The sequence below is a fragment of the Streptomyces sp. NBC_00285 genome, assembly GCF_036174265.1.
Classification (GTDB): Bacteria; Actinomycetota; Actinomycetes; order Streptomycetales; family Streptomycetaceae; genus Streptomyces.
In genome coordinates this window covers 3,993,531-4,050,807 of the sequence record NZ_CP108055.1, presented here as the reverse complement: position 1 = coordinate 4,050,807, position 57,277 = coordinate 3,993,531, and the positions used below count along the sequence as shown (strand labels likewise).

Sequence of the window (57,277 nt, the reverse complement as noted above, 5' to 3'; positions counted from 1 at the left end):
CTGCGGGGCCCTCATCCGGACCGTCAAGGACCCCACACTCCAGGTGTCGTCGGACGGGATGTACCCGGTGCCGTAGTCCACGGTCAGCTGCCCTGAGTGCGAACTCAGGCGCGGATCGGTCGCTCCGGCCTTGGCGTCCGACGTCGAGGTCACCCCCTCGGTCTGCGAGGTGGCCGTCCAGGAGGTGGGCAACTCCAGTCGCCGTACCGTCCCGTCGGTGCCCGTGGCCGTCAACTCGCGCACGGTGAGCCGGTGTTGTTCGGCCTCGCCGCTGGGGACGGGGACGACCAGTTCCAGGGAGGTGAGGGTCAGAGGGCCCCCGGACGCATAGACGTCCAGGGCGTGCACCCGTCCGTCGGCGGGGAGTTGGCCGGCCGGGATCCGGTAGGGGGTGCCGTAGGCGTCCTCCAGCGTGACGGTGGTCTGCGTCGTCGTACTGGGGACGGAACCGCGCAGACTCACCGACAGCCGCAGCCGGGCCGTGTCCGCGGGCAGCCGCACGCCCGTCGTCGCGCCCTTGGGGCCGAGCCCCTTGAGGAGCGGTCCGGAGTGCAGGTCGGAACGGATCAGCACCGAGGCGCGCGAGGTGTCCAGCGCCAGCACCGTCGCCACCCGGCTGCCGGACAGCGGCATCTCGGAGCGGACGGCGGGCGCGGTCCGCCGGACGCCCGGGACGGCCGCGAACTCCTCGGTGCGGCCGAGACCCGCGTCCCCGGAGGACAGGACCCGCACCGGGGTTCCGGCGCGGAAGTCCGCCTGGTCGGACTGCGAACGGCTCCAGGAGGCACCCTGCCCGATCGCCAGCATGCCCAGCGCCACCGCGAGGACCAGGAGCAGCACCGGGCCCGCCCCGCGCATCGGGCGGCGGGCGATCTGCCAGCCCGCCAGGGCCGCGGTCAGTCCGCGGCCGCCCACCGCCCGGCGTTCGGCGAGGCGGGCCAGCGGCGGCAGCAGACGCAGCGTCAGCACGGTCCCGGCCAGCAGCGCGAGCGCGGGCGCCGCCACCAGCAGCGGATCCACGCCCAGCACCCCGGCGCTGTCGTCGGTGACGGCACCGGAGGTCTGGTGGCTGAGCTGCCAGTATGCCACCCCGGCCACGGCCAGCAGTCCGAGGTCCGCCCCCGCCCGTACAGCACCCGGCAGTGCCCGCGCCCGGCCGCGCGCGAAGGAGGAGGTCAGCGCGGGCAGGGTCACCGCCAGCGCGCACCCGAGCGCCACACCGGCGGCCACCAGCCACACCTCGGCCCGGCCGTCCGACGGCACCTCCAGGCGCAGCCCGATCCGGGCCAACGGGCCCCGCCCGGCCAGCAGATGGGTCAGCGGGGCCGTCAGCAGTGGTGCGCAGAGCAGTGCGGGCGCCGCGAGCAGCGCCCCCTCCAGGGCGGCGAGGCCCGCGATCCGGGCCCGGGAGGCACCGCGCGCCAGCAGCAGCCGGCTCTCGCCCGTGCGCTCACTGCTCAGCAGCCCCGCCACCAGCAGCAGGGCGCAGCCCGCGAGGAGCACCAGTTGGAGGGCGACGATCAGCAGGGTGGAGCGGGAGACGAGCAGCGAACGGTCGGTGCGGTCCAGGACCTCCGGCAGGGAGGTCGACGCGATCGTGGCGCCGCCGAGGGACGGCTCTTTGCGCAGCGTTGCGTTCCCCGCGAGGGCCGCCTTGCGCAGCGGGTCGGTGCGCGCGGTCGTCATCGCCGCGTAGTCGGCCGTCGCCAGCCAGGCCGACGCCCCGACGCTCACCGTCCCGTCGGCCAGCGCGCCGGGATCGGCGAGCAGGGGGCCGTACGTCGTGAAGTCGAGCTTGTTGACGCCCCGTCCGTGCAGGTCGTCGAGGAGCCAGTACGGGTCGTCCGTGTGGGCGGGCCGGTACACACCGGTCACCGTGACCCGCACCGCGGGGCCGCGCAGACGGTCGACGAGGGTGAAGCGGTCACCGGGGCCGAGACCGAGGACGCGGGCAGCGGACTGCGGGAGCGCCACCTCGACGACCCCGTGCGCCGGGCGCGGCAACCGCCCCGAGACCAGCCGCACCCGGCTGCGGTCCAGTGCCGCGAAGTGGGTCAGGTCCGGTTCCCCGGACCGGTCGGCCTCGGGCTGCAGCGACCGCGGCAGCGCGTACGGGCCGGACCGCGACAGCGTCCGCACGGTCACCGGCAGCCCGTCGAACGTCCGCCGCGCCACGTCGCGTACGGCGGTGTCGGCGTCCTTACGACGTTCCTCGGGCACGTCGGCCTTGACGATCAGCGCGGTGTCGGCGGCGTTGCGGGGATCCTGGAGGGCGTGACCCAGGGCCGCGTCGCCGATCGCGCCGGAGTAGGCGGTCAGGGTCGCCAGGACCGCTGTGGTGAGCAGAACCGTGAGCAACGCTGCGGCGAGCAGCAGCCGGTGCGCCCGCGCACGCCGGAACACGAAACGTGCAATTCCCCCGAACCCCGTCACCCGGCCCCCCGCCGTGTTCTTCAGTCTCCGGGCGAGGATGTCAGAGTGAACGGTCACGGGTAAGCGCTTGTAGCGCGGGCTTGACCGGATCGTGATCGGAATCCGACGACTCTTAACCGGAAAGCGACCGGAATCGGGTCCTCACAGGCCAGACCTCGCGAGGAGGTTCAGTCGGCGGTGTTCACCATCGAAGCGGCCGCGTATGCCAGGTAGTCCCACAGCTGCGTCCGGTGTTCCTCGGACAGACCGAGGTCGTCGACCGCGTCCCGCATGTGCTTCAGCCAGGCGTCGTGCGCCGCCCGGTCCACGGCGAAGGGCGCGTGACGCATACGGAGCCGGGGGTGACCGCGGTTGTCGCTGTACGTCGTGGGGCCGCCCCAGTACTGCATCAGGAACAGCACCAGCCGCTCCTCGGCCGGCCCGAGGTCCTCCTCGGGATACATGGGCCGCAGTATGGGGTCCTCGGCGACGCCCTCGTAGAAACGATGGACGAGGCGGCGGAAGGTCTCCTCCCCGCCGACCTGCTCGTAGAAGGTCTGCGTCTGAAGCGTGCCGCGCCGGATCTCTTTCACATGACCCATGGTCTCAGACGGGGCGGACGAGGACTCAAGGCTTAGGACCAGCCCCTTCCAGGGTGCACAGTGGACACATGGGCACGCACGCTCTCGACGGGGACCTCGCCGAACTCGCCGTCTCGGCGCGGGCGGCGCTGGTGCGGGACATCGACGCGAGCGGGGCCTGGGCGGCCGACCCGGTGTGGCGGGAGGCCTTCGAGTCGGTTCCGCGGCACCTGTTCGTGCCGTACTACTACGTCGCCGTCCCAGGGGGCCACGAGCGGCGGTGGGGCGAGAGCCCCGGCCCGCGCGCACGGGAACGCTGGCTGCGCGGGGTGTACGCCGACACCCCGCTGGCCACCCGGCTGCGCGACGGCGAACTCGTCTCCTCCAGCAGCCAGCCCTCACTGATGGCGATGATGCTGACCGAGCTGCGCGTGCGGGACGGCGACCGGGTCCTGGAGATCGGCGCAGGCACCGGCTACAACGCGGCGCTGCTCGCGCACCGGCTCGGCGACGACGGTCTCGTCACCACCGTCGACCTGGAGCCGGAGATCACCGAGGCGGCGCGCGGGCATCTGGCCGCCGCCGGGTACCACCCCGTGGTCGTCACCGGCGACGGCGCGCGCGGGGTGCCCGAACGCGCCCCCTTCGACCGGATCATCGCCACCTGCACCCTGCCGTCCGTCCCGCCCGCCTGGCTCGCCCAGTGCCGCCCCGGCACGCGGATCCTGGCCCCGCTCGCCACCGGCCTGATCACCCTGACCGTGCGGGAGGCCGGGACCTGCGGGCCGAGCGGGAACGACGGCCACGCCGAGGGACGCTTCCTGCCCACACCCGCCTACTTCGTGCCGCTGCGGGGCGCCGACCGGCACGAAGAGAGTGCCGTCGAACTGGACGGAGTGCCGCGCCGGGCCCGCGAGAGCGAACTGTTCCGCTTCCTGCTGGCCCTGAGCCACGGCAGCCTTGATCCCCGGGAGGCCCTCGAACTGTGGGAGCGGGAGGGGCAGCCGCCTCGGGAGCGGTACGGCATCACGGTCGCCGGAGAACGGGAGTGGGCGTGGCTGGACGACCCGGAGGGACCGTATACCTGGCCCCTCCGGTGATGTGGCGGCTGCTTTCCGCTAGCCCCGGCGGACCGTGATCGTCGTCCACGCGCCCACGTGCACCCGGTCGCCGTCCTGGAGCGGCACCGGCACGAAGGGGGTGATCGGCTCCTCGCCGCCGTTCACCGTCGTGCCGTTCGTCGAGTTCTGGTCGACGACCGCCCAGGAGCCGTCCGGCTGCTGGACCAGCACCGCGTGCTGGTGCGAGACGCCCGGGTCCTCCGGCGGTACCGACAGGTCGACGTCGGGGGTGTCACCGGTGGAGTGCCGACGGCGGCCGATGGTGACCTGGTTGCCGGTGAGCGCGCGCTGCTGCTCGGGGGAGTACGCGGGCAGGTTCAGGCCCGCGGCCTCGGGGCCGGAGCGCTGCATCATCGCCATGAAGTACTCGCGGTCCGGGCCGATCGTCGCCGTCCAGGTCGCAGGCTGCTGCGGGAAGGACGGGCCGGGGGGGCCGGGCGGGGCCTGGCCGGCGCCGGGCTGCGGGTAGCCGTAGCCGCCGGGACCACCAGGACCGCCGCCGGGCCCACCGGGTGCGGTGGCGGACGGCGGGGAGATGACCCAGTCGTCGGCACCTCCGCCGCCGAAGGGCGAGCCGCCCTGCTGCGGACGGCCGGTCTCCTGCGGGAAGGCCGGTGGGGCGGACACGCCCTGGGCCTGGAAGCCCTGCGGGGCGCCGCTCGTGGCACCGGGGCCGGGGGGCGGCGGGACAGGGCGGGAGGGATCGGCGCCGAAGTGCGGCGGACCGCCGGGCCGGGACGGGTCACCGGGGTAGCCCTGCGGGCCACCCGGACCGCCCTGCCCACCAGGGCCGGAGGGGCCGGGCTGCGCGGGGTTGCCGCCGAAGCCCTGCTGGCCACCGGGGCCGGGCTGGGTAGGTGGGGCGCCGCCGAAACCCTGCGGACCGCCGGGGCCACCCGGGCCCGCGGGTCCGGGCGGGGCCTGGCCGCCGCCGGGCTGGGGATAGCCGTAACCGCCGGGGGCACCGGGACCGCCGGGTCCACCGGGGCCGGGCTGGGGGTAGCCGTATCCACCGGGACCGCCGGGGCGGGACTGCTCACCGGGGTAACCGGAGGGGCCGGGGCCACCGGGACGTGCGGGGTCGCCGGGGTATCCGGAGGGGCCGGGTGCGCCGGGGCGGCGTCCGGGGTCCCCCTGGAAGCCCTGCTGGCCACCGGGGCCCTGGCCGGGACCACCGGGCCGTGTCGGGTCGCCGGGGTAACCGGAGGGGCCGGGGCCGCCGGGCGCGCCGGGACCGCCCGGGTAACCGGAAGGACTGGAGGAGTCGGGCGCACCGGGGCCGCCGGGTCGCGACGGGTCACCGGGGAAGCCCTGCGGACCGCCAGGACCACCGGGGCCGCCGAACCCGGCACCGGGACCACCGGGACCTCCCGGACCCGGGCGGCCCGTAGGCTCCGAGCCGAACGGGATCGGTTCCGCGGGCCGGTTCACCTGGGACGGGCGCGAGCCCTGGTATTCGTACGAGTCTCCGCTGCCTCCGAAGGACGGAGCGGGCTGCCCGGGCTGTTGCTGCTGGAAGTGCGAGGGCGGGCCCCCGGAACCGGCCGGCGGGCGCGGGGCGGCCGGGGTGTACGAGGTCGCCGTGTTCGTCAGGAAGTTCCACCGGCACTCCTCGCAGAAGGGCGCGCCGCCCTCACGGGGCGTACGGCACTGCGGGCAGAGCTCCGGCTCGGCGTCGGGCACGGCGGACAGATGCGGACGTCCACCGGGCTGGCCGCCGGGGCCGCCGGGCGGGAAGCCGTAGCCGCCCCCACCCTGACCGGGCGGCGGCGGAGGAGGCGGAGGCACGGCACCGGCCATGCGGTGACCGCAGACCTCGCACCAGTCGTCGGAACCCGACTGGTGTCCGTTCGGGCAGGTCGGCATGTCGGCGCTTCCCCCTCTCGGATCAGGGAACTTCTACGTCGGTGACTGTCGGAAACTGTCTACTTCTTTACACGAACTGTCTTTGTCGACCGTGTCTCGAGAGTCATCTCGTCGGCCTCCTCGACCTTCGCCTTCAGTCGCACAGTACCTGTCGTGGCGTCGACCACGTCGACCACCTTCGAAAGCAGTTTCGCAGTATCGGCGTTCCCCGAGTCGTTCGCGAGCTGGACGGCCCGGCCCAGTTTGGCCGTCGCCCCATCCATATCGCCCGCTTTACGGAGATCGAGACCCTGTTGGATGGCCTGTGCCAGTTCGGCCTGGCCGGTGTAGTGGGCGACCTGGGGGTTGATCGACGTCGAGGCGACCATGTCGTCGGTCCACACGGCCCGTACGAGACCCTGCGCGCCGAGGTTCTGGGCGGTGCCGTCCGGCTGCGGGACGATCAGGGAGACCCGGGCCGCGAGCATCTCCTGGCCGATGTGGGCGACCGGGACCTCGACGCAGACGTGGTAGTCACGGGACTCGTCGCCCCAGGAGCCGGTGGGGTAGTCCCCGGCGCGCGGGCCGGCCTCGGTGCGGCGGTCGGTGAGCTCCTCGACGGTGGGCGCGACCTGCTTGACGAACCTGATGGTGGTACCGACCGGGGTCCACACCCTGAGGGCGACGTCCGCGACCTCCTTGCCCATGGCCGTCTCCATCATCTGCGTGAAGTCGGCGGCGAGGCCGGCCGGGTCGGCGACGATGTCGGCGGTGCCGAGCAGGGCGGAGGCGATCCCTGTGACTTCTTTCACTTCCCAGTCGGTGCCCACGCCGCGTGCGTCGCAGGTGAAACGTCCGGCGCAGGTGTCGAGGGCGGCCTTGAGGTCCTCCGGCGACTCGTGTTCGTTGCGGCCGTCGGTGAGCAGGATGCCGTGGCGTATGGCGACGTCCGCCGAGGACAGCAGGCGGTCGGCGAGGCGCAGCCAGGTGCCGATGGCCGTACCGCCGCCCGCGCTGAGCTTGCGCAGGGCCTGTTTGGCCTGGTCACGAGTGGTGGCGTCGGCGACCGCCAGCCGGCCGCCGCCCGGGTACACCTCCTTGGCCACATGCGTGCCGCCGATCACCGCGAAGTGCACACCGTCGCGCAGGGTGTCGATCGCGGCGGCCGTGGCGTCGCGGGCGTTGCGCATCTTGGTCGGCGGGTAGTCCATGGAGCCCGAGCAGTCGACCATGAGGGCCACCGCCGCTGACGGGCCCTGTCCCGCCGTCCAGAGGTGGGTTGCGCCGACCGCGGCTCCGATCGTGCCGCCGCCGGTGGCGGTCACCGTGACGATCGCGTTGACCTCGCGGCCGCCCTCCGGCAGGTACTCGTTCTGGTAGACGTCCATCGAGAACTGCGGCACGTTCGACTTCGAAAAATTGGCCATACCTACTCAGATCCCCCTCGAAAACCCCACCTTTGTGAGGCGATGACCGATCGCGGACCGGTCCCCTCCGGTCCGCCGAGGCTCCCCGTACTGACGGCCTCAGGCCGATCCTGCCCCCTGCGGAGGGGTCGGGAACGGCACGACGGCCACTGTTACGTTGTCGTGGCCCCCGCCGTCCAGAGCGTGGCCGACCAGGACCCGGGCGCTGTGCAGTGGGCGCACGGCGGCGTCGGGCGGCACGGCCTGCGCCATCTCCTCGGCCGCCTCCGCGTAGTTCCACAGGCCGTCGCTGCACACCACCACCACACCAGGCCGGTCAGGCTTGAAGGAAGCGGTGTGCGGGTCGAGTTCGTAGGCGTCCGCGCCGAGCCAGCCGGTGATCGCGTGGGCGCGCTCGTCGGCGTACGCCTCCGCCTCGTTCATCAGGCCCGCGGCGACCATCTGCGCGGCCCACGAGTCGTCCTCGGTGAGCCGGGCCGGGGCCGAACTGCGGTCCGTGGGCACCCAGTACACACGGCTGTCACCGACCCAGCCCACGACCAGCAGGCTCGGGGTGACGACGGAGCCGACGAACGTGCATGCGGGGGCGTTCTGGTGCGGCTGGTGCTCGCGGGCCGTCGCGGGTTCGTTCGCCAGGGAGTTGACCGCGCGGGAGGCGGCGACGATCGCCTCGTGCATGGCCTGCTGGGGGTGCGTGCCCTGCGGCAGGGCGGTGAGCAGCGCCTCGGACGCGGCCCGGGACGCGGCCAGGGAGGCGTCGTCGGGGCGGGTCGCGGAGGACACACCGTCGCAGACGACCGCGAACGTCGCCGGCGAGCCGTCGGGCAGGAGGCTGGTGCCGAGGGCGAAGGCGTCCTCGTTGCGGTGGTGGCGCAGACCGCGGTCGCTGACGGCGGCGACCGGGCCGGTCTCCTGCTCCATGTGGTCGCGCTCACGCGGCTGGGCGTGCCCGCAGTTCTCGCAGTAGCCGTCGTCGTCGACCCGGCCGGCCCGGCAGGCCACACAGCTCGTCGGCGACGCGGCGCCCTCGGCCGGGGCGGCCGCTTCGGAGGCCACGCGCGGGTCGGGTGCCTGCAGGAGGTACTCGTCGGGCTCCGGCTGCCGGTCGAAGCGCACACCGGAGACGGGGGAGACCGGCGATCCGGCGACCGGCTCAGGCCGGGGCGGTTCGTGCCCGCCCGGCTCGGCGCCCCTCGGACCGGCCGGGGGGTGCGGGATCTGCGGCCAGGGGCCGCCCGGCGACGCGCCGTTCATGGCGATGGTCGGACTGTCCTCGGGCCGCGCCGGGACGGCGGACAGGTCGTATCCGCACGCACCGCAGAAACGGTCGCCCGACTCGACGGGTTCCTCGCAGCTCGGGCACCTGGACAGCGCGGTCTGCTGGGGCATCTGCGACATCAACTACACCCACGTCCGGGGGCGGTAACGGTTGGCTCGTTCCACCAGGTCGATCCTCTCCTCGCCGCCCTGCGCGAGCCGGGCCAGCGTGCGGTACGAACGCTCCAGGCCGAAGCGCAGTCCTCGCTCGTCCAGTCCGCTGCCGAGCAACGCCCGTCCCCCGGCGGCGGGGGAGACGGATTCCTGGCCACCGGAGAGTATCCAGTCCAGGGCCGCGCCCAGCACCTCCGCGGACAACTGCTCGCGGCGCGCCGGATCCAGTCCGTACGCGTCCAGCGCCTCGACCTGCCCGGCGGCGGCGGTCAGGTCGTCCAGGAAGGGTACGTCCCCCGCGGTGGTGGTGCGTCCACGCAGCCGTGCGCGCACGGCCGCCACCCGGGCGGCGGTGTAGTGGATGGAGGACTCCGGCACCGACTCCAGCGTCTTCACCGCGCTACGGCGGTCCCCGGCCGCGAGTTGGACGCGGGCCAGGCCGAACGCGGCGCTCACATAACTGGGGTCGGTCGACCAGACCAGGCCGTAGTACTCGGCGGCGTTGTCGAGCTGGCCGAGCACCTCGGCGCACAGGCCGAGGGCGAGCTTGGGGGCGGGTTCGCCGGGGAAGGCGTCGTAGATCGCGTCGAAGGCGAGCGCGGCGGCCTCGTGGTCGCCGGTCACCAGGGCGGCGACGCCCCGGTACCAGACCACACGCCAGTCGTCGGGCCGTTCGTCCTCCAGGTGCCGCAGCGCCTCGTCCGCGGTGTGCGTGTCGCCGTTCTCCAGCCAGGCCCGCACCTGCCGCAGCCGTGTCTCCGCGGACGCGGCCGGCGCGGCCGCGAGGGCACCGAGCAGTTCGGCGGGCGCGGTGGTCATGAGCCCGGCGAGGAAACCGGCGTTGGGGTCGGCGGGGTCGACGTGCGGGACGGGCAGCGCCAGTGCGGCGAGCGGCGCGTCGGCCTGCTTGACGAGGGCCCCGCCGGCGCCGACGGGCTGGGCACCGGCAGTGGTGTTGCCGCGCACCGGCGTCACCCGGCCCCCCAGACGTGAGACCTCCTCGTGCAGTTTCGGGAACAACTCCGCGTCGGTGACCCGGACTTCGGGGCCGAAGAGGGTCGACAGGGAGGGCCTTGCGCGGCCCGTCTGCAGGGAGACGACCTCGCGCAGGACACCCGTCAGCTGTTCCGACATCTCCTGCGCGGACGCGAAGCGGCGGGCCGGGTCGGGGTCCGTCGCCCGGACCAGCAGACGGTAGAACGACTCGTAGCTGCGGAAGACCTCGATGTTGTCGGGGTCGGGGAGCGAGTCGGCGAAGACGTTGGTGTAGCCCTGGAAGTCGAAGGTCAGCACGGCCAGGGTGCGGGCGACCGTGTAGAGGTCGGAGGCGACGGACGGGCCCACCTCCGCGACCTCAGGGGACTGGTAGCCCACCGTGCCGTAGATGGCCGACTCCTCGTCGTCCATCCTGCGCACCGCGCCCATGTCGATGAGCTTGAGCTGGTCCTCGGTCTGGATGGCGTTGTCGACCTTGAAGTCGCAGTACAGGAGGTTGCGGCTGTGCAGGTGACCGAGTGCCTCCAGGGCCTCGATGCCGAACGCGCAGGCCTGCTCCACCGGCAGCGGGTCCCGCTTCCCACCGGTCGTGCGGCGGTCGTTGGCGATCTCCTTCAGCGACTTGCCGCCGACGTACTCCATGACGATGTAGCCGTCGAGCGAGCCGGTGCGCTGGTCGAGGTGTTCCACGAAGTTGTAGATCCGCACGATGTTGGAGTGCTCGATCTCCGCCAGGAAGCGCCGCTCGGAGATCGCCGCCGCCATCGCGTCCTGGTCGCCGGTGTCCAGCAGGCCCTTGAGGACCACCCAGCGGTCGGACACCGCGCGGTCCACGGCGAGGTAGACCCAGCCGAGACCGCCGTGCGCCAGACAGCCCGCGACCTCGTACTGGCCGTGCACGATGTCGCCCGACCTCAGCTTCGGCGTGAAGGAGTACGGGTGGCCGCACTTCGTGCAGAAGCCCTCGGTGCGCCCCTTGTGGTCCCCGCGCGAGCGCCCGACCGGCGCCCCGCAGTCGGAGCGCGAACAGAACCGCTTGCGCTCGGGCACCTCCGGGTTCTCCAGGACCATCGCCCGCGGGTCGGGCCGCGGCACCCCGGGCACCTCGACGAGACCCGCACCGAGCCGCCCTCGGCCTGTCGAACCGGCGGAGGAACCGGAGCTGCGCACCGACACCGAACGGCCCGTGGACTTCCCCGAGACCGAGCGGGACAGCCGCCCCGACACCGAGCGCCGTGACTTCGACGAGTGCGAGGACGTACGCGAGGAACCGCGGCTGGTGGCGCGGGAACCCGCGCTGCCCTGCGAGCCCCTGGCGCCGGTGCTGCCGCTGGACACCGAGCCGACCTGGCCTCCCCCCGAAGGGGTGCTGCCGGCCGGGACGACCGGTGCGAGGCCGCAGGTGTCGCAGTACAACTCCCCGCCGCCCATGTCCTCGTACGCGCCCTCGCAGCCGGGCCGCTGACAGGACTGCTGTGCCTGACTCATGACGTCACTGCCCCCCTCTGTCACTCACGCTCCGGGCCCCCACGGTCCTCGGGCCCGCTCTGCTGCGGCACCCGCGGGGCGGCCAGCAGTTCGGCGACCGCGTGCTGGTAGCGCAGCACGGTCTGTTCGGCGACCCGCAGGTCGCAGGGCGCGCTCCACAGCATCCGCCGGGCCGCGTCGTACCGCTCGATCAGGAACGGGTCCTCGGCGAGGCCGTGCCGGGCGACCTTCGCCTTGTACGCGTCGAGCCGGCCGCGCAGCTCCGCGCGGACCGCGAGCGGCTGGGTGACCGCGGTCAACGACTCGCGTGCGCGCAGCAGTTCGTCGTCCGCCTTCCGCTCAAGGGACTCCAGGAGCGGGGACAGGCGGTGCCACTGGGCGTGTCTGCGGTACTCGGCGGCCGTCGCCAGCTGCTCCTGCAGCACGGTCGGCGGTCCGCCGACGACCGGCACCTCCGTGGCGGCGATCTTCGCGAGGACCTCGACGCGCGCGGTACGGGCCTCGGCGAGGGTGCGGTCGGCGCGGGAGAGCACGTCCCGCAGGCTCAGCAGCCGGGCCTCCGCGTCCTGCCGGACGGTGAGCACGGCGTCGATCTCCCGGCGCACGTCCTCCAGGGCGCGTGCCTCACGGTCGTAGGCCGTGGTGTCGGGCCTGCCGCCGCCGGGCGCCGAACTGCCCTGGCCGCGCTGCCAGAAGGCGAGCGGATCGGAGATCACCTGCTCGCGCAGCGAGGTGAGCGTGCGGGTGATGCGCTCCAGGTCGTCGCCGGCCGGATGCTCTCCCGGGCGGACACCGACGGAGTGCGCGAGCCGGCGGGTGCGCTGGAGTTCTGCGGCCAGCAGGTCGATGCGGGCGGGCAGCGCCGACCACACCGCGTCGGCGGTGACGACCATGTCCAGGCTCGTCGCGTACAGCTCGTTCATCCGCTCCACGAGCGTCACCAGCGAGAAGCGTTCGCTGAGCTTGCCCGGACTGCCGTGCAGGGTGGGCGCGTTGGCCGTGGCGGTCGCCGAGCCCGCGACGGTGATGGCTTCACCGCGCAGCAGCTCGGTCAGCTCCGCCAGGTCCTCACGGCTGGACCAGCGCCGGCGCGAACGGATCGCGCGGGCGGAGTGCATCGCGTCCGCGTACGCGTCGAAGTACGCCCACAGCAGGGTGATCGAGGCGTCCGCGGAACTCCAGCGTTCCTTGGTGACACCGGTGAGGGCGGCCCCTTCGAGGAGTCTGCGGCCCGCGTGGTCCTGGAGGGCGAGGAGCGAGGTCTCGATCGCCTCGTGCTCCGCGCCGAGCCGCGCCAGCGCACGGTCCACCTCGTCCCGGTCCATCACCGGCCCGGGGGGTCCCGTGACGCCCATCGATCACCTCTCGCTGCTGAAGGTTGCTGGGTGGTTGTGAACTGCGTGGTGCTGCCGGTGGCCGTTACGGGTGGCCGTTTACGGGTGGCCCTCTACGGGTGGTCTTCAGGACTGCGTCAGCTCTTGCGCAGATACTCCGGTGGCGGCGGCTCCGACTTCGCCGAGTCCTTCAGTGTGGCGGACAGCCACCTGTCGTACGACGCCTGCCAGCCGTCGGTGGTGTCCTTGCGGTAGTCCACCAGGATCTGGTTGACCCGGCGGACCAGGTCGTCGGCGTCGCTCTTCATCGCCACGCCGTAGTACTCGGTGGTGAAGGGCGCGCCCTCCAGCTGGACCGTGGGGTCCTGCGCGGCCTGGCTGGCGGCGAGCGCGCCATCGGTGATCACGGCGTCCACCTCGCCGAGCTGGAGCCTCACCAGACAGTCGAGTTGGTTGGGGACGGGAGGATAGATCACGGCGTCGGCGACCTGCTTCTTCGCGTTCTTGTCCTCCACCAGCTTGGTGTTCGCCGTGGAGCCCTCCGCCGTGCAGATCCGCTTCTTCGCCAGTGTTCCGTTGTAGCCCGTGATGTCCGAGGACTTGGGGGCGAGGACCTGCTGGCCGGTCTTGAAGTACGGTGCCGAGAACGCCACTTGGCCGAGGCGGGTGCAGTTGATGGTCATCGTGCGGACGACCATGTCGACCCGGCCCTTCTGGATCGCCGGGATGCGCTGGCTGGTGGGGATCGCCTTGAACTGCACGGCGTTCGCGTCGCCGAGGATGTCCTTCGCGATCCGGTGCACCAGGTCGATGTCGAAGCCCTCCAGGTCGGCGTCGGCCCCGCCGTTGGGGTCGCGGTAGCCCCAGCGGTAGCTGTTCTGGTCGACACCGACGATCAGCTTGCGCTTCTCGCCCGTACGGGCCTTGATCTTCTCTATGGTCGGGCCGTCCGCGTCCGACGGGGACAGCGTCTGCTTCTCCGGGGCCGCCTTGATCGCCGGGTTCGCGCACGGACCGTCGTCCGCGGCCTGCACGGCGCGGGTCACGCCCGGACCGCCGGTGCCCGTGCTGCCGTCGCCGTGCGCCCGGCCCAGCGGCAGCAGCAGTGCGACGGCGAGCGCCAGGGCGCAGACGACCGCCATCGCACCCACACCGCCCCAGCCCCTGAGACCGGCCCGCACCCTTGCTCGCATCGACATCGTCACTCCCCCTCTCACCGGTACTCCGACAGCCTGCGCCCGATGCCCAGCACCGCTCCGGCCGCGCCCAGCACGGCCAGTACGGCGGCACCCACCGACAGTCCGGTCATCGCGCCCAGACCGTCGTCGGCCGACCGCTGGAACTCGGCCTCCTCGTGGGTCAGCGCGGCGGAGAGGTTGGTGTCGACGCTGTCGAAGCACTCGCCGGTCGCACCCTTGCCGCCGATGACCCGCTTCAGGGCCTCTTCGTAGTTGCCGATGTCGTCCTGCTCGCGGGCCGCGGTGTGGCGCTCCTTCCACACCTTCATGTTGCCCTCGGCCGCGGTCACCGGCTTCTCGCCGCTGCTGTCGTCGGCGAGCTTCGACGCCTCGGCCAGGCCCTTGCCGAGGGTGTCCATGTTCTCGTCGAACGCGTAGTCGTAGGCGTCGTACGTGACGTCGTCGCCCTGCTTGTCCTTGACCGTGACCGTCTCGGCGCCGCGGCCCACCAGGGTGAGGTTCTCGTTGCCGCGCGCCTTCAGGGAGGCGATCCGGGCGTCGTGCAGCACGTTGAGCGAGCGCACCCCGTGGTCGTAGGAGTCGTTGAGGCCCGCGCGTGCGACGGTGTGGCCGACGACCAGCCACAGCAGCACCACGGTGGCCGTCGCCGTGGCCGCGACCAGGCCGTGGTTGAGGACCCGGTTGGTGCGCCGGTAGTTGCGGTGCTGGGCCCAGGCGAGCGCGGCGAGCGCCAGGACACCGAGGCCGATCGCGGCCCACGGGTAGGGCGTGGCGTCGCCGTAGTCGGCGCGCAGCCGCTGGTTCTCGCTCGTGTAGAGGTTCTGCGCCTTCGGGAGCATCTCCTTCTGCATCTTGTCGTTGGCGTACCGCAGATAGGCGCCGCCGACCGGGAAGCCCTGGCGGTTGTACGCGCGAGCCTGCTCCACCAGCCCCTTGTACTCCGGCAGCAGGGCGTTGAGTTGGGCCACGGTCTTCGCCGCGGGGGAGTCCGGGTCGGAGTTCGAGGCGGCCTTGACCAGGCCGGCCGCGGCCAGGGCGATGTCCTTCTCGTACCGCTTGCGGGAGTCCACCGTCTCCTGGCCGCCGGCGAGGAAGCCGCTGGAGGCCGTGGTGTTGGCGTCGGCCAGGTACAGGTATATGTCGGCGGCGGCACTGCTGAGCGGCTGGCTCTTGTGGAGCACGTCGTCCGCGGCGCCGGCGCGCTCGCCGGTCTGCAGGGCGGTCACCGCGCCGAACAGGACGACGAGCAGGGCGAGTGCCGCGCCGATGATGCGCAGCCGGCCCGGTTCGGTGGTGGCGGCCGCGCGCAGCTGGTCGAAGCCCTCGGCGAAGGCCGTACGACGGGCGGGGGCCGGGTCGGGCACCGGGGCGGGCGGGGGAGCCTGCGCGGCCGGGGCCGGTGGTCCCGGCTGTGGTGGTACGGACGGCATGGTGGGCACCCCGGAATCCGGTGGCGCCGCACTGCTCTTCGGCGGGTGTGTCACTGTTTGACCTCCCCCATGGTCATCCGTCGCCGCAAGTATCGCTGCCGGGACCGACATCCGCACCGGCCTTGGCTGGATCTTGATCGGATCGCAGTGGACCGCCCCCCGGCCGAGCCCCCGCACCACCCCTTGTTCATGAATACGCCTGTTCATGAATACGCCGAGGGAATCGGTTCGGTTCCCCCGGGGGCGCGTAGGGTCGCCGTCGTGCGCGGGGTACGAGTGGTGATGATCGGTGGAACGTCGAATACCGGTAAGTCCACGGTCGCCGCGGCGGTCGCCGATCGGCTCGGCTTCGAGCACCGGTCGACGGATCTGCTCGCGAGACATCCGGGACGGCCCTGGCGCACGCCGGAGCGGGAGGTACCGCCGCATGTGGCTGAGCACTACGCGACCCTCGACGTCGACGAGTTGATCGACTCGGTCCTCGCCCACTACGAGCGGCTGTGGCCCCGCGTCGAGGAACTGATCGAGGAGCACGCCACCGGGCCGGGCCTGGTCCTGGAAGGGTCCGCGCTCTGGCCCGAGCGGGTCGCCACGCTGGACGCCCCGCACACCGCCGCGGTCTGGCTGACCGCCGACGAGACGGTCGTACGCGCCCGGATCCGTGCGGGCGGGCGCTACGACGAGGCGACGGAACAGGAAAGGTTCCTGATGGACAAGTTCCTGGCCCGGAGCGTGCGGTACCAGGCGCTCATGGTCGCGGCCGTCGACCGGCTGGGTCTGGTCCGCGTCGGCGTCGGGGCGGACACGTCCGTCTCCGCGCTGGTCGACGCGGTGCTCGCTCAGGCCTCGTAGTACGCCCGCACCCGCGCCTGCACCCGGGGGGACGCCCCCGCCCGGTCGAGGCCGAGCAGCGCGGCACCCAGGACCGGGCTGGCGGTCACCACCCGGGGTACGGCCTTGGGGGCCCGTTCGGCCAGCAGCCCCCTGATGCCGTCGTCGAGTTGGGGATGCCGGGCCGCCAGGACGCTGCCGCCGAGCAGGACCGGGGTCTCCTCGTCGAGGAGGTCGAGCCGGGTCAGGGCCACCGTCGCCATGGACACCACCTCGTCGGCCAGGCGGTCGACGAGGGCGCGGGCCACCGGGTCGCCGGCGGCGGCCGTGGCGAACAGGACCGGCGTCAGCTCGTGGCGGCGGGCGGGGGCGATGTCCTCCAGGTGCAGGGCCTCGATCAGGGCGTACATGGACGGCAGGCCGAAGTGGCGCGGCAGCACGCGCGCGAGGTCGGTGCCGACGCCCCGCCCGTCCTCCGCGCGGGCGGCGTGCCACATGGCCTCCTCGGCCAGTCCCCAGCCGCCGCCCCAGTCGCCGGAGATCCGGCCGAGCGCGGGGAAGCGGGCGGTACGGCCGTCGGGGCGCATGCCGACGCAGTTGATGCCGGCGCCGCACACCACGGCGACCCCGCGCGGTTCGGTGATGCCCGCGCGCAGGATGGCGAAGGTGTCGTTGCGGACCTCGACGCTGCCGCCCCACGCGCGTGTGTCCAGTGCGGCCGCCAACTGCTCCTCCTCGAAGGGGAAGTCGGCGTTGGCCAGACAGGCCGAGACATGCTCGACCGAGCTCACCCCGGCCGCGGCGAAGGCCCGCTCCACCGCGTCGGCGACGGTGTCCACCGCCGTCTCGACGCCCACCACCGGCGGCCGGAACCCGCCGCCACGCGCCGTGGCGAGGACGCTTCCGTCGGCCGCCACGACCGCGACGTCGGTCTTGCTGTTGCCCGCGTCGACGGCGAGGACGCATGCGGTCAGGCCCACGCGAGATGCTCCCGGTTGTGTGCGATCAGTCGGTCGGTGAGGCCCTCGGCGTACTCGTACTGGCCGATCAGGGGGTGGGCGAGGAGCGCCTTGAAGACCCTGTCGCGGCCGCCGCGCAGGGCGGCCGTCAGCGCCAGGTCCTCGTACGCCGTGACCTGCGCCATCAGGCCCGCGAACAGCGGGTCCACGGCCGGTACCGCCAGCGGGGTCGGCCCCTTGGGACCCACCGCCGCCTGCACCTCGATCACCGCGTCGTCGGGCAGGAAGGGCAGCGTGCCCCGGTTCAGGGTGTTGACGACCTGGTACGGGTTCCCGCCGCCGCCGAGCAGCCCGGCGGCCAGGTCGACCGCCGCCTCCGAGTAGTAGGCGCCGCCCCGCTTGGCGAGCAGCTCCGGCTTCTCGTCCAGGGCCGGGTCGCCGTACATCTGCAGCAACTGCCGTTCCATCTGCGCCACTTCGGCGGCCCGGGACGGCTTGGTGCGCAGTTCCCGCACGACCTCGTCGTGGGCGTAGAAGTAGCGCAGGTAGTACGACGGGACCACGCCGAGCAGGTCGAGGAGCGGGCGCGGCAGGTGCAGGTCGCCGGCGATCGTCCCGCCGTGCTCGGTGAGCAGCTTGGGCAGCACGTCCTCACCCTCGGGGCCGCCGAGCCGTACGCCGGTCTCCCAGGTGAGGTGGTTGAGGCCCACGTGGTCGAGATGGACGTCGGAGGGGGTGACGCCGAGCAGCCCGGCGAACTTCCGCTGGAAGCCGATCGCCACGTTGCACAGCCCGACCGCCTTGTGGCCTGCCTGGAGCAGGGCACGGGTGACGATCCCGACCGGGTTGGTGAAGTCGATGATCCAGGCGTCCGGGTTGGTGCGGCGGACCCGTTCGGCGATGTCGAGGACCACCGGGACCGTGCGCAGCGCCTTGGCGAGGCCGCCCGCGCCGGTCGTCTCCTGGCCGACGCAGCCGCACTCCAGCGGCCAGGTCTCGTCCTGCTCGCGGGCGGCCTGGCCGCCGACACGCAGTTGCAGGAGCACCGCGTCGGCGCCGTCCACACCCGCGTCGAGATCGTCCGTCGTGGTGATCCGGCCGGGGTGGCCCTGCTTGGCGAAGATCCGCCGGGCCAGGCCGCCGACCAGCTCCAGGCGCTCGGCGGCCGGATCGACGAGGACGAGTTCCTCCACGGGCAGGGTGTCCCGCAGCCGGGCGAAGCCGTCGATGAGTTCGGGGGTGTAGGTCGAGCCTCCGCCGACCACGGTGAGTTTCATATGTGGTTAACCCTTCACTCCGGTCAGCGTGACGCCCTCGACGAACGCCTTCTGCGCGAAGAAGAACACGAGGATCACGGGGGCCATGACCAGCACGGTCGCGGCCATGGTGAGGTTCCAGTCGGTGTGGTGCATGCCCTTGAAGGACTCCAGGCCGTAGCTCAGGGTCCAGGCGTTCTGGTTCTCCGAGGCGTAGATCTGCGGGCCGAAGTAGTCGTTCCAGGCGTAGAAGAACTGGAAGAGGGCCACGGCCGCGATCCCCGGCTTGGCCATGGGGACGACGACCTTCAGCAGGGTGCGCAGATCGCCGCAGCCGTCGACCTTCGCCGCGTCCACGTACTCGTTGGGGATCGTCATCAGGAACTGCCTGAGCAGGAAGATCGAGAAGGCGTCCCCGAACGCCATCGGGATGATCAGCGGCCACAGCGTGCCCGACAGGTCGAGCTGCTTGGACCAGAACAGGTACATCGGGATGATGACGACCTGCGGCGGCAGCATCATCATCGAGATCACCAGCATCAGGGACAGATTGCGGCCCCGGAAGCGGAACTTGGCGAGCGCGTAGGCGACCGGGACCGACGACACGACGGTAAGGACTGTTCCCAGTCCCGCGTAGACCAGCGTGTTGCGCCACCAGGTGAGAAAGCCCGGGGTGTCGAAGACCCGCCGGTAGTTGCCCCACTCCCAGGTGTGCGGGATCAGGTCCCGGCTGAGGGCCTGGGAGTCGCTCATCAGCGAGGTCAGGAACACGAACACGAAGGGCAGCGTGAAGAAGAGGGCGGCGGCGAGGCCGAGGGAGTGGATCGCGACCCACTCCAGGGCGGCCTTTCGCCGGGCGGTGCGCTCGGCGGGCGAGGCCGGGGTCTTCAACTCCACCGGCCGGTCCAGTACTTGCGTCATGGTCAGTCACCTGCCTGGATGAGACCGCCCCGGCGCCGCATCAGGAACGCGGTGAACACCATCGACAGGGCGAAGAGGACGAGGGCGACGACACACGCGGAGCCGTAGTCGAAGCGCTGGAAGCCGAGGTTGTAGACGAGCTGGGGGAGGGTCAGCGTGGACTTGTCCGGGTAGCCGGGCTCGAACTGCGTACCCGCGCCCTGGATCACACCCGAGGCGACCTTCCCGGCGATCAACGGCTGTGTGTAGTACTGCATCGTCTGGATCACGCCGGTGACGACGGCGAACATCACGATCGGCGAAATGGTGGGAAGGGTTACATACCGGAACCGCTGCCACGCCGACGCCCCGTCCAGCTCCGCCGCCTCGTACTGCTCCTGCGGCACGTCGAGCAGCGCGGCCATGAAGATGACCATCAGGTCGCCGATGCCCCACAGGGCGAGCAGGGTGAGGGCCGGCTTCGACCAGGTGGGGTCGTTGAACCAGCCCGGCGCCGGGATGCCGATCTTCTCCAGGACCGAGTTGACCGGTCCCGTACCGGGGTTGAGCAGAAACGCGAAGGCCATGGTGGCGGCCACGGGCGGGGCCAGGTAGGGCAGGTAGAACAGGGTGCGGAAGACTCCCGTACCGGTCTTGATCTTCGTGATCAGGAGGCCGATGCCGAGGCCGAAGACGACCCGGAGACTGACCATGATCACGACCAGCCACAGGGTGTTGCGCAGGGCGGGCCAGAAGAAGGGGTAGTGCTGGAAGACGTAGGTCCAGTTCTTCGTCCCGCTCCAGGTCGGCGGCTTGAAGCCGTCGTAGTGCATGAACGAGAAGTAGACCGTCGAGATCAGCGGATACGCGAAGAACACCGCGAAGCCGATCAACCAGGGCGACATGAAGGCGAGGTTCCGCAGCGCCGACCGGCGGCGCTTCGATGCCAGGGTGACGGTGCTCATCGCTACTTCGCCTGCGCGATGTCCGTGTCGATCTGCTTGGCCGCGTCGGCGAGGCCCTTCTTCAGGTCGGTGACCTTGCCGCTCTCGTAGCTGTAGCCGAGCTCCTGGACGGTGGTGAGGTAGACACCGCCGTTGATCGAGGACGGGGCGGTCGTCGAGTTCGGGTTCGCGGCGATGTCGAGGAAGGTCTTGAAGCGCGGGTCGTACTTCAGCTTCGGGGACTTCAGGGCCGCGAGCGTCGAGGGCACGTTGTGGATGGCGTTGGAGAAGCCGACCACCGCGTCCGTGTCCGTGGTGATGTACTTCAGGAACTCCCAGGCCGCGTTCTGCTTGGTGCTGTTGGCGGCGATGCCGGCGATGGTGCCGGTGATGTAGCCCTTGCCGTACTGGTCGGCCTGGTCGTCGGGGACGGGCAGCGGGGCCACGCCGATGTCGAAGCCTGGCTTGGCGTCCACGGCCATGCCCAGGCGCCACTCACCGTCCAGCTGCATGGCGACCTGACCGGTCTGGAAGGGGTGCTTGGGGCCCCACTCGTCGCCGAGTCCCGCGCGGTACTTCTCCAGCTTCTGGTAGCCGCCGAGGTCGTCGACGAGCTTCTTCTGGAGGGTGAACGCGGCGGCGACGGCCGGGTCGGTGGCGATCGTCGACTTGCCCGCCTTGTCGAAGTAGGTGGGCGAGAACTGGCCCATGTAGTGCTCGGTCGTCGTCTCCCAGCCGTGGTAGTCCGGCATGAACCCGAGCTGCTTGTACGAGTCGCCCTGAGCGATCGTCAGCTTCTTGGCGTCGGACTCGAACTCGGTCCACGTCCTGGGCGGCGCGGTGATGCCGGCCTTCTCGAACGCCGTCTTGTTGTAGTAGAGCCCGTAGGCGTCTCCCAGCAGCGGCGCGGCACAGCGGTCGCCGTCGAACTGGGTGTACTGGTTCATCGCGGCCGGGAAGGTCTTCTCCGGGTCGATGTCCGACTTCTTGAAGAACGGGTTCAGGTCGACCAGCGCACCCGAGGAGCAGAACTTGCCCACGTTGTTCGTGGTGAACGACGAGATGACGTCCGGTGCCTTGTCGCCGCCCGTGCGCAGCGCCTGGTTGATCTTGTCGTCCGTCATGTTGCCGACGACGTTGACGTGGATGTTGGTGTGCGCCTTCTCGAAGCCGGCGACCAGCGCCTTGACTCCCGCCACCTCGGAGTCCGCGCTCCAGGCGTGCCAGAAGTTGATGGTCGTCTCCTTCGACGCGTCGTCGTCGGAGCCGGAGGAGGCCTGGCCGGTACAGGCGGTGGTGACGAGCACGGCGGACACGGTCAGGGCAAAGGCCGCTTTTCGGGCGGCTGAGGGTATGGCTGTGCGCATGACGGGGTCTCCCAGGGGACGGGAAGGGACAGTGAGGTCGGGGGGTGGCTCAGCGCGAGGTGTCGAAGACCTCGTCGCGGGTGGCCGCCAGCGCGCTCTCCAGCGCGCCGCGCAGCACGGGGTGTTCACGGACGTCGCCGACGACCAGCCGGGGCCGGGAGGCTGCCAGTTCCTCCAGCTCGTCCTGGACGAGGGTGCGCAGGATGTCGCCGCCGGCGGTCAGTGAGGCACCGCTGAGGACGACGAGTTCGGGGTCGAGGACCGAGACGAGAGAGGCGAGACCGGTGGCCAGACGGGTGGCGTAGGTCTCCAGGAGCAGCCGGCCCAGGACGGTGTCCTCGGTGGCGGCACGCTCGACAAGGGCGGCGGCGGACTCGGCGTACGGCCCCGAGGGGATGTCCGTCATGCCGAGCTCGCGCGCGAGATGGGGGATGGCCTGGGAGCCGGCCAGCTCCTGATAGCCGCCACTGTTGGCTTTCGTCACCTGCCGCACCAGAGGTGCTCCGGGAACCGGCAGGAAACCTACCTCTCCCGCACCGCCGGTCCAGCCGCGGTGCAGCCTGCCGCCGAGGACCAGGGCGGCACCGAGACCGCCCTCGTTCCACAGCAGCACGAAGTCCTCGTGGCCGCGGGCCGCGCCCAGCCGCTGTTCGGCCACGGCGACGAGGTTGACGTCGTTCTCGTACTCCACCGGCATCGGCAGTGCGGCGGCGATTTCGTCGAGGAGGGCCGGGGTGTGCCAGCCGGGGAGGTGTGAGGCGTAGCGCAGTCGGCCGGTGTTGGGGTCGAAGGCGCCGGGGGTGCCGATGACGAGCCGGTGGACGTCGCCGCGGGCGAGGGCTGCCGCCTTCACCGCGCCGTCCAGGGCGTCGGTGACCTGCCGGACGACGGGCTGGGTGGGCCGCCGTCCCGGGGTCGGGAGTTCGTACGAGCCCACCGTGCGGCCGGTGATGTCGGCGACCGCGGCGAGGATCCGCTCGGGAGTGACGTCGAGCCCGGCGGCGTACGCGGCGGCCGGGTCGACCTCGTAGAGCTGGGCATTGGGGCCGGGCCTGCCCTCGGTGGTGCCGGTGGCGAGGACGAGCCCCGACGCCTCCAGGCGGGCCAGGAGCTGGGAGGCGGTCGGCTTGGAGAGGCCGGTGAGCTTGCCGATCCGGGTACGGGAGAGGGGGCCGTGCTCCAGCAGGAGGTCGAGCGCGGCACGGTCGTTCATGGCGCGGAGCGTGCGTGGTGTGCCTGCCATGGTGCCCCTCTCCGTGACTACAGGGAAAAGACGACTCTAGAGAAACAGAACTGTTAGGAAGGTTTCCTACCAGATGCACGGAACATAGGTCTGGACCACCAGGTAGTCAAGGGGGAGAGAATAAACCGCCCCCGCTGGAAACGGAGTCGTTACCTGCGGGGGCGGTGAGGGTGGTTCGGGTGGGGCTTCGGGTGGTTCGGGTGTGACTAGCGAACGTCGACGTAGTCGCCGGCGGCCGTCGCGGCGCCGGTCGTGGACGTACCCGCGAAGACGTAGCGGTAGTAGCCGTCCTTGGCCGCCGTGGTCGTCGTCCTGAGCGCGCCACCGGTGCCGGAGGTCACGGTCTTGACCGTGCTGTAGGTGGTCGAGCCCTTGGCGCGGAACTGGAGGGTGGCCTTCTGGGAGGCGTACCCGGTGTACTTGGAATTGGCCCAGTCGGCCCGGCTCAGCGTGCCGGTGACCGTGATGGTCCTGCCCTTCTTCACCGGTTCGGGCGATGCGTCGGCGGTGAGCTTGGCGGCGCGCTTGATCTGGACACCGCCGAGCGGGCCCCAGACGTCGAAGCTGTAACCGAAGTGGATGTGGCCGTCGGAGCCGTCGTCGTCCTGGTCGATCTGGCTGTAGAAGCCGGCCGCCTGCCAGGTGGTGGCGTCCGCGGCCTCGTAGAAGGAGTCCTGGGGGTCGATCGTCAGCGTCTCCTTGCACGACGCGGTGACGGTGGTGTCCGTCGTCGCGGTCGTGGTGCAGGTCGGCACGGTCTCGGGCTCGACCTCGTTGTCGAGCGACTTGAGCGTGCCCCGGTAGAGCAGGACGCCCGCGATGTCGGTCTTGTAGTCGATCGTCAGGCCGGCCGGACGGGCCAGCGTGTAGGTCACCGGCACCTTCACGGTGGCGGTGGTGCCGGCGACGATCGCCTTGCCGCCGTTGACCGTGACGCCGGAGAAGACCAGCTCCGGCGTGTCGGCCGCCGAGGCGGCGGGCGCGATCAGACCGGTCAGGGCCAGGGCGCCGGACACGGCGACGCCTATGGCGAGCTTCCTCATGTGTTTCCCCACATTCGAAACGGGCCCCTGGGCATTGCGCTCCAGAACAAGGGCCCGCTGTGTGGGTGACTTTAGATGATCACACCTGTGGACGGTATGCGTGGTTCGTGTGAAGGCGGTGAGGGTGCGGCCGGGACCGGAGCCCGCCGCGGGCGCCCGCCGGATGCCCGCCGGATGGTGTGGCCGGTCGATGGACCGGAACCCGCGAATCGCGGCGGGTGCTTCGGCCGGCTGGGACGCTCCCGGCGTCTCAGCCGACCACTTCGCGTGCCGTGCCCGACGAGGAGATCATCGCGAGCCGGGCGCCGGAGGGTGAAGCGCATGGTCGCGTGCGCCGCCTCGCGGAAACCCGGCGGACACCCGGCGGGACACGACCCGCCTACCGTGCAGAGGACCGCGGTGACGGTGCGATCGGGGTGGCCGCCGCGGACTGCGCGGACTCGGAGTTGGCGAAGACCGAGGGTGCTGCGACCGCCTCGGCCGGGTCGGTGCCCTCCTCGCCCTCGGGGGCGGTCGCCCCGCCGACGATCCGGATGTCCGCCACGTCGAAGGCGTGCTTGATGCGCCAACGCAGCTCGCGCGCGACCGTCAGGGCCTTGCCGGGCATCGTCTTGGCGGACACGTGCACGACCATGGAGTCCAGCAGGACGCTGTCCAGGCCGAGGACCTCGATCGGACCCCAGAGGAGCTCGTTCCAGGGCTCTTCCTTGCTCATCTTCTCGGCGACCTCGCCCAGCACCCGCTTCACCTCGTCGAGCTTCTCGGAGGCACGCACGGTCACGTCCACGCCGGCTGTCGCCCAGCCCTGAGAGAGGTTGCCGATTCGCTTGACCTCGCCGTTGCGGACGTACCAGATCTCGCCCTGGGCGCCGCGCAGTTTGGTCACCCGCAGGCCGACCTCGATGACCTCGCCGGAGGCCACGCCCGCGTCGATGGTGTCGCCGACGCCGTACTGGTCCTCGAGGATCATGAAGACGCCGGAGAGGAAGTCCGTCACGAGGTTGCGGGCACCGAAGCCGATCGCCACACCCGCGACACCGGCCGATGCCAGCAGCGGGGCCAGGTTGATCTCGAAGGCGCCCAGGACCATCAGGGCGGCCGTGCCCATGATGATGAAGCTCGCCACCGAGCGCAGCACCGAACCGATGGCCTGCGAGCGCTGGCGGCGCCGTTCGTTGTTGACGAGCAGACCGCCGATCGCGGTGCCGTCGACCGCCTGGGCGGTGCGGTTCATCCGGTCGATCAGCTTGGTGATGGCCCGCCGCACGAACATTCTGAGCACCGCGGCGATCACCAGGATCAGCAGGACCCTGAGACCGATCGCCAGCCAGGTCGACCAGTTCTGCTCGACCCAGCCGGCGGCGTTCGTCGCGCTCTCCTGGGCGTCCTGGAGACTCGGCACGACCGGCGTCGAGGTGTCCGACGGGGACGGGGACGGCGACGGAGTCACGGCCAGTAGGACGGCGGACAAGGACACGGCAGGTACCTCCAGGTGCTGCTCTGCCCTCCGGCCGGGCGGTCAAGGTCACGAAAAGGTCACCGGTAGGACAGGCACACCACACTAACGGTGCATCGTGGGGGGATCGTTGCAATGTTCAGGGGAGAGACGCTCCTCACCTGGGAATGCAGGTACGTGTGGTCGAAAACACTCCCAGCCCGTTACCGGGAGATGGTGGCGTTTCTCCCGGCTGAGAGGGGAGACTGACCTCAGATCGTCCCGGCGCGAGCCACGCGCCGCCGACGCCCAAGGAGGCATCCGTGCCGCATGTCCTGGTACTCAACGCGTCGTACGAGCCCCTCGGCGTCGTACCGCTCCGCCGCGCGCTCGTCCTCGTCCTGGAGAACAAGGCCGTCTCCCTGGAGGAATCCGGCGCCTTCATGCACAGCGCGACCGTCACAGTCCCCGCACCCAGCGTGGTCCGGCTGAAGCGATTCGTCCGGGTTCCCTATCGAGGGCCTGTGCCGCTCACCCGCAGGGCGCTCTTCGCCCGCGACGGAGGCCGGTGCATGTACTGCGGTGGCGTCGCAACCAGCGTCGACCATGTCATTCCGCGCAGCCGCGGGGGCAAGCACGTCTGGGACAACGTCGTGGCGTCCTGCCGCCGCTGCAACCACGTCAAGGCCGACCGGCACCTGTTCGAGATCGGCTGGCGGCTGCGCCACAAACCCGCTCCGCCCACCGGTCTGGCCTGGCGCATCATCGGCACCGGGCATAGGGACCCGCGCTGGCTGCCCTACCTGCAGCCGTACGGCGCGGAGGACGCCATGGCCCGGATCGACGGCATCTCAGCCTGACGACGATCCGGGCTTTTGTGTTGCCGCACACGGCGGCGTGCATCCGGCCCCGGAAGCCCCCCGTACCTCCGGGGCCGGACAGTCATGCGGGCCCGCTCACGCGTAGCGCAGCTCTGCCGGGCGGACCGAGCGGCGCAGCAGGGGCAGCGAGGTCGCGGCGGCCAGCAGACAGGCGGCGTACACCCCAAGGGGGACCAGGAGCGTCGCGTACGGAAACCCCGTCGCCGTGCCCCGCGAGGCCAGCGCGGTGTACCAGACGCTGATCCCCGTGCCGCCGACGCCCGCCAGCAGCACCGCCGGTGCCAGCGGCAGCGCGGTCTCCAGGAGCAGCGCCCTGGCCAGCACCCCGTACGGCACCCCGGCGGCCACCTGCGCGGCCAGACCCCGGCGCCGGGTGGCCAGGGACTCCAGGGTGCCGACGGCCAGACCCGTCAGGACCAGCGCGAGGGCGACGAGGATCGCGCCGGCCGTCAGATCGAGGCCGGTCGTGTAGTAACTCATGTGCGTGCCCAGCGTTCCCTCGCGGCGCATGGTGCGCAGGACGTCGAGCAGGACCTCCCGCACCCCCACGAATCCGGCCCCCACGACCGTGACCAGCAGCACCGAGGCATGCGTACGGGCCGCCGCCCACGGATCGTCCCGCAGGCGCTCCGCCGCGATCAGCATTGCCGGACCCTGGGCGCGGGCGGCCAGGACCTCGCCCAGCCGCCGGGCCGCCGTACCGGCCAGCGACACCGTCGCGGCTCCGACGACCAGGACGACGGCGAACAGCGTCGGCGGACCGAGGGCGACCTCGATCGGCCCGCCGAAGAACGACGACAGGCCCACGAACAGCGCCGCGGCCCCGAGCAGACAGACCACCATGCGCAGGACGCGGCCCGGCCCCCACACCGGCCGTATCCGCCGTACCCAGCCCAGGGGCGAGGACACCACGCGCCGCAGCGACAGTGCGCTCACGGCCGCGCCCAGCAGCGGGACGGCCGCGGCGACCAGGGCGATACCGGCCCAGGCGGCCGCGTCGGGCCGCTCCCACACGCGCAGCATCACCGGCACGAGGACGGCCGTGGCCGCCACCGAACCCGCCAGACAGGCCGGCCCCGACTCCAGCGCCGCGATCCGCCGCACCTGCCACGGTCCGGCCCCCGCGAGCCGCAGCGCGGCCAGCCGCCGGTCCCGGTGGACCGCGCCGATGCGCGCGCACTGGCCGAGGAACCCGAGCACCGGGACGAGCAGCATCAGCAGCACGAGGCCGACGTTGCGCCGGTCGCTCGACGAGTCGAGCAGCCCGGACCCGAAGGACACGGAGTAGTACCCGTCCAGCGAGTTCAACGCGACGGCCGCCAGCCCGATGCCGGTCGCGAGCGCCGCCCCGACCGCCGTGAGCCCGATCCGCCACCACTCCCGCCGATCGGAACCGCGGGTGAGCAGCCAGGCCATCCGGAGATCGGCCCCAGGACGAACGTCGGTCGTCATGCCGTCACCTCCACCGCGACCGCGGCCCCGTCGGACATCCGCACCTCGCGGTCCGCGTACGCCGCCACCTGGGCGTCGTGGGTGATCAGGAGGACCGCCGTGCCGGACTCGCGGGCCGCGTGGACCAGGGCCGTCATGACCTGCTCGCTCGCCAGGGCGTCCAGCGCGCCGGTCGGCTCGTCCGCGAAGACGGCCTTCGGGCCGGTGATCAGGGCCCGGGCCAGCGCGGTCCGCTGGGCCTGTCCGCCGCTCATCTCGCCGGGCCGCAGTCCGGCCTGGCCGCGCACCCCGAACCGCTCCAGCCACTCGCCGGCCCGGGTGTGGGCGTCGGCGCGGGAGGCTCCCGCCAGCAGCAGCGGCAGTGCCACGTTGTCCAGCGCGGTCAGCTCGGGGATGAGCTGCCCGAACTGGAAGACCACGCCGAAATCCGTACGGCGCAGCTCGCTCAGCCGCTTCTCGGGAAGCCGGTCGAGGCGCTCACCGCCGTAGGACACCGAGCCGGCGTCCGGACGGACGATCCCGGCCAGGCAGTGCAGCAGCGTCGACTTCCCGCTGCCGCTGGTGCCGGTGACGGCGAGGATCTCGCCGGCGTCCAGCTCGATCGAGGCGCCGCGCAGGGCTTCGGTCCTCCCGTACGCCTTGACGAGACCGCGCCCCTGAAGAAGGTGCACCGTGTTGTCCCCCTTGTCGGTCATGTCGAGTCGACCTCCGCGGTCAGCGTCGTGAGCCGGTCCGCGGTGGTCGTCATCCAGCGGAGGTCGGCGTCGAGGTGGTTGAGGGCGTAGTCCGCCGAGAGCACGGTCGCGAGGTCGGATCCCCTGGCGGCCTTGACTGCTGTGAGTTCCCGCATCCGTGCCATGTGGGCGGCGCGCTGGGCCCGGAGGTAGGCGTCCGGGTCGCCGCCGGCCAGGATCGAGACGACGACCTTGGCGAAGATCTCGTTCGTCACGAACGGCGCGGGCGGCGCGGTCTGCCCGGCCCACTCGGCCAGTTCACGCGCCCCCTCGTCGGTCGAGCGGTACTTGGTGCGTTCCGGGCCGCCGTCGGAGTCGGTGCCGTCGACCTCCGCGAGACCGTCCCGCACCAGGCGTTGCAGGGTCGTGTAGACCTGCCCGTAGGCCAGCGGTCGGGCCTGCGGGAAACGGTCGTCGTGGCGTCGCTTGAGGTCATAGCCATGGCTGGGCCCCCCGGCGAGCAGCCCCAGCAGAATGTGGCGGGTGCTCATGGCGGCCAGTATGCACCAGGTACATGTACTGAGTGAATAGTGATCAATGAGCGATCGGTGGACGGGAACGGCGGAGGCACGGAACATGACGAAGAGCACGTTCTCCCCTCCGGTACGTCTGCCGCCGCGTCCGCTGGGTAGGGCTGCGGTAACCCCCGTCGTCGTACTCGACAAGGAGGCCCCCGTGGCCGCATCGGCACACCTTCTGCTCTCGGCCCTGTCCAAACCCGAGGCGCCCGCTGAACACTTCTGTGTCTTCAGCGCCGAGGGCGCCTGCACCGAGATACCGCTCACCAGCGAACCACCCCTGCCCGACGCAGAGCCCCTCACCAGCGAACCGCCGCTCGCCGACGCCGCCCACCTGATCAGCGAGTCCGACGCCCACCTGGAGCCCTAGATGGCGGTGCCCCCCGGACCGGAGCTGTCCCGGCTCGCCGAGTCGTACGGCGTCGCCACCTCCTACCAGCCCGCCCCGGACCGTACGGTCGCCGCCTCGGCCACCGCCGTCACGCTGGCCCTGGCCGCACTGGGCGTCGACGCGGCCGACCCGGCCGCCGCGCTCGCGGCCCGCGAACGTGAACTGAGCGAGCGCCTGCTGCCGCCCACGGTGGTGTGCTGGAGCGGCAGCGCGCCCGCGTTCGTCGCCGCCCTGCCGGAGGGCACCCGGCTGCGTATCGAGACGGAACAGGGCGAGACCCGTGCCGCTGCCGACCAACTCCCGCCCGGCGTGCACCGATTGACCGTCACCGCCCCCGACGGCCGCATCGACGACGCCCACCTGATCGTGGCCCCGCCGCGGCTGCCCGCGCCGCCGGGGAGGTCGTACGGACTCCTCGTCCAGCTCTACTCCCTTCTCTCGCACCGCTCCTGGGGCATGGGTGACCTCGGTGACCTCGCCGAACTGACCTCCTGGGCGGGCCGTGCCCTCGGCGCCGGCTTCGTCCAGGTCAACCCGCTGCACGCGGCCGTGCCCGGCGCCCCCACCGACCCCTCCCCCTACCGGCCCTCCTCACGCCGCTTCCCCGACCCGGTGCACCTGCGGATCGAGGACATCCCCGAGTACACCCAGGTCACGGACGCAGGCCGGCTCGGAGCCGTGCGCGAACGGGCCGAGCTGCTGCGTGAATCGGTGCTGCAGAAGGGTGCGTTGATCGACCGGGACGCGGTGTGGGAGCTGAAGCGCGAGGCGCTGGAACTCGTCCGCGAGGTCCCGCTCGGACCCGGCCGCCGTGCCGCCTACGCCGACTATCTCGCCGAGGGCGGCGAGGCGCTGGAGGACCACGCGACCTGGTGCGCGCTGGCGGAGCTGCACGGCTCGGACCCGAGCCGCTGGCCGGCCGGTCTCCGCGACCCCCGTTCCGCCGAAACGGCCCGCGCCCGCGCCGAGTTGCTGGGCCGCGTCGACTTCCACTGCCGCCTCGCCTGGCTCACCGAGAGCCAGCTCACCGCGGCCCAGCGCGCCGCCCGGGAGTCGGGGATGGCGGTGGGCCTCGTCCACGACCTCGCGGTCGGCGTGCACCCCGGGGGCGCGGACGCATGGGCCCAGCAGGCGTACTTCGCGCCCGGCATGTCGGTCGGCGCACCGCCGGACGCCTTCAACGCGCGCGGCCAGGACTGGGGGCTGCCGCCCTGGCGCCCCGACCGGCTGGCGGAGTCGGGGTACGAGCCGTACCGGCAGTTGCTGAGGGCCCTCTTCCGGTACGCCGGCGCACTCCGCATCGACCACGTCATGGGCCTGTTCCGGCTCTGGTGGGTCCCGCAGGGACACCCGCCCACCGAGGGCACCTACGTCCGCTACGACGCCGAGGCCATGCTCGCCGTACTCGTCCTGGAGGCGACGCGGGCCGGGGCGGTGGTGATCGGCGAGGACCTCGGCACGGTCGAACCCGGCGTCCGTGAGGTCCTGCGCGAGCGCGGGGTGCTCGGCACGTCGGTGCTGTGGTTCGAACGGGACTGGGAGGGCGACGGCCGCCCCCTGCCCCCCGAACGCTGGCGCGCGGACTGCCTGGCCACGGCGACCACCCACGACCTGCCGCCCACGGCATCCCGCCTCACCGGGGAACACGTCGAACTCCGGGACAGCCTGGGCCTGTTGACCCGCCCGCTGGACGAGGAGCGCGCGGAGGCGGCGGCGGACGCGGGGGAGTGGCTGGAGCTGCTGGCCCGCCTCGGCCTCCTGCACGGCACGGGCGGCGGCGCCGACCCCTCCTCGGAGGAGGCCCAGATCCAGGCCGTCCACCGGTTCCTGCTGCGCACTCCGGCCCGGATGGTGGGCATCTGGCTCCCGGACACGGTGGGCGACCGCCGGCCGCAGAACCTGCCGGGTACGTGGGACCAGTATCCGAACTGGCGGCTGCCGATCGCCGACGGGGACGGGCGCGTGATGACGCTGGAGGACCTGGCGGCCTCGGCCCGCCTGCACGCGCTGGTGGAGGTACTGCGGGCGCCGTAGGGACGGGGCGCCTCGCTTCGCTCCTACGGCCGGTGGCGCCGGTCGCGTCCGTGCGCCCGCGCCGCACGGCGGTGGAGCCCCGTGCCGCCCCTGCGTCGCCCGCACCTCGTACGGCACCCCGGCCGCGCGTCCCGAACCGACGTTGGATACTTTGGCCCCGTGGACAAGAAGAACGCCCTGCGCGCCGGCGCCCTGGCTGCCGGTACGACGCTGATGATGCTGCTCATGTCGGTCCCCGCCTCGGCGCTGACCCGCGACGACGGCGACGACCCCGGTTCGGGTCTGAGCGTCATCGACACGCTGGGCCTCTTCGTCGTGGCCCCGCTCGTGCTGTTCGGGATCATCGCCGGCCTGGTGATGGTCCTCGACAAGTCCAAGGCTGAGCACCGTGTGCTCGCCCCCAAGAGCAAGCCCAAGGCCACCTCCAAGGCCTGACCTCACGCGACTGGGGCGCCGACCCCGCCACACGTACGCGACTCGGGCGCACGTGGGCGAGGCTGGCGCCTTCGGCATGTCCGGCGTCCGGTCAGGGGCTCGGGGACGTGAGGTATCGCTGGAGCGTCGGTGCCAGCCACGCCACGATCTCCTCGCGGGCCAGCGCCACCGTCGGCGGGAAGCGCAGCACGTACCGGGTCAGCGCCAGCCCCAGCAACTGCGTGGCGGCCAGTGCGGCCCGCGCCGGGGCCTGTTCCGGGTCCGGGCACACCCGCAGGGTGACCGGCATCACCTGTTCCCGGAAGATGCCCTGCATGCGCTCGGCCCCCGCCTGATTGGTCGCGCCGACCCGTAGGAGCGCGGTGAGCACCTCGTTCTCCTCCCACATGTCGAGGAAGTGCGACACGAGCGCCCGGCCGATGTCGTCCCCGGGCGGTGAGCCGGGCTCCGGCAGCCTCAGGTCGACGGAGACGGCCGCCGCGAACAGGCCCTCCTTGTTGACGTAGTAGCGCATCACCATCGAGGGGTCGATGTTCGCGTCCTTGGCGATGGCGCGGATGGTGGCCCGTTCGTAGCCGTCGGCGGCGAAGCGCTCGCGGGCCGCGGTGAGGATCGCGTCGCGGGTGACGTCGGAGCGACGCCGCGGGGGGTCGGCCCGGTCGTCGACTCCGGGAGCCGTGCTGCCGCCCTTGCCGCCGGTGCTGCCGTTCTTGCTGCCGTTCATATCGACAAGCGTATGCCAACGGATGTAGGCCAACAAGTGTTGACGTCGGGCCGGAGTCGCCGTACCTTCGTCAACAAGCGTTGGCAAACAATCGTTGGCCAACAAGCGTTGACAGTAGGAGGTCACCATGAACGCCACCCCCGTGATCGTGGTCGGCTCGGGCCCCACCGGTCTTCTCCTCGCCGGTGACCTGGCGACCGCCGGCGTCCCCGTCACCCTCGTCGAGAAGCGCCCGCATCGGATCAGCAACCTCTCCCGGGCCTTCGTCCTGCATGCCCGCACCCTCGAACAACTCGACGCCCGAGGTCTCGCCGACGACCTGGAGGCGGCCGGCCAACGCCTCGACAAACTGCGCCTGTTCGGCGGCCTCACCGTCGATCTCGCCGGCCTCCCCTCCCGCTTCGCCCACCTCCTGGTCCTCCCGCAGTACGAGGTCGAGAAGGCCCTGGAGCGACGGGCGGTGGCAGCGGGCGTCGACTTCCGGTACGAGACCGAGGTGACGGGGCTGACCCAGGACGAGAACGGCGTGACCCTGGAGGTCAGGGGCCCCGACGGGACCACCGCTCAGATCGGCGCCGGGTACGTCGTGGGCGCCGACGGCATGCGCAGCGTCGTACGGGACGCGATCGGACTGCCCTTCCCCGGCCGCTCGGTCATCCGCTCCGTGGTCCTCGCGGACGTCCGCCTCGCCGAGCAGCCCGAGACCCTGCTCACCGTCGACACGGTGGGCGATGCCTTCGCCTTCATCGCGCCCTTCGGCGACGGCTACCACCGAGTGATCGCCTGGAACCGCGCCCACGACGTTCCCGACAGCGAGCCCCTGGACCTCGACGAGATCAAGGAGGTCACCCGGCTCGCGCTGGGCCGCGACTTCGGGATGCACGAAGCCCGCTGGATGTCCCGCTTCCACAGCGACGAACGCCAGGCCCCCGCCTACCGGGTGGGCCGGGTCTTCCTCGCCGGTGACGCCGCCCACGTCCACACCCCGGCCGGCGGCCAGGGCATGAACACCGGTCTCCAGGACGCCGCGAACCTCAGCTGGAAGCTGGCCCAGGTGGTGGGCGGCCACGCGGCCCCGGAGCTCCTCGACACCTACCAGTCGGAACGCCACCCCGTGGGCAGGTCGGTCCTGCGCAGCAGCGGCGGCATCGTCCGCCTGGCGATGGCCAAGCGCCCCTGGGAACTGGCCCTGCGGGCAGCGCTGACCACCGTCCTGGACCACGTCGCCCCGGCCCGCCGCAGGATGGTCGGCCGGCTCACCGGCATCGGCTACCGGTACGCGGCCCCGCGCGGCGCCCACCCCCTGACCGGCACCCGCGTCCCGGACATGCCCCTCGCCGACGGCGCCCGCCTCTACGAGGCCCTGCGCGGCGGCCGCTTCGTCCTGATCACCCCAGAGGGACACGATGACCAGAGCAGCCGCAAGGACCGCGTCACGGTGGAGCGTTGGGCGAGCGGACGCCGCACGACCGTCCTGGTGCGCCCTGACGGATACGCGGCATGGGCGGCGGACGAGGCGGACACGGCGGCGGTCGAGGCGGCGCTGACCGCCCATGTGGGCCGCTAGTGCCCTGGATCCTGCGTCCCCACCAGCAACACCCGCAACAGGTCGGCCAGTTGGTCGGCCTGTTGGTCGTCGAGGGTGGACAGGGCCCGGGTCTGGGCGGTCAGGCCCGCGCCCACGGCCTCGTCGATGACGGTCAACCCCTTCTCCGTCAGTGTCACTTGGAGGCCGCGGCGGTCGTGGGGGTCGGGGGAGCGGCGCAGGAGGGCGGCGCGTTCCAGTTTGTCGAGGCGGCCCGTCATGCCGCCGGTGGTGAGCATCAGGGTCGACGAGAGCTGGCGGGGGGAGAGGGTGTACGGGGCGCCGGCCCGGCGGAGGGTGGCGAGGACGTCGAACTCGCCGCGTGAGATGCCGTAGGGGGCGTACGCCTTCTCCGTGCGGTCGCCCATGGCGCGGGACAGACGGTGGATCCGGCCGAAGACCTCCATGGCCTTCGTGTCGAGGTCGGGCCGTGCGGCCGCCCACTGGTCGATGATCGCGTCGACGGCGTCCTCACGCTGTGCACTCATATGCCGAGTATCCGTGGCGCACCGGTTGCCTGCAAGAAAGTAGCTTGTGGAAAAGTAGCTTAGGTGTAAGCTACTTACTGCCAAGCTATCGATGAGGGGGAGTCCATGCGACAGCCCGACGAACGGCCCCGGTCATGAACCGCTCCGCGACCGTCCTCCTGACCGCTCTCGCCCCCGTCTCCTGGGGCACCACCTACGCCGTCACCACCGAGTTCCTCCCCGCCGACCGGCCCCTGTTCACCGGGATGATGCGTGCGCTGCCCGCCGGGCTGCTGCTGCTCGCACTCGCCCGGGTGCTGCCGCGGGGGGTGTGGTGGGTCAAGGCGGCGGTGCTCGGGGCGTTGAACATCGGTGCCTTCTTCCCGTTGCTGTTCCTGTCGGCGTACCGGCTGCCGGGCGGGATGGCCGCGGTGGTCGGGTCGGTCGGCCCGCTGATCGTCGTGGGGCTGTCGGCGGTGCTGCTGGGGCAGCGGCCCACGGCCCGGAGCGTGCTCACCGGTGTCGTGGCCGCGTTCGGCGTCAGCCTGGTCGTGCTCCAGGCGGCCGGGGCCCTCGACGTCGTCGGTGTGGTGGCGGCGTTCGTCTCCGCCGCCTCGATGTCCACCGGGACCGTGCTGACCAAGCGCTGGGGCCGCCCCGACGGCGTGGGCCCGCTCGCGCTCACGGCGTGGCAGCTCACCGCCGGCGGCCTGCTCATCGCACCGCTCGCCCTCCTCGTCGAGGGCGCCCCGCCCGCGCTCGACGGCCGTGCGGTCGGCGGCTACCTCTACCTCGCGCTGGCGAACACGGCGGTCGCGTACTGGCTCTGGTTCCGCGGCATCGGCCGCCTCACCGCCACCCAGGTCACCTTCCTCGGCCCGCTGTCCCCGCTGACCGCCGCGGTCGTCGGCTGGGCGGCGCTCGGACAGTCACTGACTCCGATGCAGCTGACGGGCATGGCGGTGGCCTTCGGGGCGACGGTCGCGGGGCAGCTGGGGGTACGGCCGCCCGCCCGGGAGCCGATCGCCGCTCCTGGAGGCAACCGTCGAAAGGATTCTCCGAGCCTTTCGGGCGGGCGGGCGCTGTGACGCCAGGTACGGAGCGCCGGTGTACCCCGGCAGGATGCCGGAGGTACTGCGAGCCGCGCGGGGCCGTTGTAACGTCACTCCGACCCGCGTTACGCAACTCCCGGAGGTGCCCGTGGCCGCAGACCCCTGTCCGGTGTGCGGGAAGCCGCTCGCCGACCGGGCCGGACGCACGGGCCGCAGCTCCCTCTACTGCTCCGCCGCCTGCCGCCAGAGGGCCTACCGGGAACGGCAGGGCGGGGCCGAGGGTTTCGGTGTGCAGGAGTTGATCGACGGTATCGGGCGGCAGGCGGGGCTGCTGGTCCCGCAGCCGCCCCAGGCCCTGTACGCGCACGTCAGCCAACTCGCCGCCGACGTCGCACGGTTGAGGCGGGTGGCCCGTACGGCACGGGACACGGCCCTGGACACCCCGCCCCCGGCGGATTCCGTCACACCCGCCCCCGTTACGCAACTCACCGAGACCGACTTCGGCGCCCTCACCGAGCGGTACCGCCGTGAGATCCACGTGCACTGCTACCGCATGACCGGGTCCTACGACGAGGCCGAGGACCTGGTGCAGGAGACGTTCCTGCGGGCCTGGCGGGCGCGGGGCGGGTTCCAGGGGCGGGCGAGTGCGCGGACCTGGCTGTACCGGATCGCCACCAACGCCTGCCTGGACCTTCTGCGGCGCACCGCGCGCCGCCCGCAACGCTACGAGCCGGTACCGGGGATGAACCACGGGGACGGGGAACCGCCCGCCCGTATCACCTGGTTGCAGCCCTATCCCGACGACGAGCTGCCCGTGGACGAGATGCCTGTCGACGACGAGTCGCCGGAGTCCGCCGCCGTGTCCCGCGAGACCCTGGAACTGGTCCTGCTCGCCGCGATCCAGCATCTGCCGCCGCGCCAGCGGGCCGCGCTGGTGCTGCGGGACGCGCTCGGGCTGACCGCCGCCGAGACCGCCGAGGCGCTGGACACCAGCGTGGCCTCGGTCAACAGCGCGCTGCAACGGGCCCGGCCCACGCTGCGCGAGCACCTGCCCAGACAGCGTGCCGACTGGCGGACCACCGTGCCCACCGACGGCCAACGAGCCGTGCTCGACCGGTACATGGCCGCCGTCGGACGCCTCGACTTCGACGCGATGGCCGCGCTGCTCACCGAGGACGTCACACTCACCATGCCGCCGAACCCGTTCTGGTTCGTCGGCCGGGACGCGATCATCGACTTCGTGCGGGTCAGCCTCGATCCCGGCTCCCCGATGTTCCTCGGCCACTGGCGCAGCCTGCCCACCCGCGCCAACGGGCAGCTCGCGGCGGCGAACTACGTCCGCCGGCCCGGGACCGGCATCTACCGTGCCCAGGTCCTGGACGTCCTCCGCTTCGACGACCGCGACGGCCACAGCCACCGCGACGGCCACAGCGACAGCGGTGGCGAGCGGATCGCGGAGATCACCTCCTTCGAACCGCACCTCTTCCCCGCGTTCGGGCTGCCGCTGCGCCTGTGACGCCGGGACCGATGAGCATCCGGGGTGCCGTGCGTCTGTATGGATGTCATCCACGAACCACTTCCAAGGAGTTCACCATGCTGCTCACCGACAAGACCGCGATCGTCTACGGCGCCGGCGGGTCCATCGGCGGGGCCGTCGCCCGGGCCTTCGCCGAGCAGGGCGCGCGGGTGCACCTCGTCGGCCGGACCCGGGAGACCCTGGAGGCCGTGGCCGCCGACCTCAAGGACGCCGAGATCGCCGTCGTGGACGCCCTCGACGAGGCGGCCGTGGAGGCGCACGCCGACGCGGTCGGGGACATCGACATCTCCGTCAACCTGGTCACGCGCGGTGACGTGCAGGGCATGCCGCTGACCGACATGTCCGTGGAGGACTTCATGCGGCCGGTCGTCGCCGGCACCCGCGCCAACTTCCTCACCGCCCGCGCGGCGGGACGCCGTATGGCCGCACGCGGTTCGGGTGTGATCATCACCCTCAACAGCGGTTCCGCGCACGGCAGTCCGATGATGGGCGGCACCGGGTCGGCGGACGGGGCGCTCGACACGCTCGTGCGCAACCTGGCGATCGAGCTGGGGCCGCGGGGGGTGCGGGCGGTGGGGATCTGGGCGGCCGGCGTGCCCGAGACGTTCACCGTCGAGAAGCTCGCCGCGGTCAACCCGGCCATCGACGAGGCCGCCGTCCAGGGCATCGTCGCCAACCTGGCCGGGATGCGCATGACCCGCCGCAACCCGACCCTCGCCGAGATCGCCGCCACCGCCGTGTTCCTCGCCTCCGACCACGCGGGCGGCATCACCGGCACCTTCGTCAACGCGACGGGCGGGATGGTCGTCCGCTGAGGCCGCGCCCGGCCCTGTGGCCCCGCCACCACGTGCGCAGCCACAGGGCGTGCAGGCCGCCGAGCGTGACGACGACGGCGATCCCGTCCAGGCGGTCGGAGGGCGGGTGGCCGGGGCCCAGCCTGCCCACCGCGCGGGCGAGGAGCGTGACGTCCGCGGGCAGGGTGAGGGCCGCGAAGAACGCGAGGCACAGCGTGGTGCCGACGACCAGCACCACGCTGTACACGCGCACGGCACGCCGTTCGTGCGGGGGCAGGGCGAGGCTCGGGTCCGGTGCGGTCGTACGACCGCCTCGGCGGCCCGGCAGCCGCCGGAGCCGGTACCGGGTGAACGCCACTCCGTCGCCGAACAGGTCACGGCAGCGTGTGAGGTCCTGCAGCACGAAGTACAGGTCCGTGCGCATGAAGACCATGAGCTGGAAAGGCAAGGGGAGCAGGGCGAGCAGGACCACGGCGGCGAGGACGCGGCGGGGCGTGCCGGTCGTGGCGTCCGCCGCGAGCGCGGCCAGGGACGCGGCCGTGAGGTTGGTCGCGACCCCCGCGAGGTAGGCGGTCAACCGGTGTCGGCGAGGGGCGAGTTCGATGCCGCTGATGTCGGTCTGCATCACCAGGAACTGCAGCCGCGTGCCCAGCCGTATCCGCCCCGCCACCCCGGTCGCACGGGCGGTCAGCAGGTGGGCGCACTCGTGGAGCAGCAGCAGGGTCCAGCCGACGCCCGCACCGAGGGCGATGACCGCGCTGCCGTGCGAACTCCACAGCAGGGTCTGGTAGTCGAGCGGCACCGGCGGGCGGGTGAGCAGGGTGAGCGCGATCAGGAGGACGACCGCCACGGGAAGGGCGGGACTGAGCAGCCACCGCACATGACGCGGCCGTATCCGCGCGAACGTCGGTGTCGGCGGCGGCTCCTGGTCGATCGCGCGGCCGTCGACCTCCGCGACGAACCCGAGTCCCAGCAGGGCCTCCACGAAGTCCGGTACGTCGATGTCGTCGCCGGTCCCGGTGCGGAGCCGTTCGCCGACCTCGGCCGGGGTCAGGCCCTGGCCGAGCAGGTCCAGGGCCTGCTTGCCCACCTCGGGCACGGCGACGAAACGGCCGGTCGCAAGGCGCCCCACGATCCACTCGTCGCCGTCGGGGCGGGAGTCCAGCGCGTGCAGCCGTACCCGGTTCACGCGCCCTCCCCGCAGGCCGGGCAGTCCGGCCGGCGCGGGGTCCGCTGGTGGACGGGGTCGCCGGGGAGCATGAGGTTCACGCCGAACCGGAAACCCGGCTCCATCGCGGGGACCCCGGTCAGCAGGGCGAGGGCCGCGTGGGCGAGCAGCGCGCCGGAGAGCCCGGCGGTCACGGCACTCGCCGGGTTCCACGGCATCCGCGGCGAGGCCACCTCCGGATCCTGGTCCGGTCCGAGCCGCAGATCCCGCCGGGCGATCTCACCGTCCCGCAGACACTCCCAGCAGGCGCCCCGCCCGGGCAGGTACACACCGGCGGTCACGAGAGGCCCTCGGTATCCGGCGTCGACCCACGGCAACCCGGCTGCCAGACATGCCCGGTTGGCCCAGCGCCGGACGGCGTCGGGGCGGTCGGCGGCGAGGACGAGAAGGTCGTAGGAGGAGCCGGACAGCAGCTCGGTCAGGTCGTCCGGACCTCGCACCTCCCTCCGCTCCCCGGTCACCGTCACGTCCGAGTTCAGCGCCCGCAGGGTCGCCACCGCGGCCGCCACCTTCGGACGGCCGATGTCGGGCTCGCGGTAGAGGGGCTGGCGGTTGAGGTTGGAGAGCTCCACGACGTCCGGGTCGACACAGTGCAGATGGCCCACCCCGGACGCGACCAGGGCCTGGGCCGCGTACCCGCCGGTGCCGCCGACACCGATCAGCAGGACGCGGGCCTCGCGGAGGCGGAGCTGGGTCTCCCAGGGGCCGGTGCGGGGAGTGAGGTCCATCCAGCGGAGCAGCGGGACACCGCGGCTGTAACGGTCCTCCTCGCGGGGCGGCACCGGCACGGGCGCCCGGGCGTCGTCCACGAAACCGGCGGCGAGCAGGTCGGCCATCGCCTGGCGGGCGTCCTCGCCGGGCAGACCGGGGTGGGCGCGCAGCACCTCGTCGACCACCTCCGACGGCCCCCGCGTCCCGTCCATCGCCTCGGTCAGGGTCCACACCCAGCCCTGCGGATCCGCGATCTCCGCGCCGATGCCGTGGACGACGCTGCCGGTACGGACGTTGCCGTCGGCCGTGCGGTAGGCGCGGTGCTCGGGCTTGATCCGGGGCCGCCGGAACGCCCCGACCGTCACCGCAGCCGCCTCCGCCATCAGGGCCCCCTGCCCGTCACATGTGCACCTCCTTGACACTCTGACTCCTCCGGCACAGCCTTGACAAGAGCGGTCAGCGATCGCTTCGGAAAGGTCAAATCCTCTACAAAGGTGAGGAGTTGAGGTGCCGACAAAGATCGTGATCCGCCCGCTGGACAAGAAGGAGACCACCGGCGAGAGCGGTGGCAACGGCGGCAGCTGAGAGGAGTTCACATGCCCACCAAGATCGTGATTCGCCCGCTGGACAAGAAGGAGACCACTGGGGACAGTAATTCCCAGGGTGCCTGATCTGATCACCAGCGTTCGGAGGACCGGCGTGCGGACTTCGCTCTATCCGGCAGTGGACGAACTGGAGCGAAGGGCCCGTGCGCTGGTCCGCGCCGCCCCCGGCCGGCTGCGGCTGGAGCAGGCGGGGCGGAGCAGGGCCGGCCGCCCGCTGTGGCTGCTGTCCGCCGGACGCGGTGAGCGGCACATCCTCTCCGTCGCCGGCGCGCACGCCAACGAACCCGTGGGCGGGGCCTCGGCGTTGCGGCTCGCCGCCCTGTTCGCGCGTAGGCCCGGGATGCTCGAATCCCTCGACTGCACCTGGCACTTCCTGCTCTGCCTCGACCCCGACGGAGCACAACTCGCGCACGGCTGGCAGCCCGAGGAGCCCGAACCGTCCCTGACGGAGTGTCACCGAGGTTTCTACCGGCCCGCGTTCGCCCTCCAGCCGGAGTCGCTGCCGATGCCTCCGGGAACGCCGCTCCCCGAGTCGGCCGCCCTGATCCGGCTTCTCGACGAGCTGCGGCCCGTCGCCCAGTTCACCCTGCACGGCATCGAGTTCGGCGGTGCCTTCGTGATGATGACGCGGGAGGTGACGGGTGCCGCGGACGCGTTCCGCAGGACGGCGGCGCGACTGCGCGTGCCGGTCGACCGGCACCCCGTGGACGGTCCCGACTGGCGCCTCGACCCGCCCGGCGTCCTGGTCCTGCCCGACGGCCACCGCGCGGGCGAACGCGACCCCAGCGGGTACGTCGCCGAGAGCACCTGGCTCCACCCGCGCCGGCACGGCACGCTGACCACCCTGATCGAGACCCCCGCCTGGTCCGTGCCCTCGGTGAGCGACGCACGACCCGTGGCCGACCCGGACCGCGAGGCGGCACGGCTGGGCGAGGTGCTGCTGGGCCGCGGCCAGGAGCTCGCGGACGTCCTCGGGACACGGCTCGACGCGGACGTACCGGAGGAACTCGCGCCGCTGCGGGACGCCGCGCGCGAACTCCTCGACGTGGCGCCGCTGATCGTCCAGAGCTGGGCGGCGGAGGGACCGGGCCGGTTCCAGGGGCACTTCGCGACCCGGGGCATCTCCGCGCGCCGCATCCCGCTCAGGGTGGCGGCGATGGCAGGCCGCGCCCTGGCCCGCACCGACCCCCGGGCCGCCGAGATCCTCGACGACCTGGTGCGTGAGTGGAGCCAGGAGTTGGAGAAGACCTACGACCTCAGATGGGTACCGGTGGCCACGCAGACCGGGCTGCACGTGCGGACGATGCTGAACACGGCTCGGCTGGTGTGCGCGGCGGATGGGTGAGCGGATGGGTGAGCGGGTGGGTGGACGACCGGCTCAGCCACCCGGCCACCCACCGCACCCACCCGCCGAACGGCTGCTACCCGGCCTGCGCGTCCGCCGCCTGCGCCTTGAGCGCCCGCTCCACGCCCGCGCGGGACTCGGAGACGAGGCGGCGCAGGGCCGCGTTGGGCTCGGCGGCCGTCAGCCAGGCGTCCGTCCTGTCCAGGGTCTCCTGGGAGACCTGGAGCGACGGGTAGAGGCCGACCACGATCTGCTGCGCGATCTCGTGCGAGCGGGACTCCCAGACGCCCTTGAGCGCCTCGAAGTACCGTGCCGTGTACGGCGCGAGCAGCTCCCGCTGGTCGGTCTGCACGAAGCCGCCGATGACGGCCTCCTGGACGGCGTTGGGCAGCTTGTCGGACTCGACGACCTGCGCCCAGGCCTCCGCCTTCGCCTCCTCGCTCGGCCGGGACGCACGGGCGGTCGCCGCGTGGCGCTCTCCGGCCGCCGTCCTGTCCCGCTCGTACTCGGCGGCGATCTCCGACTCGTCGAAGCGGCCCACGGAGGCAAGCCGCTGGAGGAACGCCCAGCGCAGCTCCGTGTCGACGGCCAGGCCCTCGATGACCTGGGACCCGTCGAGCAGCCCCTCCAGCAGGTCCAGCTGCTCCGGCGTCCGGGCCGTCGCCGCGAACGCGCGCGCCCACGCCAGCTGGTGGTCGCCGCCCGCCGCCGAGGACCGCAGATGGGCCAGCGTGGCGTCGGTCCAGCGGGTCAGCAGGGCCTCACGGGCGGTGGGGGCGGCGTACAGCTCGATCGCCAGCTTCACCTGCCGGTGCAGCGACTGCACGACACCGATGTCGGACTCCTTGCCGATACCGGAGAGCACGAGGGACAGGTAGTCGCGGGTCGCGAGCTCCGCGTCCCTCGTCATGTCCCACGCCGACGCCCAGCACAGGGCGCGCGGCAGCGACGACTCGAAGTCGCCGAGGTGCTCGGTCACGAAGGCCAGCGACTGGTCGTCGAGACGGACCTTGGCGTACGACAGGTCGTCGTCGTTGAGGAGCACGACCGCCGGACGGCGCTTGCCGACCAGCTGCGGTACGGCCGTCAGCTCGCCGTCGACGTCCAGCTCGACACGCTCGTCACGGACCAGCTTGCCGCTGTCGTCGTCGAGTTCGTACAGGCCGACCGCGATCCGGTGGGGGCGCAGGGTGGGCTCGCCCTTGGCGCCGGCCGGCAGCGCGGGGGCCTCCTGACGGATGGCGAAGGAGGTGATGACACCGTTCGCGTCCGTCTCGATCTCCGGGCGCAGGATGTTGATGCCGGCCGTCTGGAGCCACTTCTGCGACCAGGTCCCCAGGTCACGCCCGGAGGTCTCCTCCAGCGCGCTCAGCAGGTCGGACAGGCGGGTGTTGCCGTACGCGTGGCGCTTGAAGTACGCCTGCACCCCGCCGAAGAACTCGTCCATGCCGACGTAGGCGACGAGCTGCTTGAGCACGCTGGCGCCCTTGGCGTACGTGATGCCGTCGAAGTTGACGAGCACGTCGTCGAGGTCGCCGATCTCGGCCATGATCGGGTGCGTGGACGGCAGCTGGTCCTGGCGGTACGCCCACGTCTTCATGGAGTTGGCGAAGCTGGTCCAGGAGTGCGGCCACCGGCTGTCCGGGGCGTACGCCTGGCAGGCGATGGAGGTGTAGGTGGCGAACGACTCGTTCAGCCACAGGTCGTTCCACCACTCCATGGTCACGAGGTCGCCGAACCACATGTGGGCCAGCTCGTGCAGGATGGTCTCGGCGCGCGTCTCGTACGCGGCGTCGGTCACCTTGGAGCGGAAGACGTACTGGTCGCGGATGGTGACCGCGCCGGCGTTCTCCATGGCGCCCGCGTTGAACTCCGGGACGAACAGCTGGTCGTACTTCTTGAACGGGTACTGGTAGTCGAACTTCTCCTGGAACCAGTCGAAGCCCTGCCGGGTCACCTCGAAGATGGCGTCCGAGTCGAGGTGTTCGGCGAGCGAGGGCCGACAGTAGATGCCGAGCGGGACGGACTGGCCGTCCTTCTCGTACACGCTGTGCACCGAGTGGTACGGGCCGACGATCAGCGCGGTGATGTACGTCGAGATCCGCGGCGTCGGCTCGAACGTCCAGACGTCGTCCTTGGGCTCCGGCGTCGGGGAGTTGGAGATGACGGTCCAGCCGGTCGGCGCCTTCACGGTGAACTGGAAGGTGGCCTTCAGGTCGGGCTGCTCGAACGACGCGAAGACGCGGCGGGCGTCCGGCACCTCGAACTGGGTGTACAGGTAGGCCTGCTGGTCGACCGGGTCGACGAAGCGGTGCAGGCCCTCACCGGTGTTGGTGTACGCGGCGTCGGCGACGACCCGCAGGATGTTGCGGCCCTCCAGCAGGCCGGGCAGGGCGATCCGGGAGTCCTCGAAGACCGCGCCGGGCTCCAGGGCGTCCCCGTTCAGCGTCACCTCGTGGACCGTGGGGGCCACCAGGTCGATGAAGGACTCGGCACCGTTCTCGGCGACGTCGAAGCGCACCGTGGTCACGGACCGGTAGGTACCGCCCTCCTGCGCGCCGGAGAGGTCGAGATCGATCTCGTAGGAATCGACGCTGAGCAGCTTTGCCCGCTGCTGAGCCTCTTCGCGAGTCAGGTTGGTGCCAGGCACGCGGTCATCTCCTCGTATGTCTAGGTTCGGCGGTTCGGCCATCCTTCCACGAACTGTCTCCGACGGTTCGAGGGAATACCCTGCGCTTTCGCCGGGTCGGGATGACGCCGATCACGGTGCGGACGCCATGTCCGTATCCCGCCGGTCGATCGGCCCCGGGCGCGACACTCTGGGGGTCATGACGACCTATGAGGCGCTGCCCATCGAACCCACCGCCCTCGAAGAGCTCCGCACCGCCGACGACGCCGGCCGCCCCCCGGTCCCGTTCACGGACGAGGAGGGCGGGGCGCCCCTGAGGTGCTGTCTGCGCCGCAGCGAGGCCGGCGAGCGGATCACCCTCCTCTCCTACGCCCCCCTGCGCCGCTGGGCGGCCGGGACCGGCGCGAACCCGGGCGCGTACGACGAACAGGGCCCCGTCTTCATCCACGTCGACGAGTGCGCGGGACCGGACCCCGAGGGCCACCCCTTCGCCGACGCGCATCGCACCATCCGCCGCTACTCCGGCGACGGGCACATCCTGGGCGGACAACTGGTCGGCACCGTCGGCGAGACGGCCCTGCGAAACGCGTTCGACGACCCGTCCGTGGCGCTCGTCCACGTCCGGGCCGTCGAGTACGGCTGCTTCCTCTACGAGGTGCGCAGGCCCTGAGGGCCGGTCCTGAGGGCCGGTCCTGAGGGTCAGTCCTTGAGCTCCGCCGCCACCAGCTCCGCGATCTGCACCGCGTTCAGCGCGGCGCCCTTGCGGAGGTTGTCGTTGGAGATGAAGAGGGCCAGGCCGTGGTCGACGGTCTCGTCGCGGCGGATGCGGCCGACGAAGGAGGCGTCCTTGCCGGCGGCCTCAAGGGGGGTCGGGATGTCCGAGAGGGTCACGCCGGGGGCGCCCGCCAGCACCTCCGTCGCGCGCTCCGGGGTGATCGGGCGGGCGAAGCGGACGTTGACCTGGAGGGAGTGGCCGGAGAAGACCGGGACGCGCACGCAGGTGCCGGAGACCTTCAGCTCGGGGAGCTCGAGGATCTTGCGGGACTCGTTGCGGAGCTTCTGCTCCTCGTCGGTCTCGTTCAGGCCGTCCTCGACGAGGTTGCCGGCGAAGGGCAGGACGTTGAAGGCGATGGGGCGCTTGTAGACCTGCGGCTCGGGGAAGTCGACCGCCCCGCCGTCGTGGGTGAGCTTGTCCGCGTCGGCGGCGACCTTCTGCACCTGCCCGTGCAGCTCGGCCACGCCCGCGACACCCGAGCCCGACACCGCCTGGTAGGTGGTGGCGATCAGCGTCTTGAGGCCCGCCTCCGTGTCCAGCACCTTCAGGACCGGCATCGCGGCCATGGTGGTGCAGTTCGGGTTGGCGATGATGCCCTTGGGGCGGTCCGCGATGGCGTGCGGGTTCACCTCGGAGACGACCAGGGGGACCTCGGGGTCCTTGCGCCAGGCCGAGGAGTTGTCGATCACCACGGCGCCCTGCGAGGCGACCTTTTCGGCCAGGGCCTTGGAGGTCGAGCCGCCCGCGGAGAACAGCACGATGTCCAGGCCGGTGTAGTCGGCCGTCGCCGCGTCCTCCACCGTCACGCCGTCCAGGATCGATCCCGCGGAGCGGGCGGAGGCGAACAGGCGCAGCTCGGTGACGGGGAAGTCGCGCTCCTTGAGGATCCCGCGCATGACCGTGCCGACCTGACCGGTGGCTCCGACGATTCCGACCCTCACGGTGACTCCCTCATGTGTTCCTGTACATCTGCGGCGTTTCCATCATGCGGCCGACCTGGGTCCGCCTGTCCAGTTCTTTGCGCTCCATGCCCGAGGAATGGACTGCTGGACGGTGTGACGTACGCCTCTGAGCGATTTTCCGGGGATCCGCCGAACGTTTCCGCGCGCTGCGGCGTCGTAGAGGAAACGCGGTGAGGGGGGTGGCTTGTGCTGCGCAGAAGGGCACGCCGGGTCCAGGAGGACGATGATCCTCTGGACGTGGCGCAGGAACGCCGGGTGCGAGCGGTGCTCGCCCTCGGCGGGGTGCCGCAGACGGACCTGCCGGACGGGGTGCAGCAGGTCCGCCTGCGGTTGCTGGAGCGGGCGGCGAAGGGGTACGAGGCGCCGCGGGACGTGTCCGCGTGGGCCGCCGTCGTCGCCTCCAACCTCGCCATGGACTGGCACCGTGCCAAGAAGCGCCAGGACCGGCTGGGGGAGCGGCTGGCCTCGCTGCGCCAGCACGAGCACCCCTCGGGGGAGGACACCAGCGTGCTCTCCCTCGCCGTCGCCCAGGGCCTGGACGAGCTGCCCGACCAGCAGCGCCAGGTTCTCGTGCTGCGGTTCTTCGCCGACCTGCCGGTGCGCTCGATCGCCCAGGAGCTGGGCGTACCGGAGGGCACGGTCAAGAGCCGGCTGCACACGGCGGTACGGGCCATGCGCGCCCGACTGCACGAGGACGAGGTGGTGTGACATGAGCGCCGGACACGACGGGCCCCACGGCATCGACGCGCTGATGGCCGCCCTCATCGACGACCCGCTGCCCGAGTCGGCCGCCGGCGACCCGGTCTTCCTCGCCGAGCACCGGTCCGCCCGGGCCGACGTCGCCGTGCTGCGCGAGCAGCTGCGGATCATCGGCGAGACCCTGACGGAGCCCGCGCCGGCCCCGAAACCCGTTCCCGTACGTCCCTCCCGGGCCCGGCGCCGGGCCCGCACCCTCGCCTTCGGCACCCTCGCGGTGGCCGCCGTCGCCGGTGTGGTCACGGGCCTGGGATGGCTGTCCGGGCACATCGGCGCGGCCTCGCAGGACGCGGGCACCAGCGCCGACTCGGCCTCCAAGGCGGAGTCGGGCGTCCGCTTCGGCAGCCCGGCCTACCTGGCCTGCGCCACCACGGTCGCCGAGGGCGAGGTCACCGTGGTCCGGCAGTTCCCCGGAGAACTCCAGGTCACCGTGCATGTCACCCGCTCCTACAAGCCGTCCTCCGGTCCCGCGGACCTCACGTACGTGATCGGCGAGTACGACACTCCCGAACCCCTGGTGAAGGGCACCCGGGTCCTGTTCGGGGTGACCGAGGGCTCACCGGTGCCCGATCACTGGGCCGTCGGGGAGAAGGCGGTCGCCCGGGAACGGGCCTGGATCACCGCTTCGCTGCCCGAGTCGCGCACGCTGACCTGCTGAGGCATGCGAAAGGGCGGGCGCCCTCACGGACGCCCGCCCCTTTTCGCCGTACGGAGAAGTGTTACGGCGTGACCTTCTCGATCTTCACGCTGCCGATGCCGGCGACCGTGCCGCGCGCGTTGACGAGGCTGACCTGGCCGAAGAACTCACGGCCCGCCGGTGCGGCCGCCAGGGCGGTGACGCTGCCGGAGACGGTCGCCGAGGCGCCCGTGCCGAGCTTGACCGGCCCGTCGGAGACGGTGACGGTGCCCAGGGCGCTGGAGAAGAACACGTCCTGGTAGTCGTATGCGGTGGAGCCGGCCGGGACCGAGTAGCCCGTGACCTCGACGGTGTACGTGCCGGCGGCGGGCGAGGCGACCGAGACCGCCTCCTCCGAGTCACCGTCGGCGGAGCTGCCGACCACGGTGCCCGCCGCGTTCTTGACCGCCAGGTCGAGGTCGGCGGACGGGTCGGAGACGTTGCCGATGGCGACGTTGAGGGACGTGGCGCCCGCGGGCACCTCGACCGTGCTGGTCTGGACGACGCCTTCGGTGATCGTCGGGCGGGCCGTCTTGGACGAGCCGAGGGGGCCGCCGGCCAGCTTGCCGTCGATCGCGGCGAACTTGTTGGTCACCGTCCAGGAGGCGCTGACCGGGGTGTTGACCTTGGCCTCGGGGACGGTCACGGTCGCCGGGTCGAAGACCGCGCTGTAGACGGCGACGTCCAGCTTGTACGGGTTGTCGAGCAGCGCCGAGGTGCGGCGCGACTCGACCTCGACCTCCCAGACACCGGCCTGCGGGTTCGCGTACGAACGCGCGTCGGGCTTGCAGCCGTTGGTGTTCGGGTAGTTGCTGTAGCAGTACGGGGTGCCGGTGTCCTCGACCGCGACGCCGTACGGGTGGATCGAGATGAAGCGGGTCTGGCTCTTGTCCTTGAGCCCGCCGATCGCGACCTCCAGAGCGGTGGCGCCCTCGGGGACGGTCAGGAAGTAGTGCTGCGTGCTGTTGCGCTGCACGGTGTTCGACGCGGAGAAGGTGTACTGCACCGGCGTCGAGACGATGACCGTGGTCATGATCTGCTTGTCGACACCCTCGGTCCTCGGGTCGTCGAGCTCCAGGATGGCGCTCTTGATGCCCGCGGACTTCGGAGCGGCCTGGACCTTGACGGTCACCGGCTGGTTGAGCGGGAGACTCACGTCGCCCTTGCCGACGACCTTGAAGGTGTCACCGGCGTTGTTCTCGATGCGCAGCTTGTGCCGGACCGGCTTGTCCACGCCGGACGTACGGGTGATCGTGACGTCGTACGTCTTCTTCTGGCCGGCCTTCAGGCCGCCCTCGCGGTCGTAGACACCGGTGCCGAAGCCGGGGGTCTTCAGCAGCTGGTCGAGCGCGGTGTCGACGGGCGCCTTGACGGTGTAGTCCGCGGCGGTCGCCTTGTGCGTGATGGCGTCCCAGGCGTCGACGATGTCGATGCGGCCCGCGCCTTCCTCGTACGCCTGCAGACCCTTGATGTGGCCGGCGGTCGAGGTCAGTGCCGTGCGCAGGACCTGCGGGGAGAGCGCGATGCCCTTCTGCTTGGCGGCGCTCAGCAGCAGCGCGGAGGCGCCGGCGGCCTGCGGGGAGGCCATCGAGGTGCCCTGGAGCATCGAGTAGCCGGCCGGCAGCGTGTAGCCCGACTCGGCGACCGGGGAGCCCGGCAGCCAGGTCTGCGTGGTGTTGATCGCGGCGCCGGGGGCGACGAGGGTCGGCGCGAAGCCGCCGTCCTCACGCGGACCGCGCGAGGAGAAGGGCATCAGCCAGTACTTCTTCGTCACCTGCGAGCCGTAGTTGGAGGCCCAGGTCTCCTTGGAGATGGCCGCGCCCACCGAGATGACCTTGTCGGCCAGGCCGGGGTCGCCGATGGTGTTCGCGCCGGAGCCGGAGTTGCCCGCGGAGATCACGAGCTGGACGCCGTAGGTGTCGATGAGGCGCGTGTACAGCTCGGCGCGCGCGTTGTTGCCGTCGTTGAGGGCGGGCAGGCCGCCGATCGACATGTTGACGATGTCGACGCCGCGGTTGACGACGAGGTCGATCATGCCCTCGGTCAGCGCCACGTTGGTGCAGCCGCCGCTCCAGGTGCAGGCACGCGAGGAGACGATCTTCGCGCCCGGGGCCGCGCCGTTCATCCGGCCGCCGAACAGGCCCTTGGCGGCGGTGATGCCGGCGACGTGGGTGCCGTGTTCGGACTCGATGACGCCGATGTTGACGTAGTCGGCCTTGCTCCCGGCGGCGTCGTAGACGACGTCCTTGCGGATCTCGACGACGAAGGGCTGGCGCTCGACGACGTCGGTCGACGGGTTGTCCGTGCCGAAGTAGCCGACCTGGTAGCCGTCCTTGTACGGCTTCATCGGGGTGTCGTCGGAGAAGTCGTTGTTGTTGTTCAGGTCGACCCGGACGGTTCCGGCGGCCGCGTCGTAGAGGACGCCCCAGACGTCGGTGGTGTCGCCGTCGCGGTTGGCGTCGCCCTTGGCGTCACCGCCGGCGGTGACCGACTCGCGGAACAGGTTGAACTGGTAGGAGCCCGCCGGGGCCTTCCAGGTGGCGCCCGCGATGGTGAAGGTCGGGCCGCTGACGGGGTTGTTCATCCGGCGCCAGGTGGCGTCGCCGTCGGAGACCGGGTCGGTCGACGTCACCCAGTCGACGATCTTCCGCTCACCGGTGGTGGTCTTCTGCAGCGCCGGGTGGCCGAGGTCGACGCCGGAGTCCAGGATGCCGATGGTGACGCCGCGGCCGTCCGCCTTCGGGTGGTCCTTCACGAAGTCGACGGCGCCCGTCTCGAAGGACGGGTTGTACGGGTTCGTGGCGGGGGTCTTCTTGTCGGGCGCCGGGTAGGTGACCGGGGCCTCGCCCTTGCTGCTCTTGGCACCCTTGACGGTGTCGGCGCTCGGCGTGGGGTCGTCCAGCGGGATGTCCTGCTTGACGTCGATGCCGTGCACGGAGGAGAGCTTCGCGGCGGCGGCGATGGCCGAGTCCGCCTTCGCGGTGGGGACGGTGGCCCGGACGTAGCCGAGCTTGTCGTACGTGAGGCCCACCATGCCGCCCTTGACCGCGTCCAGCTCCGCGGCGACCTGCTCGGTCCTGCCGGGGGCGGTGGCGACCATCAACGTGATGCTCTTGGCGCCGTCGGCCTTGGCCTCGGCGAGCGCGTCGGCGTCGTCCGAACCGAGCTTCGCGGCAGCGGGCTTCAGGCCCGGGTCGGAAGCGGCGGGCGCGTCGTCCGCGGCGGCGGAGAAGGCCATGGGTATCGGTCCCGCCGCGGACAGGGCGGCGACCAGACCGGCGGCCACCGCTATTCGCGCCACACGTCTCGCGCCCGTTGTCGGTGTGGGCTGGGGGGTGAGGGTCATCGGCATCCCTTGTAGGTAAAGGAACGAGCAGGCGTGTGACCGGAACCGATCGGCCCTGATCACGATGATCCGGAAGGAGACCCCGGATGAGCGCCCAGCTTTACCCATGGGAAGGATGTTTAGGGAGAGTTGACCGAATCGATATGGGTGTATGGGGAAAACCCGCGATGCCCTTTGGGTTGTTCACGGGCTTTCGTGGTATTGGCCAATATGCGTGACCAACCGGGCAATTCGCCCCAGGGGTTCTCGCCGCAGGAAGCCTCGGTCCAGGGCCTTCGGCGCAGGTGGCCCCGGTTCAGGCGTCCTTGGCGCGCGCGTAGTGCCGGGATGCCTTCGCGCGGTTGCCGCAGGTCGCCATCGAGCACCAGCGCCGGGTGCCGTTCCTCGACGTGTCGAAGAAGTGGAGTACGCACGACTCGTGGGCGCATGGCCGGATCCGGTCCGGCGCGGTGCCGAGCAGCCACAGGTAGTTGCGGGCGGCGAGCCAGGCCGGGGCCCAGGCGGGGTCGCTCAACTCGGGCCGCTCGACCGGCCCTTGAGGGGTGAGCGAGACCCGGACGCGTCCGTGCCCGAGCACGGCGTCGACCAGCGGCGCCCCCTTCTCCAGGGAGCCGTCCACCACCGTGTGCAGGGCCTCCCGGGCCTGGAGGAGGTGCCGCAGCATTCCGGCGTCCGGGGTGTGGGCGTCCCTCAGCCCGGCCGAGTCGAGCCACACCGCGAGTCCGTCGACATCGGTGAGGAGGTCCTGCCGGCTCCCCTCGCTCATCCACCGCGTGTTGAGCAGGTCGAGCGCGAGCGGCTCACCGGTGAGCGGGCGGGGGTCGCGGGGGGCGGACATGTGGGGCTCCCTTTCCGTGCTAACCGGTCAAGACTACGTGACTGGTTGCGCTTGCCGATCCTAACCTTTAAAGTCACTTACAAGGGTTAAGTGAGTGGATCAGCCGAACCAAAGGGGACAGCCGTGACCTTGCGCACCGGCCACATAGGCCTGAACGTCACCGACCTCGACCGTTCGCTCGCCTTCTACCGGGACGTCCTCGGCTTCACGCCCCTCGCCGAGGGCAAGGAGGAGGGCCGCCGCTACGCCTTCCTCGGTGACGGCGAGACCCTCGTCCTCACCCTCTGGCAGCAGGCACAGCAGCCGTACGGCCCCGACCGCGCGGGCCTGCACCACCTCGCCCTGGAGGCGGACTCGATCGACAAGGTCCGGCAGTACGAGGAGGCGCTGCGCGAGTACGGCGTGGACTTCGCGTACGACGGCGTGGTCGCCCACCGCGAGGGCGCCGGGTCGGGCGGCATCTTCTTCCACGACCCCGACGGCACCCGCCTGGAGATCTCCGTCCCGAGCGGTGCCGAGGATTCCCCGGCACCCTCCGGATCGGCTCCGACCTGCGGGTTCTTCTAGCCATGGCGGTCTATCACGCGGGCTCGCGTGCCGTGCAGGACCGGGTGGGAGTGCGTGAGCAGGCGGATCACGTGGGCCGCTCGGTCGGCCAGGGCATCAGGGAGGTCGCCGCGGCCTTCCTGGAACTGCAGCCCCTGCTCGTCGCCGGTGCCGCGGACCCCGCCACGGGCCGGGTCTGGGCGTCGCCGCTCACGGGGACGCCGGGCTTCGTCCGGGCGACGGGTCCGCGCCGCATCTCCGTCGCGGGCGGGTGGCTGCCGGCCGACCCCCTCGCGACGGCGTTCGCCACACCCGGCACACCCGTCGGCACGATCGCCCTCGACCCCCGGACCCGTCGCCGTATGCGTCTCAACGGCCGACTAGACCCCACGGCGCGGGGGTTCGCGGTGGAGGCCGACCAGGTGTTCGCGAACTGCCCGAAGTACCTGCAGCGGAGACAGGGGTACGAGGTGGTGGCCGACCGTCGGCGAGGCAGTGCCGTGCACGGCGGTGAACTCACGCCCGCACAGGCCGAGTTCATCACCGCGGCGGACACCTTCTTCCTGGCGTCCGTACACGGGGGCGGGGCCGACGTCAGCCATCGGGGCGGCAACCCCGGCTTCGTACAGGCCTGTTCACCGGGCGAGCTCAGCTGGCCCGACTACCCCGGCAACTCGATGTTCCTGACCCTGGGCAACCTCGCCGCCGACCCACGGGCCGGCCTGCTGTTCCTCGACTGGACGACCGGCACGGCACTGCAGCTGACGGGCGAGGCGCACACCGACTTCGGCCCGGATCGCAGGGTCCGCTTCACCGTACGAGAGGTCGTCGAGACCCCGTCGGCCCTCCCGCTGCGCTGGTCCGCGCCCGAATACTCACCGGCCAATCCGGACCCGGCGCACTAACTTCGGCGTATGCGCAAGAAGTTGAGGGTGGCGGCCTACGCCATATGCGTCCGCGACGGACAACTCCTGCTCGCCCGCTGGATCGACGGCCACGGGCGGGCCGAGTGGGCGCTGCCCGGCGGCGGCATGGAACACGGCGAGGACCCGTACGACACCGTGCTGCGCGAGGTGGAGGAGGAGACGGGCCACCACGTCGAGGTCACCGGTCTGCTCGGCGTGCGGTCGGTGCGCTTCCCCGCCCGGCGCCGCTTCGGCCGCAGGGTCGACCAGCAGCACGTGGGGCTCATGTACGAGGCCCGGGTCGTCGGCGGCGAACTGCGCAACGAGATCGGCGGCTCCACGGACATGGCCGCATGGCACGACCTGGACGCGGTACCCGCGCTGACACGGGTGCCCGCGGTCGACTTCGGCCTGCGCCTGTGGCGGGAGCGGCCGGTGACCGGACGGCCCGGGGGATAGGTGTCCTACCCCGGAAGATGAACGCGGCGTAGCCGCTCCCCGGCTGTTCGACGAGCGCTCATGAACGCGCAGGGTGGGCCAAGATCGACGTACGGTGATCGGTGTTGCGCGTTGCTGTCTCGTTCACGCGCAGGTCATCCCCAGTGCCAAGCATCCAGTGAGAGCGGGTTGTTCGCTGACGCGATCACCCGTGACCACTGCCGACGCAGTTCGCACTCGGGGAGATCGCGCCATGTCGCGCACACGCTCTGTCGCCAGCACCACGCTGGGGGTCCACCGCCGTACCGTCCTCGCCGCCGCGGGCGCCGCCGCCGTCTCCGTGGGCGTCGGCTACGCCTTGCGGCCCACCGACAGCCAGGCCGCGACGGGCACCGGTGCCGCCGCCGAGGCGCCGGTCGCCCAGTCCGTCCACCAGGCCGCCGCCCCGGTCGAGGTGCCCCTCGCCCCGTACACCCGCGGCACCACCGTCGCCTCCATCGCGGCCCCGCGCACGAGCTCCGGCTACCGGCGGCTCGGCGACGGCGCCGGCTGGAGCCGCAAGGTGCGCTCCGACCTCGCCGCCCCGAAGTCCGGGCGGGCCGGGCGGCGTACCTCGCTGGCCGCGTTCGTGCAGTTCACCGACCTGCACCTGATGGACAGCCAGCACCCGATGCGCCTGGAGTACCTGCGCTCGACCGACGTGCACTCCTGGCGGCCCCAGGAGGCGCTCACCGTGCCCGGGGCGATCTCGCTCGTCGAGCGGGTCAACGCGCTGCGCGGCGGGCCCGTCACCGGCGCCCCGCTCCAGTTCGCCATGACGACCGGCGACAACACGGACAACAACTCCCGCCACGAACTGGACTGGTTCCTCACCGTCATGAGCGGTGGCCGCATCACCCCCAACTCCGGGGACCCGCGCCACTACGAGGGCGTCCAGAACAGCGGCCTCAAGCAGTACTGGCAGCCCGACTCGACCACCCGCGACCAGGACAAGCAGCTCGGTTTCCCGCACCTGTCGGGCTACCTGGCCGCCGCCATCCGCGAGGTGAACAGCCCCGGCCTGAACATCCCCTGGTACTCCACGGTCGGCAACCACGACAGCCTGCCGCTGGGCTGCTACGGCCACGGCGACTCCTGGCTCGCCGAGTACGCCGTCGGCGGCAAGAAGCTCATGTCGCTGCCCGCGTCCGAGGCGAAGAAGCTCCAGGACATGATCCGCAAGGCCGGCGACCCCCAGGGCCACAACTTCCGCGACCTGCTCAAGGCGCACGCCCGGAACATGCGCTCGGTCACCCCCGACGAACGGCGCGCCCCCTACACGGCCCGCGACTACCTCACGGCCCACCTCGACCCCGCGTACCGGGGTGTCGGCCCGGTCGGCCACGGCTACTCCACCGCCAACCTCGACGCGGGCACCCAGTACTACAGCTTCCGCATCTCCGACGACGTCGTGGGCGTCAGCCTCGACACCACCGATCCGGGCGGCCACTACGAGGGGTCCATCGGCACCAAGCAGCTGCGGTGGCTGGAGCGGACGCTGCGGGAGAACAAGGACTCCTTCGTCGTCGTCTTCAGCCACCACACCAGCGACTCGATGGACAACTTCCGCCGGGACCCGGCCCACCCGGGCGAGCGGCGGTACGGCGGCCAGGACGTCGTCGCCCTGCTCGCCAGCCACAGCAACGTCCTGGCCTGGGTCAACGGCCACATCCACCGCAATGTGATCACCGCCCACTCGGCTCCCGACGGCCGCTCCTTCTGGGAGATCTCCACCGCCTCCCACATCGACTTCCCGCACCTGGCCCGGGTCATCGAGCTGGTGGACAACAAGGACGGCACGATCTCGATCTTCACCACCCTGGTCGAGTCCGCGGCCCCGCACCGCACCGACTTCGCCGACCTCTCCCAGACCGGCCTCGCGGCCCTCTACCGCGAACTGGCCTACAACGCCCCCGGTTCGAGCGACAAGCTGGGCGGCGGCTCGGTGGACCGGAACACGGAGCTGGTGTTGAAGAAGGGCTGAAACCGGCCCAACCCCTTTGATCCACCTCAACCTTCTTCCTCAGGCGGGGGTCTCTCCCGCCGATCACGCTGACCGGGCGTGCCCGAAACAGGGGGAAGAGATGACCGTACGTACGACTGTGGTGGTCGGGGCGACTGCCGTGGCACTCACGACCGGCCTCGCCGCCCCGGCGATGGCGGCCGGGTCCGATACTCATGCGGCCACCCGGCAGGCCGTCCGTGCCGCGGTGAAGGACGGTGTGCCGGGCGTGACGCTGACGGCGAAGGACGGCCGGAGCACCTGGTCGGCCACCGCCGGGGTCGGCGATCTCAGGACACACGCGCCGCGTTCGGCGGACGACCGCTACCGCGTCGGCTCCATCACCAAGACCTTCGTCTCCACCGTGCTGCTCCAACTGGAGGCGGAAGGGCGGCTGTCGCTCGACGACAAGGTCGACAAGTGGCTGCCGGGCCTGGTCCACGGCAACGGCCACGACGGCGGCCGGATCACGGTCCGCCAGCTCCTCAACCACACGAGCGGAATCTTCAACTACACCGCCGACGACACGTTCGGGCGGACGTACTTCCTCAAGGACGGCTTCCTCAAGCACCGTTACGACACCAAGAGCGCCGGGGAACTCGTCGCGATCGCCATGACCCACAAGCCGGACTTCGCGCCGGGCGCGTCCTGGAACTACTCCAACACCAACTACGTCGTGGCGGGCATGGTGATCCAGAAGGTCACCGGCCGGTCGTACGGCGAGGAGATCCGCCACCGCATCATCGGCCCCCTGCACCTGAGGGCCACCTCGGTCCCGGGCACCCGCGTCACCGTCCCGCAGCCCAGCAGCCGGGCCTACTCCAAGCTGGCGCAGACGGCGACGGGACCGACGTACGACGTCACGAGGCTGAACCCCTCGCTGGCCTCCTCGGCGGGCGAGATGATCTCCGACTCGGCCGATCTGGACCGCTTCTACTCGGCCCTGCTCAGGGGCAGGCTCCTCCCGCCGAAGCAGCTGAAGGAGATGAAGACCACCGTGGCGGTCGAAGGCATCCCCAATGCGGGCTACGGCCTCGGCCTGATCGACCGCGAGCTCAGCTGCGGGGTCCATGTGTGGGGCCACGACGGCGGCATCCACGGCTCCTCCTCGGCGGCCGTGACCACCGCCGACGGCCGGCACTCCGTCGCCTTCAACTTCAACGGTGACTGGTCGGGAAACAGCGACGCGGTGCTCGAAGCGGAGTTCTGCGGCAAGTAGTTGCGCCGACTCGGATCCGAAGCACCCAGTTCATCCGGACGTAATGTCCGTACCGCCTCATATCGGCTAACCCGCACTTCACGGGGATGGCTCGATTTCATGTGCAAGGCGGGTGGTCGTGTGCGTACGGGACGCGAACTGCGAGTGCTGTCGGTGTACGAGGGTTTCTTCTCCGGTGGGGCCCGGATCGTGCACAGCGACATCGTTCTGGGCCTCACCGAGGGCGGCCAGCGCCATCAGGTGCTCAGTCTGTACGGCGAGGTGCACCGGGAGGCGACCCGCCAGCTGATGGCGGACGACACCTGCTACCGCGCGCTGACCGCGGCCGGGGTGGGTGTCACCACCCTCGGCCGCACCTTCCGCGGCACCGGCGTTCCGGCCGGGTTCACCGGCCCGGAACTGGCCGAAACC

Annotated in this window: 48 protein-coding genes (2 of these 48 only partly in view); 20 read left to right on the top strand and 28 right to left on the bottom strand. The window is 71.7% G+C overall.

Going from position 1 to position 57,277, the window contains the following annotated elements; genetic code table 11:
- Nucleotides 1–2,403, bottom strand: partial view of an FtsX-like permease family protein gene (locus OHT57_RS18705; protein ID WP_328747574.1) — the 5' portion only. It extends 792 nt beyond the left edge of the window; 2,403 of the gene's 3,195 nt are visible here — the first part of the coding sequence; the start codon lies at nt 2,401–2,403; the stop codon falls past the left edge of the window.
- A gap of 197 nt (nt 2,404–2,600) precedes the next feature.
- Nucleotides 2,601–3,014, bottom strand: coding sequence for a globin (locus tag OHT57_RS18700; protein ID WP_328747573.1), 414 nt, complete (start codon nt 3,012–3,014; stop codon nt 2,601–2,603).
- A gap of 68 nt (nt 3,015–3,082) precedes the next feature.
- On the opposite strand from OHT57_RS18700, the gene OHT57_RS18695 reads away from it, so the two are divergent.
- Complete coding sequence (locus OHT57_RS18695; RefSeq protein WP_328747572.1) at nt 3,083–4,093, top strand: methyltransferase domain-containing protein; 1,011 nt, start codon at nt 3,083–3,085, stop codon at nt 4,091–4,093.
- Nucleotides 4,094–4,111: 18 nt separating this feature from the next.
- On the opposite strand, the gene OHT57_RS18690 is transcribed toward OHT57_RS18695, so the two are convergent.
- The 7 genes from OHT57_RS18690 to OHT57_RS18660 form a co-directional block, all read right to left on the bottom strand.
- Nucleotides 4,112–5,980, bottom strand: a complete 1,869-nt coding sequence (locus tag OHT57_RS18690) for an FHA domain-containing protein (protein ID WP_328747571.1) — start codon at nt 5,978–5,980, stop codon at nt 4,112–4,114.
- A 59-nt stretch (nt 5,981–6,039) separates the two neighbouring features.
- The gene (locus OHT57_RS18685) at nt 6,040–7,386 is read right to left on the bottom strand and encodes a vWA domain-containing protein (RefSeq protein ID WP_328747570.1); all 1,347 of its coding nucleotides are present in this window, start codon (nt 7,384–7,386) and stop codon (nt 6,040–6,042) included.
- A gap of 99 nt (nt 7,387–7,485) precedes the next feature.
- On the bottom strand, nt 7,486–8,787 hold the full coding sequence (locus OHT57_RS18680; protein WP_328747569.1) for a PP2C family serine/threonine-protein phosphatase: 1,302 nt from the start codon (nt 8,785–8,787) through the stop codon (nt 7,486–7,488).
- Nucleotides 8,788–11,301 carry a serine/threonine-protein kinase gene (locus OHT57_RS18675; RefSeq protein ID WP_328747568.1) on the bottom strand — a complete coding sequence of 838 codons (2,514 nt, stop codon included), beginning with the start codon at nt 11,299–11,301 and terminating at the stop codon, nt 8,788–8,790.
- A gap of 20 nt (nt 11,302–11,321) precedes the next feature.
- Nucleotides 11,322–12,656 carry a hypothetical protein gene (locus OHT57_RS18670; RefSeq protein WP_328747567.1) on the bottom strand — a complete coding sequence of 445 codons (1,335 nt, stop codon included), beginning with the start codon at nt 12,654–12,656 and terminating at the stop codon, nt 11,322–11,324.
- Nucleotides 12,657–12,772: 116 nt separating this feature from the next.
- Nucleotides 12,773–13,828, bottom strand: a complete 1,056-nt coding sequence (locus OHT57_RS18665; RefSeq protein WP_328753241.1) for a glutamate ABC transporter substrate-binding protein — start codon at nt 13,826–13,828, stop codon at nt 12,773–12,775.
- Nucleotides 13,829–13,848: 20 nt separating this feature from the next.
- Complete coding sequence (locus OHT57_RS18660) at nt 13,849–15,264, bottom strand: hypothetical protein (protein WP_328747566.1); 1,416 nt, start codon at nt 15,262–15,264, stop codon at nt 13,849–13,851.
- A 261-nt stretch (nt 15,265–15,525) separates the two neighbouring features.
- Here OHT57_RS18660 and OHT57_RS18655 point away from each other — a divergent pair, with 261 nt between their 5' ends.
- On the top strand, nt 15,526–16,116 hold the full coding sequence (locus OHT57_RS18655) for an AAA family ATPase (RefSeq protein WP_328747565.1): 591 nt from the start codon (nt 15,526–15,528) through the stop codon (nt 16,114–16,116).
- Here OHT57_RS18655 and OHT57_RS18650 read toward each other — a convergent pair.
- The 8 genes from OHT57_RS18650 to OHT57_RS18615 all read right to left on the bottom strand — a co-directional run bounded on the left by OHT57_RS18650 (nt 16,104) and on the right by OHT57_RS18615 (nt 25,284).
- Complete coding sequence (locus OHT57_RS18650; protein WP_328747564.1) at nt 16,104–17,075, bottom strand: N-acetylglucosamine kinase; 972 nt, start codon at nt 17,073–17,075, stop codon at nt 16,104–16,106. The two genes, OHT57_RS18655 and OHT57_RS18650, sit on opposite strands and share 13 nt — an antisense overlap.
- On the bottom strand, nt 17,066–18,331 hold the full coding sequence (locus tag OHT57_RS18645) for a 6-phospho-beta-glucosidase (RefSeq protein ID WP_328747563.1): 1,266 nt from the start codon (nt 18,329–18,331) through the stop codon (nt 17,066–17,068). The genes OHT57_RS18650 and OHT57_RS18645 overlap by 10 nt, the downstream gene beginning before the upstream one ends.
- A 6-nt stretch (nt 18,332–18,337) precedes the next feature.
- Nucleotides 18,338–19,231, bottom strand: a complete 894-nt coding sequence (locus tag OHT57_RS18640) for a carbohydrate ABC transporter permease (RefSeq protein ID WP_328747562.1) — start codon at nt 19,229–19,231, stop codon at nt 18,338–18,340.
- Nucleotides 19,232–19,233: 2 nt separating this feature from the next.
- Nucleotides 19,234–20,175 (bottom strand): carbohydrate ABC transporter permease, encoded by a 942-nt coding sequence (locus tag OHT57_RS18635; RefSeq protein ID WP_328747561.1) that lies wholly within the window; start codon nt 20,173–20,175, stop codon nt 19,234–19,236.
- Nucleotides 20,176–20,177: 2 nt separating this feature from the next.
- Entirely contained in the window at nt 20,178–21,521 is a 1,344-nt protein-coding gene (locus tag OHT57_RS18630; protein ID WP_328747560.1) for an ABC transporter substrate-binding protein, read from the bottom strand.
- Between the two features lie 49 nt (nt 21,522–21,570).
- Nucleotides 21,571–22,764, bottom strand: coding sequence for an ROK family transcriptional regulator (locus tag OHT57_RS18625; protein ID WP_328747559.1), 1,194 nt, complete (start codon nt 22,762–22,764; stop codon nt 21,571–21,573).
- A gap of 206 nt (nt 22,765–22,970) precedes the next feature.
- Entirely contained in the window at nt 22,971–23,807 is an 837-nt protein-coding gene (locus OHT57_RS18620; RefSeq protein WP_328747558.1) for a hypothetical protein, read from the bottom strand.
- Between the two features lie 379 nt (nt 23,808–24,186).
- A complete protein-coding gene (locus tag OHT57_RS18615) occupies nt 24,187–25,284 on the bottom strand; it encodes a mechanosensitive ion channel family protein (RefSeq protein ID WP_328747557.1) in 1,098 nt (365 codons plus the stop codon).
- Nucleotides 25,285–25,565: 281 nt separating this feature from the next.
- Here OHT57_RS18615 and OHT57_RS18610 point away from each other — a divergent pair, with 281 nt between their 5' ends.
- A complete protein-coding gene (locus OHT57_RS18610) occupies nt 25,566–26,102 on the top strand; it encodes an HNH endonuclease (RefSeq protein ID WP_020116449.1) in 537 nt (178 codons plus the stop codon).
- Between the two features lie 96 nt (nt 26,103–26,198).
- Here the strand turns inward: OHT57_RS18610 and OHT57_RS18605 are convergent, their stop codons facing one another.
- The 3 genes from OHT57_RS18605 to OHT57_RS18595 are packed head-to-tail and all read right to left on the bottom strand — an operon-like array spanning nt 26,199 to nt 28,800.
- The gene (locus OHT57_RS18605; RefSeq protein WP_328747556.1) at nt 26,199–27,575 is read right to left on the bottom strand and encodes an ABC transporter permease; all 1,377 of its coding nucleotides are present in this window, start codon (nt 27,573–27,575) and stop codon (nt 26,199–26,201) included.
- A complete protein-coding gene (locus tag OHT57_RS18600; protein ID WP_328747555.1) occupies nt 27,572–28,270 on the bottom strand; it encodes an ABC transporter ATP-binding protein in 699 nt (232 codons plus the stop codon). The genes OHT57_RS18605 and OHT57_RS18600 overlap by 4 nt, the downstream gene beginning before the upstream one ends.
- The gene (locus OHT57_RS18595) at nt 28,267–28,800 is read right to left on the bottom strand and encodes a PadR family transcriptional regulator (RefSeq protein ID WP_328747554.1); all 534 of its coding nucleotides are present in this window, start codon (nt 28,798–28,800) and stop codon (nt 28,267–28,269) included. Before OHT57_RS18595 ends, OHT57_RS18600 begins: the two co-directional genes overlap by 4 nt.
- 184 nt (nt 28,801–28,984) lie before the next feature.
- Here OHT57_RS18595 and OHT57_RS18590 point away from each other — a divergent pair, with 184 nt between their 5' ends.
- From OHT57_RS18590 to OHT57_RS18580, 3 genes are all read left to right on the top strand, one after another.
- Nucleotides 28,985–29,197, top strand: a complete 213-nt coding sequence (locus OHT57_RS18590) for a hypothetical protein (protein WP_328747553.1) — start codon at nt 28,985–28,987, stop codon at nt 29,195–29,197.
- On the top strand, nt 29,198–31,252 hold the full coding sequence (gene malQ, locus OHT57_RS18585) for a 4-alpha-glucanotransferase (RefSeq protein ID WP_328747552.1): 2,055 nt from the start codon (nt 29,198–29,200) through the stop codon (nt 31,250–31,252). It begins immediately after the preceding gene.
- A gap of 159 nt (nt 31,253–31,411) precedes the next feature.
- Nucleotides 31,412–31,687: a hypothetical protein gene (locus OHT57_RS18580; protein ID WP_328747551.1), complete on the top strand. Its 276-nt coding sequence runs from the start codon at nt 31,412–31,414 to the stop codon at nt 31,685–31,687.
- 91 nt (nt 31,688–31,778) lie between these two features.
- On the opposite strand, the gene OHT57_RS18575 is transcribed toward OHT57_RS18580, so the two are convergent.
- Nucleotides 31,779–32,411, bottom strand: coding sequence for a TetR/AcrR family transcriptional regulator (locus tag OHT57_RS18575; RefSeq protein WP_328747550.1), 633 nt, complete (start codon nt 32,409–32,411; stop codon nt 31,779–31,781).
- A 127-nt stretch (nt 32,412–32,538) separates the two neighbouring features.
- On the opposite strand from OHT57_RS18575, the gene OHT57_RS18570 reads away from it, so the two are divergent.
- Complete coding sequence (locus OHT57_RS18570) at nt 32,539–33,978, top strand: FAD-dependent monooxygenase (protein WP_328747548.1); 1,440 nt, start codon at nt 32,539–32,541, stop codon at nt 33,976–33,978.
- Here the strand turns inward: OHT57_RS18570 and OHT57_RS18565 are convergent.
- Nucleotides 33,975–34,484 (bottom strand): MarR family winged helix-turn-helix transcriptional regulator, encoded by a 510-nt coding sequence (locus OHT57_RS18565; RefSeq protein WP_328747547.1) that lies wholly within the window; start codon nt 34,482–34,484, stop codon nt 33,975–33,977. The genes OHT57_RS18570 and OHT57_RS18565 overlap by 4 nt on opposite strands.
- A gap of 134 nt (nt 34,485–34,618) precedes the next feature.
- On the opposite strand from OHT57_RS18565, the gene OHT57_RS18560 reads away from it, so the two are divergent.
- The 3 genes from OHT57_RS18560 (at nt 34,619) to OHT57_RS18550 (ending at nt 37,867) form a co-directional block, all read left to right on the top strand.
- A complete protein-coding gene (locus OHT57_RS18560) occupies nt 34,619–35,551 on the top strand; it encodes an EamA family transporter (protein WP_328747546.1) in 933 nt (310 codons plus the stop codon).
- A gap of 112 nt (nt 35,552–35,663) precedes the next feature.
- The gene (locus OHT57_RS18555; RefSeq protein WP_328747544.1) at nt 35,664–37,031 is read left to right on the top strand and encodes a sigma-70 family RNA polymerase sigma factor; all 1,368 of its coding nucleotides are present in this window, start codon (nt 35,664–35,666) and stop codon (nt 37,029–37,031) included.
- A gap of 77 nt (nt 37,032–37,108) precedes the next feature.
- Entirely contained in the window at nt 37,109–37,867 is a 759-nt protein-coding gene (locus OHT57_RS18550; RefSeq protein ID WP_328747543.1) for an SDR family NAD(P)-dependent oxidoreductase, read from the top strand.
- Here the strand turns inward: OHT57_RS18550 and OHT57_RS18545 are convergent.
- Nucleotides 37,836–39,035 (bottom strand): hypothetical protein, encoded by a 1,200-nt coding sequence (locus OHT57_RS18545; RefSeq protein ID WP_328747542.1) that lies wholly within the window; start codon nt 39,033–39,035, stop codon nt 37,836–37,838. The genes OHT57_RS18550 and OHT57_RS18545 overlap by 32 nt on opposite strands.
- On the bottom strand, nt 39,032–40,168 hold the full coding sequence (locus OHT57_RS18540; RefSeq protein ID WP_328747541.1) for a HesA/MoeB/ThiF family protein: 1,137 nt from the start codon (nt 40,166–40,168) through the stop codon (nt 39,032–39,034). The genes OHT57_RS18545 and OHT57_RS18540 overlap by 4 nt, the downstream gene beginning before the upstream one ends.
- A 316-nt stretch (nt 40,169–40,484) precedes the next feature.
- On the opposite strand from OHT57_RS18540, the gene OHT57_RS18535 reads away from it, so the two are divergent.
- A complete protein-coding gene (locus OHT57_RS18535) occupies nt 40,485–41,735 on the top strand; it encodes a M14 family zinc carboxypeptidase (protein WP_328747540.1) in 1,251 nt (416 codons plus the stop codon).
- A gap of 76 nt (nt 41,736–41,811) precedes the next feature.
- On the opposite strand, the gene pepN is transcribed toward OHT57_RS18535, so the two are convergent.
- Nucleotides 41,812–44,385, bottom strand: coding sequence for an aminopeptidase N (gene pepN, locus OHT57_RS18530; RefSeq protein ID WP_328747539.1), 2,574 nt, complete (start codon nt 44,383–44,385; stop codon nt 41,812–41,814).
- A 178-nt stretch (nt 44,386–44,563) separates the two neighbouring features.
- On the opposite strand from pepN, the gene OHT57_RS18525 reads away from it, so the two are divergent.
- Nucleotides 44,564–45,034 carry a DUF1203 domain-containing protein gene (locus OHT57_RS18525; protein WP_328747538.1) on the top strand — a complete coding sequence of 157 codons (471 nt, stop codon included), beginning with the start codon at nt 44,564–44,566 and terminating at the stop codon, nt 45,032–45,034.
- A gap of 29 nt (nt 45,035–45,063) precedes the next feature.
- On the opposite strand, the gene OHT57_RS18520 is transcribed toward OHT57_RS18525, so the two are convergent.
- A complete protein-coding gene (locus tag OHT57_RS18520; RefSeq protein WP_328747537.1) occupies nt 45,064–46,080 on the bottom strand; it encodes an aspartate-semialdehyde dehydrogenase in 1,017 nt (338 codons plus the stop codon).
- Between the two features lie 207 nt (nt 46,081–46,287).
- Between OHT57_RS18520 and OHT57_RS18515 the strand changes: the two genes are divergently transcribed.
- Both OHT57_RS18515 and OHT57_RS18510 read left to right on the top strand, forming a co-directional pair.
- Complete coding sequence (locus OHT57_RS18515; protein ID WP_328747536.1) at nt 46,288–46,809, top strand: sigma-70 family RNA polymerase sigma factor; 522 nt, start codon at nt 46,288–46,290, stop codon at nt 46,807–46,809.
- A gap of 1 nt (nt 46,810) precedes the next feature.
- The gene (locus OHT57_RS18510) at nt 46,811–47,515 is read left to right on the top strand and encodes a hypothetical protein (RefSeq protein WP_328747535.1); all 705 of its coding nucleotides are present in this window, start codon (nt 46,811–46,813) and stop codon (nt 47,513–47,515) included.
- Between the two features lie 61 nt (nt 47,516–47,576).
- On the opposite strand, the gene OHT57_RS18505 is transcribed toward OHT57_RS18510, so the two are convergent.
- Together OHT57_RS18505 and OHT57_RS18500 are read right to left on the bottom strand one after the other, a co-directional pair.
- The gene (locus OHT57_RS18505; RefSeq protein ID WP_328747534.1) at nt 47,577–50,879 is read right to left on the bottom strand and encodes a S8 family serine peptidase; all 3,303 of its coding nucleotides are present in this window, start codon (nt 50,877–50,879) and stop codon (nt 47,577–47,579) included.
- 295 nt (nt 50,880–51,174) lie between these two features.
- Nucleotides 51,175–51,717, bottom strand: coding sequence for a CGNR zinc finger domain-containing protein (locus OHT57_RS18500; protein WP_328747533.1), 543 nt, complete (start codon nt 51,715–51,717; stop codon nt 51,175–51,177).
- Between the two features lie 123 nt (nt 51,718–51,840).
- On the opposite strand from OHT57_RS18500, the gene OHT57_RS18495 reads away from it, so the two are divergent.
- The 6 genes from OHT57_RS18495 to OHT57_RS18470 all read left to right on the top strand — a co-directional run.
- Nucleotides 51,841–52,284, top strand: a complete 444-nt coding sequence (locus tag OHT57_RS18495) for a VOC family protein (RefSeq protein ID WP_328747532.1) — start codon at nt 51,841–51,843, stop codon at nt 52,282–52,284.
- Nucleotides 52,285–52,286: 2 nt separating this feature from the next.
- On the top strand, nt 52,287–53,168 hold the full coding sequence (locus OHT57_RS18490) for a pyridoxamine 5'-phosphate oxidase family protein (protein WP_328747531.1): 882 nt from the start codon (nt 52,287–52,289) through the stop codon (nt 53,166–53,168).
- Between the two features lie 9 nt (nt 53,169–53,177).
- Nucleotides 53,178–53,627: an NUDIX hydrolase gene (locus OHT57_RS18485; protein WP_328747530.1), complete on the top strand. Its 450-nt coding sequence runs from the start codon at nt 53,178–53,180 to the stop codon at nt 53,625–53,627.
- Nucleotides 53,628–53,859: 232 nt separating this feature from the next.
- Nucleotides 53,860–55,629, top strand: a complete 1,770-nt coding sequence (locus OHT57_RS18480; RefSeq protein ID WP_328747529.1) for a TIGR03767 family metallophosphoesterase — start codon at nt 53,860–53,862, stop codon at nt 55,627–55,629.
- A 100-nt stretch (nt 55,630–55,729) separates the two neighbouring features.
- Nucleotides 55,730–56,866, top strand: a complete 1,137-nt coding sequence (locus OHT57_RS18475) for a serine hydrolase domain-containing protein (protein WP_328747528.1) — start codon at nt 55,730–55,732, stop codon at nt 56,864–56,866.
- A 144-nt stretch (nt 56,867–57,010) separates the two neighbouring features.
- Nucleotides 57,011–57,277: the 5' portion of a glycosyltransferase gene (locus OHT57_RS18470; RefSeq protein WP_328753240.1), read on the top strand. It continues 918 nt past the right edge of the window; the window shows 267 of its 1,185 coding nt (coding positions 1–267); it begins with the start codon at nt 57,011–57,013; its stop codon lies beyond the right edge, outside the window.

What these genes read in the sequence shown, in the direction of transcription:
- OHT57_RS18700 (WP_328747573.1), bottom strand. Translation starts at nt 3,014, where the DNA reads ATGGGTCATGTGAAAGAGATCCGGCGCGGCACGCTTCAGACGCAGACC.
- OHT57_RS18695 (WP_328747572.1), top strand. Translation starts at nt 3,083, where the DNA reads ATGGGCACGCACGCTCTCGACGGGGACCTCGCCGAACTCGCCGTCTCG.
- OHT57_RS18690 (WP_328747571.1), bottom strand. Translation starts at nt 5,980, where the DNA reads ATGCCGACCTGCCCGAACGGACACCAGTCGGGTTCCGACGACTGGTGC.
- OHT57_RS18685 (WP_328747570.1), bottom strand. Translation starts at nt 7,386, where the DNA reads ATGGCCAATTTTTCGAAGTCGAACGTGCCGCAGTTCTCGATGGACGTC.
- OHT57_RS18675 (WP_328747568.1), bottom strand. Translation starts at nt 11,301, where the DNA reads ATGAGTCAGGCACAGCAGTCCTGTCAGCGGCCCGGCTGCGAGGGCGCG.
- OHT57_RS18670 (WP_328747567.1), bottom strand. Translation starts at nt 12,656, where the DNA reads ATGGGCGTCACGGGACCCCCCGGGCCGGTGATGGACCGGGACGAGGTG.
- OHT57_RS18665 (WP_328753241.1), bottom strand. Translation starts at nt 13,828, where the DNA reads ATGCGAGCAAGGGTGCGGGCCGGTCTCAGGGGCTGGGGCGGTGTGGGT.
- OHT57_RS18660 (WP_328747566.1), bottom strand. Translation starts at nt 15,264, where the DNA reads ATGCCGTCCGTACCACCACAGCCGGGACCACCGGCCCCGGCCGCGCAG.
- OHT57_RS18645 (WP_328747563.1), bottom strand. Translation starts at nt 18,331, where the DNA reads ATGAAACTCACCGTGGTCGGCGGAGGCTCGACCTACACCCCCGAACTC.
- OHT57_RS18640 (WP_328747562.1), bottom strand. Translation starts at nt 19,231, where the DNA reads ATGACGCAAGTACTGGACCGGCCGGTGGAGTTGAAGACCCCGGCCTCG.
- OHT57_RS18635 (WP_328747561.1), bottom strand. Translation starts at nt 20,175, where the DNA reads ATGAGCACCGTCACCCTGGCATCGAAGCGCCGCCGGTCGGCGCTGCGG.
- OHT57_RS18630 (WP_328747560.1), bottom strand. Translation starts at nt 21,521, where the DNA reads ATGCGCACAGCCATACCCTCAGCCGCCCGAAAAGCGGCCTTTGCCCTG.
- OHT57_RS18625 (WP_328747559.1), bottom strand. Translation starts at nt 22,764, where the DNA reads ATGGCAGGCACACCACGCACGCTCCGCGCCATGAACGACCGTGCCGCG.
- OHT57_RS18620 (WP_328747558.1), bottom strand. Translation starts at nt 23,807, where the DNA reads ATGAGGAAGCTCGCCATAGGCGTCGCCGTGTCCGGCGCCCTGGCCCTG.
- OHT57_RS18605 (WP_328747556.1), bottom strand. Translation starts at nt 27,575, where the DNA reads ATGACGACCGACGTTCGTCCTGGGGCCGATCTCCGGATGGCCTGGCTG.
- OHT57_RS18600 (WP_328747555.1), bottom strand. Translation starts at nt 28,270, where the DNA reads ATGACCGACAAGGGGGACAACACGGTGCACCTTCTTCAGGGGCGCGGT.
- OHT57_RS18595 (WP_328747554.1), bottom strand. Translation starts at nt 28,800, where the DNA reads ATGAGCACCCGCCACATTCTGCTGGGGCTGCTCGCCGGGGGGCCCAGC.
- malQ (WP_328747552.1), top strand. Translation starts at nt 29,198, where the DNA reads ATGGCGGTGCCCCCCGGACCGGAGCTGTCCCGGCTCGCCGAGTCGTAC.
- OHT57_RS18575 (WP_328747550.1), bottom strand. Translation starts at nt 32,411, where the DNA reads ATGAACGGCAGCAAGAACGGCAGCACCGGCGGCAAGGGCGGCAGCACG.
- OHT57_RS18570 (WP_328747548.1), top strand. Translation starts at nt 32,539, where the DNA reads ATGAACGCCACCCCCGTGATCGTGGTCGGCTCGGGCCCCACCGGTCTT.
- OHT57_RS18565 (WP_328747547.1), bottom strand. Translation starts at nt 34,484, where the DNA reads ATGAGTGCACAGCGTGAGGACGCCGTCGACGCGATCATCGACCAGTGG.
- OHT57_RS18560 (WP_328747546.1), top strand. Translation starts at nt 34,619, where the DNA reads ATGAACCGCTCCGCGACCGTCCTCCTGACCGCTCTCGCCCCCGTCTCC.
- OHT57_RS18550 (WP_328747543.1), top strand. Translation starts at nt 37,109, where the DNA reads ATGCTGCTCACCGACAAGACCGCGATCGTCTACGGCGCCGGCGGGTCC.
- OHT57_RS18540 (WP_328747541.1), bottom strand. Translation starts at nt 40,168, where the DNA reads ATGGCGGAGGCGGCTGCGGTGACGGTCGGGGCGTTCCGGCGGCCCCGG.
- OHT57_RS18525 (WP_328747538.1), top strand. Translation starts at nt 44,564, where the DNA reads ATGACGACCTATGAGGCGCTGCCCATCGAACCCACCGCCCTCGAAGAG.
- OHT57_RS18510 (WP_328747535.1), top strand. Translation starts at nt 46,811, where the DNA reads ATGAGCGCCGGACACGACGGGCCCCACGGCATCGACGCGCTGATGGCC.
- OHT57_RS18505 (WP_328747534.1), bottom strand. Translation starts at nt 50,879, where the DNA reads ATGACCCTCACCCCCCAGCCCACACCGACAACGGGCGCGAGACGTGTG.
- OHT57_RS18500 (WP_328747533.1), bottom strand. Translation starts at nt 51,717, where the DNA reads ATGTCCGCCCCCCGCGACCCCCGCCCGCTCACCGGTGAGCCGCTCGCG.
- OHT57_RS18490 (WP_328747531.1), top strand. Translation starts at nt 52,287, where the DNA reads ATGGCGGTCTATCACGCGGGCTCGCGTGCCGTGCAGGACCGGGTGGGA.
- OHT57_RS18485 (WP_328747530.1), top strand. Translation starts at nt 53,178, where the DNA reads ATGCGCAAGAAGTTGAGGGTGGCGGCCTACGCCATATGCGTCCGCGAC.
- OHT57_RS18480 (WP_328747529.1), top strand. Translation starts at nt 53,860, where the DNA reads ATGTCGCGCACACGCTCTGTCGCCAGCACCACGCTGGGGGTCCACCGC.
- OHT57_RS18475 (WP_328747528.1), top strand. Translation starts at nt 55,730, where the DNA reads ATGACCGTACGTACGACTGTGGTGGTCGGGGCGACTGCCGTGGCACTC.